Below are 57671 nucleotides of genomic sequence, written 5' to 3'. Positions count from 1 at the left end.
CCGACGCGTCCTGGCGGGTGGCCTTCTCCGAGGCGCAGGAGGCGTACGACCAGGTGATCGACATCCGTCCGGCGATCCCGCCGGCGGTGCTCAGCAACGACACCATCCTGAGCAACTACCACCGGGCCGTGGGCGCGCTGCTCGACCTGCTCGCCGAGCCGACGCCGGGGCAGGGGCAGGCGGCGTTGAACGACGCGGTGCTGCGCTACGTGCAGATGGCCCGGGTCAAGGAGCTGTCGTCCCGGGTCCGGTCGCAGCTGTACGCCGCGTCCCGCGCCGGCAGGTACGGCACCGAGGACCGCGTGATCCTCGCCGACCTGCGCGCCCAGCAGTTGACCGCCCTCGGCGCGTTCCGGGTGGCCGCGACGACCGACCAGATCCGCCGGTACGACGAGACGTCCGTGGACCCGGTCTTCGTGGTCGCCACCCAGTTGGAGGAGCGCAGCCTTCCCGTCGGGAGCGCGGCGCCCGACGTGTTGCCGTCCGAGCAGTGGTGGTCGGCCAGCCAGCAGCGCCAGGAGTTGTTGCGGCAGGTCGAGGCCGGGGTGCTGGACGACGCCGTCCGGCAGGCCGACGAGGCCAGCTCCGGGCAGCTGCGGGCCACCCTGCTGGTCGTCGGCGGGATCCTCGCGGTGCTTCTGGTCGCCCTGCTGATCTCGCTGCTGGTCGGGCGGTCGGTGGCCCGGTCGATGCGGCTGCTGCGCAGCCAGGCGTTGCGGATCGCGCAGGTCGAGCTGCCGGACGCGCTGGACCGGCTGCGTACCGTCACCGGAGGCGTGCCGCCCATCGACGTCGCGCCGGCGGTGGTCCGGTCCCTCGACGAGATCGGTGAGCTGGCGGAGGCGTTCGTGGCGGTGCACCGCAGCGCGGTCACGGTCGCCGTCGAGCAGGCCATGATGCGCCGCAACGTCAACGCGATGTTCGTCAACCTGGCCCGGCGCAGCCAGGTGCTCGTGGAGCGCCAGCTGGAGCTGCTGGACGACCTGGAACGCGAGGAGAGCGACCCGGACCAGCTGGAGAACCTGTTCAAACTGGACCACCTGGCCGCGCGTATGCGCCGTAACGACGAGAGCCTGCTGGTGCTGGCCGGCACCGACTCCACCCGCCGCTGGAACCGGCCGGTCGGCCTGGGTGCGGTGCTGCTCGCCGCCGCCGCCGAGATCGAGCAGTACCGGCGGGTGCGGATCGAGCCGGTGGGAAACGTGCACGTGGTCGGTCACGCCGTCGGTGAGCTGGTGCACATGCTCGCGGAGCTGCTGGAGAACGCCACGGCCTTCTCCCGCCCGGACACGGTGGTCGTGGTGGACGTGCGGCTGGAGGCCGCCGGCGCGCTGATCGAGATCGTCGACCGTGGCCTGGGCATGAGCCCGGCGGCGCTGGCCGAGGCGAACGAGGTGCTGGCCACCCCGCCGGCCGCGGACGTCGCGGCGGTCGAGCGGATGGGCCTGTTCGTGGTGAGTCACCTGGCGGCCCGTCTGGGTGTGCGGGTGCGGCTCGACGGGGGACAGAGCGGCCTGGTCGCCAGGCTCGCGTTGCCTGCCGCGTTGCTGGCGCCGGCGGGCGGGGTGGAGCTGGATCCGCCGGCGCCGGCCCGGATGGTGGCCGCGGGCGCAGCCCGGGGGGTGGGTGTGCAGCGGCAGCAGGCGGCCCCGGCGCCGGTCATGGCGCCGCTGGACCTGCCGGTGGCCGGCCGCCCGCCGGCGACCGCCGTGCCACGTCAGGCCCGACCGGTCCCGGTACGGGCCGAGGACGTGCTCACCCCCGCCGCCGCGCCGGGCGCCGGGGGAGGCTGGTGGTCCCGCGAGGGTCCGTCCACGCTGGTGTCGCCCGGGCCGGCCGTGCCGCCGGCCACTCCGGTGACCGCCGGCACGAACGAACGGGGCCTGCCGATGCGGGTGCCCATGGCGCAGCTCTCCGCGGTCACCCGCCCGGCCCGACCCGAATCGGCCCCGGCGCGTGACGACCTGGACCCGGACGCGGTAGGCGGCATGCTTTCCCGGCTCTACAGCGGGGTACGGCGTGCCGAGGCCGAGGACACCACTGAGATACCCGTGCCACCGTCCAGGGGGCACGACGAAGGGGGACGACGACAGTGACGACGTTGAGCCAGGAGGCGCGGGACCTGAGCTGGCTGGTGAGCGCCTTCGCGGAGCGGGTGCCGGGTGTGGCGCACGCGGTGGTGGTCTCCTCCGATGGGCTGCTGGTGGCGATCTCCGACCACCTGCCGCGCGATCACGCCGACAAGCTCGCCGCGGTGACCTCCGGGCTGATGAGCATCACCGCGGGCGCGGCCCAGATGTTCGACGGCGACGTCGTCAAGCAGACGGTGGTCGAGATGGGGCGGGGCTACTTCCTGGTGATGCAGGTGCGGGACGGGTCGATCCTGGCCACCCTCGCCGCCGGTGACGCGGACATCGGCGTGGTGGGCTATGAAATGGCCCGGCTGGCCAAGCAGGCTGGGGAGATGCTGACCCCGGCGCTGCGGGCGGAGTTGCAGCAGGCGCTGCCGCGCTGACGCGGGTCGACCGCTGCCCGGACGGTCACGGCTCTGCGCCGGAGCCGAGCCGTCCGGGCCCGGCCGTCCGTCCGGGTTGCCTGCCTTCAGAAGCCGCCGTCGGCGATGACCGACCGATACCAGTGGGCGCTGCGCTTGAGCACCCGCCGCTGGCTCGGGTAGTCCACGTAGACGAGCCCCCAGCGCTGGTCGTACCCCTCGTCCCACTCGAAGTTGTCGAGCATCGACCAGACGTGGAAGCTCTCCAGCGGCACCCCGTCGGTGATGGCGCGGTGCGCGGCGGCCAGGTGGTCGCGCAGGAAGCTGATCCGGCCGGCGTCGTCGATTGTGTCGTCGGCGGCCAGGGTGTCGGGGGTGGGCAGGCCGTTCTCGGTGACGGTCAGCGGGATGGGGCCGTAGTCGCGGGTGACCCGGGTCAGGATGTCGTACATCCCGTCGGGGTAGATCTGCTGCCACTGGGCCTCGGAGGTCGGCCAGCGGTGTTCGGTGCCGCCGTCGGCCGTGACGTAGATGGGCGTGTAGTACTGCACGGCCAGCAGGTCGACGGGCGAGGAGATCACCGCGAGGTCGTCGTCGCGGATGCCGCGGACCATCCGACTCCCGGGGCCCAGGTCGGCCAGGACGTCCTCGGGGTAGCTGCCCTTGAGCAGGGAGTCGAGGTAGAGGCGGTTCTCGTAGCCGTCGTACAGCCGGGCGGCGGCGGCCGCCTGCGGTGAGTCGTCGGCGGGGTAGCAGGGGTGCAGGTTGAGCGCGGGGCCGATCCGGGCGGTGCCGTCGGTGGCGCGCAGCGCGCGTACGGCGAGCCCGTGGGCGAGCTGGAGGTGGTGGGCGACCAGGTAGGCGGCGTCCGGGTCCTGTCGGCCGGGGGCGTGGTGGCCGATGAGGTAGCCGTTCTGCACCACAGTCTTGGGCTCGTTGATGGTGAGCCAGACCGGCACCCGGTCGCCGAGTGCGGTGAAGACCGCGTCGGCGTAGTCGGCGAAGCGCAGGGCGGTGTCGCGCGACTCCCACCCGTCGGCGTCCTGTAACGCCTGCGGCAGGTCCCAGTGGAACAGGGTGGCCATCGGGGCGATGCCGCGGTCGTGCAGACCGTCCAGGAGGCGCCTGTAGAAGTCGAGACCACGCTGGTTGGGGGCGCCGGTGCCGTCGGGCTGGATCCGGGGCCAGGAGATGGAGAAGCGGTAGCTGCGCAGCCCGAGGTCGCGCATCAGGTCGAGGTCTTCGGCGTACCTGTGGTAATGGTCGGCGGCGACGTCGCCGGTGTCGCCGTTGCGGGTGCGCCCGGGGGCGTGGCTGAACGTGTCCCAGATCGACTCGCCGCGGCCGTCCTCCTTGGCGGCGCCCTCAATCTGGTACGCGGAGGTGGCCGCGCCCCATCCGAAGTCGTCGGGGAAGCGCAGCGGGCCGGCGGGCCCGGTGGGTATCGACATGGATTCTCCTCGTGGATACGGGGCCACCGCCGAGATTCGGGAGCGCTCCCAGGATAGGTCAGGGGCGGCCCTCCCGGTCAGCCGGCCGTCCTGGCGGCCGACGATGTCGGGTTGAGGCGGGTGAGGGCCCCGGACAGCGAACGAGGCCGACCGGGCGGCGCGTTGCGCCTGTCCCGTCGGCCTCTTTTCCCATCGTGTACGGGGGTTTAGTGTGGGGACGGGGGAGGGCAACCCCCGTCCCCACCGTAACTGCACACACACGGGCGGAATTTGGGTCCTGCCGTGCGTGTCGCGCGGGAGCCGGGCCACGCGAGTGGCTCTGGTTCCACCTCCCTCCGTGTGGCGGGACGATGGCTGACGGCGGCGTCCGGGCTGGCCCGCCGTCGGCCTTCGGGCTGATTCCCCGGGTCCGTCCGGAGACGGTCCCGGCGATCTTCTTGTTGGAACCTTGTCGATGGAAGCGCTCCCATCGACCGATGTTGCGACTGTAACGCCCGTCACGCCTTTGTGAAAGACCCAAAACGAGATCGAAACAAGGACCTGATTCGAACCGCTCTCCGCTTGTCGTGGGAGCGCTTCCATGGCACACTGTCGATTCGACGCGACAGGAGCCACATCGCGTGAGCGCGGGTCCGCCGAGGGCAGCCGGCAGCACGACGTCCGGTCACGGCACCCGAATGCGGCCGACGGGACCCTCTCCCGTGCGGGCCACACCGCCGTACCCCGGCCGGGCCCGGGGGAGACCACCTTCCCGGCGCCTCGAATCCCCCGCGACCACCACCCTCGCGGGCAGGCGCCCCGCCGGGACCATCCCGGCCTGGCCCGAGGAGACACCGCGCACATGAGACAACTGGCACGACGCCGCCGCGTGGCGATCATCGCCGCCGTCGCGCTCGCCGTCGGCGGGGTGACCCTGCCCGCCGGCGCCGCGCAGGCCGCACCCGCCTGCGACGTGGTCTACGCGACGAACGACTGGAACAACGGCTTCACCGCGAACGTCACCATCAAGAACCTGGGCGACGCGGTCAGCAACTGGACCCTCAAGTGGACCTTCCCGAACAGCGGCCAGCGGGTCACCCAGGGCTGGTCGGCCAGGTTCAGCCAGACCGGCAGCGAGGTCACCGCGACCAACGAGTCGTACAACGGCAACCTCGGCACCGGGGCGTCCACCACCATCGGCTTCAACGGCTCCCACACGGGCAGCAACCCGAAGCCCACCTCGTTCACCCTGAACGGGACCACCTGCAACGGCACCGCGGCCAACCAGCCGCCGACGGTCTCCCTCGGCGTGCCGTCCGGGCCCTTCACCGCACCCGCCGACGTGCCGCTGACCGCCACCGCGAGCGACCCGGACGGGACGATCAGCAAGGTCGAGTTCTACCGCAACGGCCTGCTGATCAACACCGACACCTCCGCGCCGTACGCGTACACACAGGAGGACCTGCCGGCCGGCAGTTACACCGTCCAGGCCAAGGCGTACGACAACGCCAACGGCATCGGTGTCGACGAGAAGTCGTTCACAGTCGGCGCCGCCACCGGCCCGACGCTTGTCGCCACCCCGTCCGCGGTGAGCGTCAGCGAGGGTGGCACCGCCACCTTCAACCTGAAGCTCAGCTCCGCGCCGACGGCCAACGTGCCGGTCACCCTCACCCGCACCGGCGACACCGATGTCACGGTCTCGCCGGCCACCGTCACGCTGACGCCCAGCAACTGGAACACCGGGGTCACCGTCACGGTCGCCGCGGCGGAGGACAGCGACACCGCGGGCGGCGCCGCCACCATCACCGCCTCCGCCACCGGCCTCGCCTCGCTGGCGGTCGCCGCCACCGAGATCGACAACGACACCCCCGGCGGCGGCGACAACGCCTACATCAAGAAGTTCCTCGACCAGTACGGAAAGATCAAGAACTCGGGCTACTTCAGCCCCGAGGGCGTGCCCTACCACTCGGTCGAGACGCTGATCGTCGAGGCGCCGGACCACGGCCACGAGACCACCTCCGAGGCGTTCAGCTTCTGGCTGTGGCTGGAGGCCTACTACGGCCGGGTCACCCAGAACTGGGCCCCGTTCAACAACGCGTGGACGGTGATGGAGAAGTACATCATCCCGACCCACGCCGACCAGCCCACCGCAGGGTCCGCCGGCACCCCGCAGTACGCCGCGGAGTACAACCTGCCCAGCCAGTACCCCTCGGCGCTGAACCCGAACGTCCCGGTCGGACAGGACCCGCTCCGCTCGGAGCTCCAGTCCACCTACGGCACCGGTGACATCTACGGCATGCACTGGCTGATGGACGTCGACAACACCTACGGCTTCGGTCGTTGCGGCGACGGCACCACCAAGCCGGCCTACATCAACACCTTCCAGCGGGGTACGCAGGAATCAGTGTGGGAGACCGTCCCGCAGCCGTCCTGCGACACCTTCAAGCACGGCGGTCAGTACGGCTACCTCGACCTGTTCGTCAAGGACACCGGCGCCCCCGCCAAGCAGTGGAAGTACACGAACGCCCCGGACGCCGACGCCCGCGCCGTGCAGGCCGCGTACTGGGCGCTGACCTGGGCCAAGGCGCAGAACAAGCAGGCCGACGTCGCGGCCACCATCACCAAGGCCGCCAAGATGGGCGACTACCTGCGGTACGCCATGTTCGACAAGTACTTCAAGAAGATCGGCAACTGCGTCGGGGCCAGCACCTGCCCCGCCGGCAGCGGCAAGGACTCGGCGCACTACCTGCTGTCCTGGTACTACGCCTGGGGTGGCGCGTACGACGCCAGCCAGAACTGGTCCTGGCGGATCGGCTCCAGCCACAACCACTTCGGCTACCAGAACCCGTTCGCGGCCTGGGCGCTGACCAACACCCCCGAGCTGAAGCCGCAGTCGTCGACAGCCGTCGCCGACTGGACCAAGAGCTTCGAGCGGCAGCTGGAGTTCTACACCTGGCTCCAGTCCGCCGAGGGCGGCATCGCCGGTGGCGCCACCAACAGCTGGGACGGCAGCTACGCCCAGCCGCCGGCCGGCACCAGCACCTTCTACGGCATGTTCTACGACGTCGACCCGGTCTACAACGACCCGCCGTCGAACCAGTGGTTCGGCATGCAGGCGTGGTCGATGCAGCGGATCGCCGAGCTGTACCTGCAGACCGGCAACGCGAAGGCCAAGGCGCTGCTGGACAAGTGGGTGCCGTGGGCGATCGCCAACACCACCCTCGGCACCAACTGGTCGATCCCGTCGGACATGAAGTGGACCGGCCAGCCGACCACCTGGAACCCGTCCAGCCCACAGCCCAACACCAACCTGCACGTCGAGGTCACGGTCAAGGGCCAGGACGTCGGCGTCACCGCCGCCTACGCCCGCACCCTTATCGCGTACGCGGCCAAGTCGGGCGACACGGCTGCCAAGGACACCGCGAAGGGCCTGCTCGACGCACTGTCAGCCGCCAGCGACGCCAAGGGTGTCTCCACCACCGAGTCGCGGGGTGACTACCGGCGCTTCGACGACACCTACGACGCGTCCACCGGGCAGGGCCTCTACGTCCCGCCGGGCTGGACCGGGAAGATGCCGAACGGCGACGCCATCGCCGCGGGCAAGAGCTTCCTGGACATCCGTTCCTTCTACAAGAACGACCCGGACTGGCCCAAGGTGCAGGCGTACCTGAACGGCGGCCCGGAACCCACGTTCAACTACCACCGCTTCTGGGCGCAGGCCGACGTCGCCATGGCGTACGCCGACTACGGCAACCTGTTCCCGAACGGCTGACAACGACCCGGGGTGGGTGGCGCCCCCGCCCACCCCGGGGGTTCGGTCGGGTCCGGGGGAACGACGGGACCCGGCCGGCGGACGGCCTGACACCCACGGTCAGGCCGGGGTGGGCCGGCCCTCCGGACAACGCAGCGGATCGGCCGGCTCACCCCACCCGCCCGGACTGGAGGAAGCCGCGAAAAAGCCCAGAAATTCGGGCCCTGGCGGGATCACACAAAGGACGGTGACGGAGTAACGTACGTCACCGGAGAGGCCGCTCCCCCCGTGGCGGCCTCTCCACTTTTTGTCCCGGACCGGCGCCCGGCTCACCCGCCGGAAGGCTCACCTGTGACCGGATGCCGCAACCCCGGATGCCCGGCCGGCAACGACCGGCGCAGCACCAGCCAACTCACCGCGAGCGCCGCCGCGACAAGCGGCCACGTCAGCGCCACCCGCGCCACCACCAGCCCGAGGACCTGCCCACCCAGGTACAGCGGCACGAACACCGCCACCCGCAGCAGGTACGTCGCCGTCCACACCCAACTGGCCCGGCCGTACCCGCGCAGCAGCGCCGGGTCGCGCCGCCACCGGGCCCGCTGACCGAGCACCGCGCCGACCAGCACCCCGAGCAGCGGCCAGCGCACCACGATGCTCACCGTCCACAACAGCGCGCTCGCGGCGTTGGAGAGCAACTGGATGAGAAAGAAGTTCTCCGCCCGGCCCGTCCGCACCGCGATCAGCGCCGCGACGCAGACCGCCAGAAGGCCGATCAGCACCGAGCGCGGCCGGTCACCCCGACGCAGCCGTACGCCTGCCACCGTCGCGCCGACGGCAAGCGCCGCGCCCACCCCGGCCCACAACGACTCACCGCCGAGCAGCCAACCCGCCGCGAACGCCAGCGGCGGCAGCGTGGCGTCGACGGCCCCGCCCCGGCCGCCCAGCAGGTCCGCCAGCGACTCGGCCCGCGCCGGACCGCCACCCGGTCCGTCACCGACCTGCCGCTGATCGCCGCGTTCCACCTGGCCCGCGTCGCGCTCCGGTGTGTCGCCCACCGCCACCTCCTCACCTGCGCCCCAACCTAACCATCGACAGGCGGCGGGCCACCGGTCGGCCGGACGACCCCTGCCGCTACGGTGTGCGGATGCGCGCGACGGCACGGGGTTGGACTGCGGTCTGGTTGGTCGTACTGGCCCTCGTCCAGGCGGCCGCCTTCCTCGCCGTCTGGCGGGTGGCCGTGCACACCGAGATCGGCCAGTGGGTGGACACGGTCGCCCTGACCGGCAACCGGATCGGGCAGGACCGCATCGACGGCCCCGTCGACCGGATCCTCAACGCGATGTCTGTGGTGTCCCTGGTGGCCGCCACCGCCGTGATCGGGTTCATCGCCCTCATCCGGGGGCGGATCGCGCTGGCCATCACCGCGACGCTGCTGATCGCCGGCGCGAACGTCTCCACCCAACTGCTCAAGTACGGGCTGAACCGGCCCGACTACGGCCTCGACCCGGAGCGGGCCGCCGTCGGCAACAGCCTGCCCAGTGGACACACGGCGGTGGCCGCGTCGGTGGCGGTCGCGCTGGTGCTCGTCCTGCCCCGCAAGGTGCGCGCGGTGGGCGCCTTCCTCGGCGCCGGCTACGCCGCCCTCGCCGGGGTGGCCACCCTCTCCGCCGGCTGGCACCGGCCCAGCGACGCGGTCGCCGCGTACCTGGTGGTGGGGGTGTGGGCGGCGCTGGCCGGTCTGCTCCTGCTCGTCACCCAGCGGGAACAGGCCGAGGTCGCGCCCGGCGACGCGCACCGGATCGCCGCGCTGGTGCTCGGCGTGGCAGGCGTCCTCGCCCTGATCGCCTGCGGGCTGGCGCTGTCCTGGCTCATCGACCTGCGCGGCACCGGGCCGGACGAGCTGAGCCGCCGTCCGCTCTTCGTCGGGTACGCGGGCAGCGCCGCCGGCATCGCCGGCACGATGGCCGTGGTGATGGCGCTGGTGCTGACCGTCGTGCACCGCCTCGTCCCCCGGGTCAAGGGCTGAACCCTCGACCGGGGCGCGAGGTCAGCTCGCGGAGCGGGGCGCGGGGACGTGCGGGGCGACCCGGCGCAGGTGCGTCAGCACCACCGGGTCGATCCGCCCCGGCACCAGCCGCTCCTCCAGATTTTCCAGCCCCGCCCAGGAGACCAGCGCCGCCTCGGGCCCGTCCCCGGCCACCTGGTGGCCGAGCGCGGTGAGCAGGGCCGCCACCTCGTCGGCGACCGCGCCGCTCAGGTCCAGCAGGGTGGCCGGGTCGGGCCGGCTGAACAGCATGGTGTGCACGGCCAGCAGCCGACTCAGCTCGGTGATCGGGTCGGGGTGGTCGTCCACCCGCAGGTCGATGAGCACGTCGCTGCCGCCGCCGTACCCGCCGCCGCGCTCGACCACCAGCAGCCCGGCGCTCTGCCGGCCCCGCCGGTCCCCGCCGGCCTCGTCACCGGCGCGCAGCGCGGCGACCAGCCGCTCGGCGAACGGCAGCGTCGACCCGGCCAGCCACGCGTCGGCCAACGCGTCGACCACCTCCGGGCCGGTGAGGATGTTGCCCTGCGCGGCCCAGCCGTCGCCGGTCCGCCCGCCGGCCCACGGATGGCAGGCCGACCCTGTCCAACTCGCGCCCGGACCGGTGGCGGCCACCACCCCGAGCTGGCGGTGCTCCCGTTCGGGGTCGGCGGCGGTCAGGCCGGCCACCACGTCGGCGGCGGCCACCCCGGTGCGCAGCAGGGTCAGCCCCTGGGGACGGTAGGCCAGGTTGACGTGCGCCTGGGCGGCGAGCGCGCCGACCTCGGCCTCCGCCGCGGGCACCAGCGCCCCGGCGGCGAGGAACTTGCTGGCCACGACGACACCGTGCAGGCGGCCGTCGGCGGAGCGGGCGACGAGGGAGAAGGTCACCCGCCGAGATTAGCCGGCCGCACCGCGCGGGCAGTGCCGTACGCCGATGGGTCAGAACGGTGGCGCGGCGGGCTCCGGCGGGGCGCCGCGCGCCCGGCGGGCGTCGGCGACCGCGACGGCGCCGAGCGCCAGCACCGCGACGGCGGCGGCGGCGAGCCCGGGCACGTACCGCAGCGGCACGGCCGCCGCCACCAGGACGAGGATGGCGATCCACCGGGACCGGGAGACCCTGCCGAACACCTCGTACTCGAAGCGGGCGCGGCCGGCCAGGAACAGCGCCGGTCCACCGAGCACCAGGGCCAGCCACGCCGGCGGAAACCGGTTCGCCGGATGCTCGATGAACAGCTCGTAGCCGATCGCGGTGGCGGAGAGGCCGACCACCATGACCAGGTGGGTGTCGGCGGCCGAGCGGCCGATGGTGGCGGGATGTCGGGCCTTCACCACCGCCTCACCCAGGATCTGACCGGCGCGCTGGACGTAGATCCGCCACAGCAGGATCGACGTGGCAAGGGCCAGCCCGAACGCCCACGCGTGCCCCGCCTCGTAGGTGCCCCTGCTGTACGCGAAGCCGGCCACCAGGATCGTCTCGCCCAGCGCGACGAGGAAGAACTGCTGGTACCGCTCGGCCAGATGCTCTCCGGCGATCTCCCACTTCGAGATCGTCGACCTACCCAGCCCCGGCACCGGCCAGCCGCACCGCGCGGCCAGATACTCGATGGCAAGCGCCGCCGCCCAGAGCACCACCTGCGGGTTGGTCGGCAACATCGCCCCACCGATCCACAACACCCCGGTGAGGGCGAAGATCACCGCCATGCGGACCTTCAGCCGGCGGTACGGGTGCGGGCCCAGCGCCAACGACAGGATCACCGGCCGGGACACCTGCGCCACCACGTACGCCACCGCGAACATCAGGCCGGCCTGGCTGAACGCCCGCGGGATCGCCACACCCATCACCATCCCGGAGACCAGCGCGGTCAGGACGACCGTCTGGAGCGGGATCTTGTACGGGTCGTACCTGCTTGTCGTCCACGCCGTGCCCTGCCAGACGGACCAGAGCGCCAGCAGCAACAGCAGCGTCTTGCCGCCTCCGGTGACCGCCGCCCAACTGTGCTCACGGGCCGGCGCGCCGGTCAGGTCCTCGAACGTCCGCGCGGAGATCCGGGTGAGCGCGAAGACGTACGCCAGGTCGAAGAAGAGTTCAAGGAAGGTGGCCCGGCCGGGCGCAGCCGCCGCCGGGACCGGCTCCAGGCGACCCGCCGCCCTGGAACCCATGATCAGCGGCCAGCGCCGGTGGTCCGTTCCACCTCGAAGTCGTAGCACCCTTCGCGGACGCGACAGCCGGAAACCGGCGATTCTGCCCAGTACGAAGATCTTGCTCGGGCACCCCGTCAACGGGCACGATCGATCGGTGACGAATCGATGGGGCATGACCGTGCCGTTCGGCGGGCTCGCACTGAGCGACCACGAGGCCGCCTACACGGCCCTCGACCGGGCCGGGTTCACCGACGTGTGGTCGTCCGAGGTCGCCGGGGCCGACGCGTTCACCCCGCTGGCGCTCGCCGCCGCCTGGCAGCCCCGGCTGCGGTTGGGCACCGCCATCGCCCCCGTGTTCACCAGAGGCCCGGGCCTGCTCGCGATGAGCGCCGCGGCGCTTGCCGAGGCCGCGCCGGGCCGGTTCGCGCTCGGCATCGGCGCGTCCTCGCCGGTGCTCGTACGGGACTGGAACGCGCTGCGCTTCGACGAGCCGTTCCGGCGTACCCGGGACGTCCTGCGCTTCCTGCGCGCCGCGCTGCGCGGCGAGACCGTCGACGAGGTCTACGACACCTTCACCGTGCGGCGGTTCACCCTCGAACGGCCGCCCGCCGTGCCGCCGCCGATCGTGCTCGCCGCGCTGCGTCCCGGGATGCTCCGGCTGGCCGGCGCCGAGGCCGACGGGGTCATCCTCAACTGGCTCAGCGCCGACGACGTGCCACGCGCCCTCGGCGAGTTGGGTGAGCGCCGCGCCGGCTTCGAGGTGGCCGCCCGGATCTTCGTCTGCCCCACCGAGGACGCCGCGTACGCCCGTGCGCTGGGCCGCCGGCTGATCACCAGCTACCTCACCGTCCCCGCGTACGCCGAGTTCCACCGCTGGCTGGGCCGCGACGAGGTGCTGGCGCCGATGTGGCAGGCGTGGGCCGCCGGTGACCGGCGCGGAGCCAGCGCTTCGGTACCGGACGAGGTGGTCGACGCGTTGGTGCTGCACGGCACTCCGGATCGGTGTCGTGCCCAGGTGCGCCGCTACGCCGACGCCGGCGTGGACGTACCGGTGATCGCACTGCTGCCCACCCCTGAGGTGACCGCCGGCGGCGCGACGGCGCTGCTCACCCTCATCGCCCAGCTGGGCACGGACACGGCAGGAGCCTCCGCGTGAACCTCACCGACCGGATCGTGGTGGTCACCGGCGGCGCCGGCGGCATCGGAGCGGCCCTGTCGCGCCGCTTCGCCGCCGAGGGCGCCGCCGCGGTGGTGGTAGCCGACCTGGACGCCGAGGCGGCGGACGCGGTGGCCGAGGGCATCGGCCCTGTCGCGCACCCCATCGCCCTCGACGTCACCGACGAGGAGCAGGTCCGCGACCTGGTCGCCGACACCGAGGAGCGCTACGGCCGGATCGACCTGTTCTGCGCCAACGCGGGCGTGACCACAGGTGGGGGAGTGGAGGTCGACGACGCCGGCTGGGACCGGGCGTGGCGGGTAAACGTGCTCGCCCACGTCTACTCGGCCCGTGCGGTGCTGCCCGGCATGCTCGCCCGGGGCGGCGGGCACCTGCTGCACACGTGCTCGGCGGCGGGCGTGCTGACGGCGGTGGGCGACGCCGCGTACACCGCGACGAAACACGCATCGGTGGGGTTCGCCGAGTGGCTGGCCATCACCTACCGGGACCGGGGCATCCGGGTCAGCGCGCTGTGCCCGCAGGGCGTGGACACGCCGATGCTCGCCGAGGGCATCGTCGAGGGTCACCTGGGCGCTCGGGTGATCGCCGCCTCCGGCGCGGTGCTCACCCCCGACCAGGTCGCCGACGCGGCAGTCGCCGGGCTCGCCGAGGAGCGGTTCCTGATCCTGCCGCACCCGGAGGTCGCCGACTACGCGCGCCGCCGCGCCGAGGACCCGGACGGCTGGCAGGCCGGCATGCGCAAGCTGGTCCGCCGCCTGAGCGCCTGATCGGAGCGGCTACGCCCTGGCCACCCGCGGGCGTCGGCGCGACCCCCTGAACAGGTCTTGATCAGCGCGGGGGTCGGCTGGCCCGCCGTAGGGGGGCCGGGTGGACGGACCAGAGGAGGCGACGCCACCAGGGGCGGGCGGACCGCAGGGTCGCCACGTAGGCGGTGGCCATCTCGGCGGCCCGGCCCGCCTGGTCGGGCGTCACGGCGCCGGGGGCGAAACCCACCTCGTTGAGCAGGACCGCCAACTCGTCGACGCCGTCCGGGTTCCCGGCGGCCGCCGCGCCGTCGCCCGTACCCGCGACACCGTCCGGGGCGGACGGCCCGCCGCCGGTGTGGCGGGCCCGGGCGTCGGCGAGGGCCTGGCGGGCGTGCCCGGCGACCTCGGTGGCCGCCAGGTCGTCGCCGACCGGTCGACCGGCCAGCCGCAGCGCGTCGGTGACCTCCCGCCAGGCGCCGGCGACGCGCTGGCCGGGGTCGCCCCGGACGAGCCGGTTGCGGGTGAGGGAGCGGCGCAACGCCAACAGGGTGAGCAGCAGAGCCCCCACCACCAGCAGCAGGCCACCGCTGCCACCGGCGACCAGAACGGGCGTGGACACCCCGCCTGGTGCGGGCGGCCCGCCCGGCGCGGCCACCGGCTCCGGCGACGCGGTCGGCTCCACGGTCGGCGCCGGCGCCTCCGAAGGCGGCGGGTCCTCAGGTGTCGGTCGGAAGTCCTCCTCCACAGGCCTCGGCTCCTCGTTCGGCCGGGGCAGCGGGTCGAACGGCACCCAACCCAGCCCGTCGAAGAGCACCTCCGGCCAGGCGTACGCGTCACCGGCCCGTACCGTCCCCTGCCCGCCCGACCGGAAGCCCACCACCACCCGGGTCGGCAGGCCGCTGAGTCGACCGAGCACCGCGAACGCCGCCGCGAACTGCTCCGACGTGCCCTCCTGGCCACCGGCGTTGCGCGGTCCGAAGAGGAAGAAACCCAGATTCGGGTACGCGTGCCCGCTCGGCGCGTCGGCCACCACCCGGTAGTGCTCGGCCAGGAACTGCTCGATCGCCGACGCGCGCGCGTACGGGGCGCCGTTGTCCTCGGCGAGTTGGGTGGCGAGCCTGCGCAGCGTGTCGGGTACGCCGTCGGCGACCCGCAGCACCCGGGCCACCTCGTCACCGGCGGGCACGTTCGCGGTGGTGAGCAGGTTGGTGTCCGGCCGTTCCCGCACCGAGGTCACCGTGTAGCGCAGCCCCGGCGCCAACCCCTCCGGCCGGATCAGCGTCCCGGTCGCCGGGTCGTACGCCACCCGCGCGCCGCTGACCTCGCGGGGCGTCGCCACGGCGGGCAGTAGCCGACCGCTCAGGTCCGCCACGGTGATCTGCTGCCTGACGGTCTGCACCGTGTTGTCCGACGCCGGCGTGGTGGCCGGCAGGATCCGCCCCGCGTTGCGGTACGTCGCGCCGACCCGCCAGGTCACCCCGTCGTAGTCGCTGAGCACCGCCAGCCGGATCCGCGGGCTGTCGCCTCCGTCCGCGGCCGGCCCGGCATCCCCGGCCGGGTCGTCGGACGGCACCGTGCTCACGTCGAGGAGCTTCTGCTCCGGGTGCAACGCCCAACCGGAGATCCGGATCAGCGGGTTCTCGTCGAGTGACTGCACCTGCGGTGGCTCCACGTACCGGCGCGGGTCCACCGGCCGGCCGTCGACCTGTGCGGCGACCACCGGGCCGAGCAGCGCCACGAGCCCGAGCACCAGGGCCACCCCCAGCGCCGAGGTGACGGCGAGGCGCAGTCGCACCGCCGCGCGTACCCCGGGGGTCAGGTCGGCGCTCGGATCGTCGCCGGCCGGTGCCACGCCCGCCGGTACCGCCAGACCGACCGCCGCGACGGCGACGAACGCCAGCGTCGGCCCCACCGCCGGTTCGGCGTTCGGGCCGACCACGTAGAGGGCGGCTGCGTACAGCCCGGCCGCCGGCAGGTAGCCCAGCAGCACCCGACCGGTACGCAACGCCACCTCCGCACCGGCCAGCCCGGCCAGCCAGGCGGCGACCACCGGCACCAGCACCGTGTCCGGTGTGGGCTCCACCGGGATCATCGCGGTGAGCAGCCGGGGGATGCCGTTGCGCGCGGCGTCCGAGGTAACCTCCAGCAGGCTGCCCGGCAGGTCGGCGCGCGACGCCGCCAGCCGCAGCGACAGCAGCGTCCACCCGGACATCGCGGCCACCGACACCGGCGCCACCAGCCACGACGGCAGCCGTCGGGCGGCCACGCTCACCAGCACCGACCCGACCGCCGCGCCGATGACCAGCCGGGTGAGCAGGTCACCCGCGTACACCCGGCCGAGCACCACCCCGGCGAGCGCGGTCAGCCCGCTCAGCGCCAGCGGGACCACGGCGGCCCGGAGCGCCAACGCGAGACGGGTCACCACCGGCGCACCCCGTCCCACTCGGCGGCGAACTGCGCGCCGTCGGCCGCGTCGACCACCACCAGGCCCGCCGCGCCCGGAGGCGTCGGCTCGGCCGCGCCGAACACCCCGACCACCACCGACGGGTACGCCCCGCGCAGCGCGCCGACATGACCCAGCTCGTCCCGACCACCCGGCCCGGTCAGCACGATGAGCGTGTCACCGAGCCGGTCCTGGCGCAGCCGGGTGGTGGCCGCGCGCAGCGCGTCACAGTCGTCGGAGAGTTCGGCGGCGGCGAGCCGGTCCAACGGGGCGGGCGAGGCGTCCGCGTCGCCGTCCCCGCGCTCGACCAGTTCCGGGCCGACCAGCAGCAACAGCACCGGCAGGTCGGCGCGGTGCGCGGCGGTGACTACCGACGCCGCCGCCTCGCAGGCCGACTCGAACGACTCCGCCACACCGTCCACCCGCTGCGGATGCGCGACCGCCCGGTTGTCCAGCAGGACGACCAGACGCGGCAGGCTGGTGTCCACGTCCTCCCGCACCATCAGCTCACCGACGCGGGCGCTGGTCCGCCAGTGCACGCGGCGCAACTCGTCACCCACCACGTACTCCCGCAACGAGTCGAAGGTGATCGACCCATGCGGCACCCCGTCGACCCGGCCGTCGAGGCTGCGCCCCGCGCCGGTCGGCACCGCAGTCAACGGATGGATGCGCGGGTGCACCCACACCGGGGTCGTCCCGCCGTACGGGCGGGCCAACGCCACCAGCCCCAACGGGTCACGCCGCGTCACCCGCAGCGGCCCCACCGGCACCACCCCCCGGCGGTCGGTCGGCACCTCGTACCGGACCTCGGTGTCCCGACCCGGCCGCACCCGCAGCAGCGGCACCGGCACCGACCGCTTCCCGCACCGGTCCTCGGCCAGCAGGTTCGCCGACCGCAACCGCCCGGTGTTGCGGACGGTCACCGTCATGCTCGCCGGCTCGCCCCGGGCCACCCGGTCCGGGTCGGCCCGCCGCGTCACCGTCAGCCGGGGCCGCCAGGCCGCGACCAGCGCCGCGTAGCCGACCGCCGCGCCGGCCGCCGCGCCGAGCAGCGTCAACTCGGGGTACGCGAACCGGAAGCCCACACCCAGCAGGACGACGGCGGCGACGAGCAGCCCGACGCCTCGGGCGGTGATCCCCATACCGCTGCTGCCGGTCAGCCCTGCACCGGCGCCGGCTGCCCCGACGGCAGCGGGACCGGCACCGACGCGATGGCCTGGCGCAGCACCTCCGCCGCGGTCACCCCGCGCACCTGGGCGTCCGGGGTGAGCAGCAGCCGGTGCGCGAACACCGCCTCGGCGAGCGCCTTCAGGTCCTCCGGCATGATCCAGCCCCGCCCGTCGATGAGCGCGTACGCGCACGCCGCACGGGTCAACGCGATGACCCCCCGGGGACTGACACCGACCCGCACCTGCGGGTGGGTACGGGTGGCGGCGGCCAACCGGACCGCGTACGCGTAGAGCGGCTCGGCGATGTGCACCCGACGGGCCATCCGGACCATCTCCCCGACTGTCGTCGTGTCGGTGACCGGGGCGAGCGCCTCCGGGGACCGCACGGTCGCGCCGCGCAGCACCTCCACCTCGACCGCCTCGTCCGGGTAGCCGACGGAGAGCTTCACCAGGAACCGGTCCAACTGCGCCTCGGGCAGCCGGTAGGTGCCGTCCATCTCCACCGGGTTCTGCGTGGCCACCACGAGGAACGGCGACGGCACCGGATGCCGGACACCGTCCACCGTGACAGTGCGCTCCTCCATCACCTCCAGCAGCGCCGACTGGGTCTTCGGCGACGCCCTGTTGATCTCGTCGGCGATGACGATGTTGGCGAAGACCGGCCCCGGATGGAACTCGAAGTCCCTGCTCGCCTGGTTGAAGATGGTCACGCCGGACACGTCCGAGGGGAGCAGGTCGGGCGTGAACTGGATGCGCCGCCACTCGCCCTTCACAGTGGCGGCGATGGCCCGCGCCAGTGTCGTCTTACCGACCCCTGGCACGTCCTCCAGCAGCACGTGACCCTGCGCGAACAGCGCCGTCAACGCCAGCCGCACCACCTGCGGTTTGCCGAGCACCACCGCGTTGACGTTCTCGGCCAGCCGGGCGGCCAGGGAGGCGAAGCCCTGCACCTCCGGCTGGGTGAGCGGCTCGTGGGTGTTCACGGTCGGCGGTGCTCCTTGGCTGGTGGCTCAGCAGGTGGGCAGGACGTTGATGTTGTCGCCGCCCTCCAGGTTGAGCCAGGCCCAGGGAATGTAGTTCTTCCCGTCGAACTCGACCTGCACCCACCAGGTGCTGCGCTTCTTGTCGTTGTAGATCCACGAGTCGACGTCCTCGCCCGACTTCTTGCAGTACGCCTGGAGCCGGCGGCCCGGCTTGGCCCAGCCCACCTGCTTGTCGTTGTCCTGCCGGGGGACGGAGAAGACCTCGTTGCCGTTGCGCTTACCGGGGATCTCCTTGTTGCAGTAGGTGCGCTGGTCGCCGTCCGGGCCGTTGTTGCAGGTGGCGATGCCGTACAGCGGCTCGGTCTGCTGCGCCCTCGTGGCCGTGCCCTTATCGGCGGCGTTGCTCGCCGTCACCGTGAACGTGTACTTCGTGCCAGGCGTCAGCCCCGGGACCGTGATGCTGGAGCACGCCCCGGCCTTCGCCGGCTCACCCGGCGTACTCACCGAGCAGGTGGCCCTTCCGCCGCCCGCGTCCACAGTGAACGTCACGGTCGCCGACGTGGCGGTCGCCGACGAGCCGGTCACCGTGACCCTCGGCTCGGCGACCGTACGCGCCGTCGTGGTGGCCTCCGGGCCGGGCCCCGCCTCGTTTACCGCCTTCACCTTCACCGCGACGTTCTGGCCGTTGCCCAGCCCGGTGACAGTGGCACTGGTGTCCGTCGCCTCGCTGACCCGCCCGCCGACGTCCACCAGGTACTTCGTCACCGGACGGCCGTTCGCCTGCGCTGGCGCCCACTGCACGCTGACCGCGCCCGGCTGGTCGGCGACCGTACCGGCGCGCAGGTCCAGCGGCTTGCCCGGGGCCGCGAACGGCACCACCGTGTTGCTGACCGGTGAGGCCGCCGAACCGGCGCCCCTGCTGTTGACCGCCACCACCGTGAACGCGTACTGGGTGCCGAACTCCAGCTCCCCGGCGGGCACCACCAGCTCGGTCTTCGTCGACTCACCTGCCGGCGCGTTCGTACCCGCCGAGCTGGCCGTCACCGCGTACTTCGCGATCTTGTTGCCCTGCCCGTTCGCCGCCGGCCACTTCACCACCACCGTGCCGTCCGGCCGCGCCTGCGCGGTGACGCTGGCCGGCGGATCGGGCACGGCGGCGGTCGGGGTCACCGGATTGCTGCTGCGCGAGGGGCCCTCACCCTTGGCGTTGACGGCATGCACCGCGAACCGGTACGTCTCACCGTTGGTCAGGCCCTTGACCTCCACGGCACGCTGGTTGGCGCCCACCTCCAGGCGTTGGCCGGCGCCCTCCACCACGTACTTCATGATCTCGGCGCCGTTCGCGGCGGCCGGCCGCCAGCTCACCCGGGCCTGGGCGTTGCCGGCGGCGGCGGTGACACTGCGCGGCGCGCTCGGCTTGCCCACCCTGGGCTTCTTCGGCGGGGGCGGCGGCGGAGGGACGGGCGGCGGGTCACCGCCGAGCACGTCGTTGGCGTACTTGTCGACCTCGCGCACCTGGTGCTTGTCGTCCACCACCCGGGCGGTCGACGCGTCGGGGGAGTTGATGAACAGGTGGTTTTCGCGGACCTCCAGCTCCAGCGGCCCGTTCGCCCGGCCACGGATTGTGTCGACCAGCTGGCCGCCGGCGTCGAAGGAGTAGATCGTGCCGGTGGCCTCGTCGGCGCAGTAGAAACGGTCCGCCCACGCCACCGCCGGGCTGAGCCGGTCACCACTGCCCGGGACCGTGAACTCCCGCTCCTGCCCACCGTCACCCACCACCAGCACCCGCCGGTCTCCGGTCACGGTGACCGGGACGCGCGACCCGCTGGTGCGAGCGGGCAGCGCCGCCGGCCCGGGCAGCGTCAACGGCGTCGGGCGCACCTCACCGCGCCGCACCCGCACCAGCTTGCCGGCCGTACGGTCGAGCACCGCCACCCCGTCGTCCAGGGTGGAGACGACAAGCTCGTGGCTGGGCTCCGCGACGTCGTACGTCTCGACCCGCTCCGGGCTGAGCCCGCCGCCGGCCGGCGTGCCCGACGCCGCGGCGGACGGTAACTTCGCGGCGGTCACCGCCGACACGGTGCCCTCGCTGGGCACCGCGATCCACAGTCGCCCCTCGCCGTCGAACGTGCCGCCGGTGATGCCCGGGGGATAGCGCACCGGCTCGCCGACCGGCGTCAACGAACGCGGATCGAGCTGCCGGACGATGCCCTGCACGGCGTCGACGACGAACGCCGCGTCCTCGTGCAGGGCCACACTCACGCCGAGGCCGGGGGTGGTCGGGGTCGTCGCGGTGAGTTGCAGGGTGGCCAGGTCAAGTGAACTGACCTGCCCGCTCTGCAGGTCACGCAGGATCAGCAGTCGATCGGTCTGGGTGACCTGCATCGGGTGCCGGCGCGTGCCCGCGACCTCGGTGCGGGTGTCGACCCGGGCCGTGACCCCGTTGACCCGGGCCAGCTCCCCGCGCGCCGCGCTCCACAGCCAGGAACTCGCGTCGTAGTTGGCCACCGCGTTGTCCGCCGCCCCCAACCCGAGGACGGTCAACCCCATGGCCGCCAACAGTGCCGTCACCGTGCCGACGGTCACCAGCCCACCGCGCAGCCGGGACCGGGAGCGGGGGGCGTCGGTCCGCACGGCGTCGTCGATGCTGGCCACAGCCGGCTGCCTCCCCTGAGTCGTGGCAGGTGGCGCGCCTCGCGGCAACCCCTCCCCTGAGCCGGGTGCCATCATATGGCCCGGCCGGGGCGGGGGGAACCCGCACCGTCACCTCTGTGGATACCCAGCGTGTGCGGTGTGGACGACCAGGTCAGCTCGGGGGCGTGGACCGTTCCCGCGTCGTGCACACCTGCCCCGAGGTCGCGAAGTTGTCAGTGGAGTAGACCGCCAGCACCGTGAAGCAGTAGTCCACCCGAGGGCTCAGCCCGTTGACCGTGTAGCTGGTCCGGCCCGGGTCCACCGTGGCCATCACCCCCAACGCCGACCCGGCCCGACCGCCGGCCACCATGAACGGCACCGCCCCGCCGGTCGGGTCCGTCCAGCTCAACGTGATCGTGACCGAGTCGTCGCGAAGCTTGAGGTCACCCGGCGGCGGCCCGGTCGCCGTCACCGCCACCGTCGGCGCGGGCGCCCCGGTCCCGGCCGGGGGCGGGTCGTCGCGCGTCAACACCACCGCACCCAGGCCGGCCAGCGCCACCGCTGCCACCCCGCTCGCCACGACCGCGCCGATCAGCGTCGCCCGGTTCCGGCCCGTCGACCCGCCACCCTCATCGGCGTACGCCTGCCGGTACGGCTGGTACGGCTCCTGGACGGGGTACGGGTGCTGCTCCGCCGGCGCGTTCGCCCGGATGTCGCCCCCGGGCGGGCCGCTACTCGCCGGCTGGACGGCCGGCATGACGACGGTCGCGTCGGACATCGCGACGTCGGCCGGGTGAGGTGGTGACACGTCTCCACCCCCGGCGGCTGGTCCGCCCACGTCGGTGTCCGCCGGAGCGGCGCTCACCGGGGCCTGGGCCAGCGCCGCCGTGCCGCCGCCGCTCCACGACGGTGCGGTCAACCCCCACGGAGGTACGGGAGGCGCGCTCACCGGCGGCGCCGAGATGGGGTGCTGGTACGGCGGCCCGGACACGGGGTAGGGCTGCCCCTGGCCGGGCGGCCCGGACACCGGGTGACCATGCCCCGGTGGTGCGGAGACGGGGTAGGGCTGCGCTGACACCGGGTGGCCGTGTGCCGGCGGTGCGGACACGGGGTAGGGGTGCGCGGGTGGCCCGGACACCGGGTGGCCGTGTGCCGGCGGTGCGGACACGGGGTAGGTCTGCGCGGGTGGTCCGGAGACCGGATAGGGGTGGGCCGGAGGCGCGGAGACGGGATGGGGGTGCGCGGGTGGACCGGACACCGGATGGGCCGGTGGCGCGGAGGTCGGCTGCGGGAACGCGGGTGGCGTGCCGACCGTGGGGGAGGGCGCTCCGCTGGCCGGCCGCACTGGTCCGGCCGCGTGCTGCGCCCTGTCCGATTCGCTTCCGCTGACGGGTCCACCCGTGCCTGATCCGCTCGTCCCGCCGGGCCCGGCTGCGGTGCGGGCGGCCTCCTCGGCGAGTAGCGGTTCGATCTGCCGTACCTGGACCGTCGGGTTGTCCCAACGGGGTGCCGGCTCCGGGGGCGCGGCGGCCGAGTTCGGTGCCGGGGGGGTCGACGGCCCGGGCGGCGCGCCGACGGCTGGGCGGGCCGGTTCCGCTGTGCGTTGGCGTGGCGGGAGGGCCGGTCCGGACGGCCGGTGCGGGGGCGGCTGGCCCGTCGGCTGCGTCGCCTGGCCTCCGACCTGGGCCGGAGTCGCCGGTCCAGTCGCCGGCGGCGCGGGAGGAGTCTCGTGGACGCGTTGACGCGGCGGCAGCGCGGGCGCGGTTGGTTGCTGCGGGAGAGGGGCGGACCGGGGCTGTGCCGGTGCCGTGGGCTGTGCCGGTGCGGGGGTCTGTGCCGGGGCGGTGCGCTGCGCTGGCGTGGTGGTCTGTGCCGGGGCGGTGCGCTGCGCTGGCGTGGTGGTCTGTGCCGGGGCGGTCGGGGCCGTCGCCGGCTGGACGGGTGCGGGTGCCGGTGGTGCGGTGGCGCCGGTACGGGCGGCGGGCGCGGCGGGTGCGCGTACCCCCGGAGGTGTCGGTGGGGACGTAGCCGGCGGCTGCGGGGGAGCCCACGGTGACGCGGGCCCGGGGGCACCGCTCGCCGCCGGCCGCATCGCGGCCAAGGTCGCCAGGGACAGCGTCGGACCGGAGAGCGCCGACTGGCTGCCTGTCTCCGCCCGGACCGTGCCCGTCGCCGACGCGGGGGCGGCGTCGCCGAGGTAGGCGCGGGCGGCACGTACCGCCGGGTGGTGCTCACCGAGCGCGGCGGGCCCGGCGGTGGCCACCCGGGTGTAGTTGCGGCGGGCCTCGTGCCGGTTGCCCAGTTCCTCGGCCACCTCGGCCAACTCGAAGGCGAGGGCGAGCAGCATCGGGTCAAAGTTCTCCCACCGCCGCTCGCCCGCCGCGAACGCCTCCTCCAACACCCGGCGGGCCGCGAGCGGGTCGTCCGCCTCGCGGTGCAGGCGGGCCAGCAGATGCGCGGTGTGCAGCATCTCCGGGTGGTCCTCGCCGAACATCGGGCGCGCCGATTCGACGGCCTCAGCCAGCAACTGCCGGGCGGCGCTCAGATCGCCCGCGGCACGCAGGGCGAGGGCCCGGTGCTGGGCGGCCGCCAGGGGAGAGGGATGGGGCACGTGCCAATGCTGCCGGCAGAGGGGCGCCGACCGCTACCCGGACACGGCTGCGGACGGCGTCGGTGGCATCCCGCGAGCCCACCTGAGCAGCGGCGGGAGCGCCTGGACGAGGCGGGAGCATGGCGATGTGCATGATCCACGAGCGGCGTGTACAGTAACTCCCCGTGCGGCCCGCTGGGCCGGCCTTCCGATGAAAGATCATCCAGGCCGGCGAGGTAGGCTGAACGTGTAGGTCCGGGTGGCGGAATGGCAGACGCGCTAGCTTGAGGTGCTAGTGCCCGTATAGGGCGTGGGGGTTCAAGTCCCCCCTCGGACACGAACCGAATCCCAACGGTGCGTGGCAAGATCGACATTTGCCCGCACCGTTTGTGATTCCGGGTCGTAGGTCAGGTGCAACCCGAGGCTGCGGTAGACCTCCAGCTTGTGTTCCGACTCGGCGTCCCGCAGGGCGTCCACGAGGTCTCCGAGCTCCTCGACAATGGCGATGATCTGATCCTCGCTGAAGCGAGCGGGTATGCGGGGTTCTTCTTCGGCTGGCGCTTGGTGGCGTTGCTCGGCGCGTTGCCGTTCTGCCTGGGTTTCGGCGATCCAGCCGGCGACCACGGCCGGGTCAGCACCAGCCGCGGTAGCGAGAGAGCTTTGCGTCGCATTCGGCAAGGGTGGGTCCTTCCGGTACGACTGCGGCCGCGGTTGGCATGTCGGTGTGGGCCTGGTCGAGGAGCGTGGCGATGGTGTGCCGGCGGGGAATGTGCGTAGGTCAATGCGGTAAGTAGCCGTTGGTTGGCCAAGCGGCTCTGCGCACCCTCGGAGCCACCGCACTGCTCGGGGGCGTGCCGCACAGCCGGCGCGGGTCCTGCGGCTGATCGCCCAAGTCAACGGAGTCGTCGCCGGACACTACTCGCCGGTCGCCAGGCAAGACCCGGCGTGGCCGCTGTCGCCCACTCCGACCAGCGACGACTGGAACGCCGGCCAATGGGGCCCGGATGTGCTGCGCGACATCGAAGCTCGCCGTCACCGCGACAGAACCTGATCTTGAAGTGCGGCCGGTGTCCAGCACGACGACCGCTACGGCAGGCAACATCGAACGGGCGATCGCCTCAGCCCGCCAGGCTTCGAAGCCGGTCCGCGACGCGTACGGCACGCAGAAGCCGGTTGCCGCGGCGCGAGGACGCTGAACTGCTGATCGTCTCGACCGCCGGGATGCTCAAGCGGCTGTCCGCCGCCAGTAACCCGCTATAGCCGGCCATGAGTCACATGAAGGTAGCTCGGTATATCCATTGCCATCCGATCGGCACAACCCTTACCTTGAATGAGCAAGGCCGTCCCGACCCATCCAAGGAGTTCCCCGTGTTGCAGTACGCCTATACCGAAACCACGCGGCTCATGCCGCGCGACGGTGTCGTGCTGCCCTCGATTGCGCGAGCCCACGATCTGTGCGCGAGTGAGCAGAACTGGAAGCCGGGGTGGCGGCGCGAATAGCGCCAGCGCAAGCTGCGAAGCCGCCCACCCCGACAGGGGCAGGGCGGCTTTCTCGTTACTGAACAACTTCATAGGGGTGTAGCTCAACTGGTAGAGCACCGGTCTCCAAAACCGAAGGTCGCAGGTTCGAGTCCTGCCGCCCCTGCTTTTCGTCCCGGCTGCGGCCGGCGGCGTTGCAGATTCTCAACTTCACAGTGGATGGCATAAGCAAAAACCCGGCCGGCGCCTGCGCGGGGCCGGCCGGGGGCATTACCTCCGGGACGAGGGAGACCGCTGACCCGCTCGCTCTGGGAGCGAGAGATACGGGGTTCGACACCCCGGTCCCGGATTATGGGGTTGTAGCTCAGATGGGAGAGCGCCGGTTCGGCAGACCGGAGGTCGAGGGTTCGAATCCCTCCTTCTCCACGCATCCATACCCTCCGGGCATAACCCGTAGCGCACGGGAGTGAAGTCCCCCGAGGGCTCCGAGGAGGGCACGTTGGCGGCGATCGTGGGCTCGCGACCGCGATTCCCGGCCGACTCCATGGGCCATTGGAGCAAGCTGGCAGCTCACCTGGTCTCAGCCAGGAGGTTACGGGTTCGAGCCCCGTATGGCCTACGCAAAACCATTCCCGGGTCGTCTATTCGGTAAGACACCGCACTCTGGATGCGGGGAGCTGGGTTCGAATCCTGGCCTGGGAGCCACGGCAGGGCGCGTAAGCGGGTCGGCACAGGGTGCGCCCATTGCGCCGGCAAACCGGAAGGGACTCTGTCGCTAACATGCCCTCGTAGCCCAATGGAAGAGGCGCGGTCGTGAGGCGGCCGTAGTTGCACGTTCGACTCGTGTCGAGGGCACCAAGCCGGCGTAGCTCACCGGGCCAGAGCACCGACCTTGTAATTCGGAGGCAGCCGGTTCGAGTCCGGCCGCCGGCTTCACACTCGCGGACGAGGACGCCAGGGAGGAGGCAGGGGTGTCGCGCCCCTGCCGGTGATCCCGTTGTCGAACCGGCGGCACCGTCCCGGCTCCCGACGACCCGCCGGGCGATGCCAGCGCAGCACGACTGGCGGTGCGCGCCCCTCGTGAGGACGAGGTAGGCCGTTCGGGTGGCCCCGCCGGCTCTCCCTGCCGACGTAGCTCAACGGCAGAGCATCCGGCTCATGACCGGAAGGCCCCCGGATCGACACCGGGCGTCGGCACCACGCGCTCGTGGTGGAACTCAGGTAGACACGCACGGCTCAGGTCCGTGTATTCCGTGAGGAATGTGGGGGTTCGACTCCCCCCGAGCGCACGCAAGGCTGAAGGCGAAGTGGAACCGCCGCCCTGGGGACCCAGGAAGAGCCGGTTCGACTCCGGACGGCCGCGCGATGGGGTCGTAGCTCAGTTGGTAGAGCGCTGCTCTCGCAATGCAGAGGCCGGCGGTTCGACTCCGCCCGATTCCACTCACCGGCTGCTGGCGGGTCCCATGCTGGCGTAGCTCAGCGGCTTGAGCACCTCGTTGTCAGCGAGGCGGTCGCGGGTTCGAGTCCCGCCGTCAGCGCCATGGAGAGGTCGCCTAGTCCGGCCGATGGCACCGCGTTGCTAACGCGGAGCGGGTGACACCGCCGAGGGTTCGAATCCCTCCCTCTCCGCCTGTCGTCGTGGCCAAGTTGGTTAAGGCACTGCGCTGATAACGCAGAGAACGTGGGTTCAACTCCCTCCGACGACACCATGCCCCCGTGGCTCAGCGGATAGAGCACCAGATTACGGATCTGGGGGTCGCGCGTTCGAATCGCGCCGGGGGCACGCATCGGGATGTGGCGCAGTCGGTAGCGCGCCGGTCTGGGGGACCGGAGGCCGCCGGTTCGAGCCCGGCCATCCCGACTCACGGTGAGGCCACCCGACAGGTGACGGGCGCCGCCTCGAAAGCGGACAGGGTCGCAAGGCCTTGGGGGTTCGACTCCCTCCCTCACCGCCATGCGCCGCTAGCTGAGTGGCTTAGCACCGGACTCTTAATCCGGGGACCGGAGTTCGATCCTCCGGCGGCGTACCAACTTGCCCCGCTAGCTCAGCGGGATAGAGCATCGCTCTCCTGAAGCGGGTGTCGCTGGTTCCAGTCCAGTCCAGCGCGCAGCGCAGCACGATGCCGCCGGCGCCTGATGGCCGGGCTCCGGACTTTGATCCGGACTGCGGGGGTTCGATTCCCTTCGGCGGCACTTGCGGGGTAGAGGAGTTCGGTCGTCCTCGCCGGCCCCATAAGCCGGACATCGCGGGTTCGAATCCCGCCCCCGCTCCCGCCCCGGTAGCTCAGCGGGAGAGCGTCGGCTCGACAAGCCGAAGGCCGCTGGTTCGACACCAGCTCGGGGCACACAGACGCGCGTTCGGTTATGGGTAGGCCCCTAGCCTTTCAAGCTGGTGAAGCGGGTTCGAATCCCGCACGCGCGACCATTCCGGCGTCGCCCAACCGGTAGGGCAGCGGACTGTTGATCCGTACAGGTACTGGTTCGAGTCCAGTCGTCGGAGCAGTGGAGGGGTCCCGGCGGTCACGGGGACACCGTTGGAAACGGTGCAGGGGGCGGAGGTCTCCTCGTGGGTTCGAATCCCACCCCTTCCGCGCATGCCCGCGTAGCTCAACGGGAGAGCACCTGGTCCACACCCAGGGGGTCGGAGGTTCGACACCTTCCGCGGGCACTGGCCCTCGGGCCGAAGGTGTGGCTGTAGCTCAACGGTAGAAGCGCCGGTTTGTGACACCGGAGGACGAGGGGTCAGCACCCTCGAGTCAGCTCAGGGGAGTGCGCCACCGATGGCGAGGTGGGCCGGGCTGTAACCCCGGTGCGTTCGCGCTCAGGGAGTTCGAATCTCTCCACTCCCACGCATGCCCGCGTAGCTCAGGGGACAGAGCACCAGCTTCCGGAGCTGGGTGTCGGGGGTTCGATTCCCTCCGCGGGCGCTTCTGCCTGGTCGTGTGCCCGAGTGGTGAGGGAGCGGTCCGCAAAACCGCGCACGCCGGTTCGATCCCGGTCACGGCCTCGACTGCCATCCACTGCGGATAGCGAGCGGGATGCTATTCCCGACAGGGGAGCCGGCCCCGGAAGAGGTCGGCTCGGTCGGCATTGAGCCCCGCCACCGCCTCGCGTACACGCAACCAAACCAACTCCCGCTCCGACATGCTCCTTGTCTTGGGGTGAGCGGCATCATGGCACGCCGGTCCGACGGAACCGTTCGGTCAGCCGCCCGGGCAGCGGGTGTCACCGCCGCTGTGTTCCACGCAGTGCCCCGGCGGGCCGGGCGTCGTCGCTGCCGGCGCCGGCTCGAGGCCCCGACCGGCGGAGGCAGCGAGCGGTACGGCGGGCACGGCGATCACAACGGTCAGCACCAGGAAGACGACTGCGGTGCGTACGAGCCGCAGGTGGTACGCGACGAGCGCGATGAGGGCCGGCCCGGCCGTCGCGACCAACGCGGCAATCAGCAGGGCCAGGCTGGCGCGACGTTCGACGTTCTCGAGTTCGTTGGGCTGGTTGTCGTAGCTGACGCTCCATTGCTCCAGGCTGATGCCCATCAACCACACGGCCGCCGCGATCAGTCCGCAGGCCCAGACCAGGACCAGGAATCCCACGATCGGACCACCCCGTCGACCTGTGCCGACCGCCTCAGACGTCATGCGGTCCAGCGTGGATGGCTCAACTCGGCGGGGCATCAGTCGGCGTACTCAGGCGTCATTTCTGCGGAGTGGACCCATGAAGGCGGCGGTACCGAGCGGTCGCGCCCGGCCGACCGGCGCTTCCGGGCAAGGTGGGGGAGAATCGAATCATGTTTGTCATCAGGGAGCGGTTCTTCTCGATCGGCGACGACTTCGACGTGCTCGACGAGCACGGCACCAAGGTCTTCCACGTCGACGGCAAGGTGTTCAGCGTCCGCAACAAGGTCGTCATCGAGGACGCCTCCGGCCATGAGGCCGCCACGCTGCACCGGCACCTGGTGGCGCTGCGTCCCACGTACGAGATCCGGATCGGCGGCGAGAAGGCCGCAGAGGTCCGCAAGAATCTGCTCACGCCGTTCCGCGACAAGTTCACCATCGACGTGCCAGGGCCCGACGACCTGGAGATGAAGGGTGACCTGCTCGACCACGAGTACGTGATCGAACGTGACGGCACCGAGGTGGCTGCGGTCTCGAAGCGGTGGCTGACGATCCGGGACACCTACGCCGTGCAGGTCACTGCCGGCGTCGACCCGCTGCTCATCATCGGCAGCGTCCTCGCGCTCGACCTGGCCATGGACCGCGACAAGAAGAAGAGCGACGACGACTGACCCTCTAAGAGACGTCTCGTAACTCCGAGCGCGGTTCGCAGCCGGATGCGATCCTGGGGCATGACTGGCCCAGCGCAGGATGGCACCGAGGTGGCATACCTGCGGGAGGTCACCGCGTTGGCCAAGAACCTCATCGCCGCGGAGGATCCTTACGAGGTAGCGCTGGACATCCACGGGGCTTCTGCGCATGCGTCGTTGGAGGTGGAGCCAGCAGGCTTCGTGTGGCTCATCTGGGGCGATCTAACCGACCGGGTGGAGCTCAACCATGACGGGCATCAGCAGGCCGCAGCCGAGATGGTCCGGGCGGCGCGGGAGTGGCTATCGCTGGATCTTGCCAATCGCGAGGCCGTGGACAGGTATCTGGACTACTGGGTGCACGACGTCTGCCGCTATGCCAGGCGGGCCGGCACGGACGCCGACCGATCTACGAGAATTCTGCTGAGCGATACCTCGTAACCCGCCCGTATCCCCGCACTTGGTGTCGAACCGGTTGCCGTCCATGGCCGGTCGCGGTCGTCGGGCGGTGGCAGTGCCACCACCGCCCGACGGTCCCCGATCGGGTAATCAGCTGCCGTAGGCCTGCAAGGACCGCAGAGAGTACCCGTACCCGGTTCCCCGGGCGGTGGTGTAGATCCGGAGGTAGCGGCCGGACCCGGTCAGGCCGGTGAGGTCCTGGATGCCTCCGGTGCCGGCGGTGGTGGAATAGATGGTGGACCAGCTTGTGCCGTTGGTCGAGGTCTGGATCTGGAAGGCCTTGGCGTAGGCGGCCTCCCAGGACAGTTTCACCTCGGTGATTGTGCGGCTGGTGCCGAGGTCGACCTGCAGCCATTGGATGTCGGAGTAGCCACTGGACCACCTCGTGTTGGCGTTGCCGTCGGTGGCCAGGTTCGCGGTGTAGGTGGTTCCCGGCTCCACGGACGAGGCGGTGGTGGGCCTGTTGAGTGCCAGATCGGTGCCGGTGCTCCCGCCGGCCGCTGAGAAGCTGAGGGTCTGGGCCGCTGCCGGTCGGGTGTCCCCCGCGGTCCCGGTGTTGTCCCAGTTGCGCTGGGGCGCCGTGACCGCCCCGGGTGCGCTGGAGGTCAGACTCAGGGCCAGGCCGCTGTAGCGGTTGACGAGCCGGTAGGTGCCCGTAGCCGTGGAAGCGCCGCTGGTGGCGGGGCTGCGCACGACGGTCTGCAGATACCACTGTTGGCCGGTTGTGGGGCTGGAGCCGAGGGTGGTCATGGTCGTCGGTGCCGCCCAGGCGCGCCCGGCGTTGGTGCTCGAGTCGACGCCGAGCGCTTGGCCGGAGGCCGCGTTGGTGACGGTGAAGAAGCCGTCGCCGGTGGCATTGAACATCCATTGTTGGGATGCCGACGTGCTACTGGATCCGCTGGTCGTCAGGGCGGTGCCGTTCTGGACCAGGTAACGGTTGGTGGAGGCCAGGATCTGGTAACCGGTGCCCGCGGCCACGGGGGCGGTGGGCAGCGCGGATGCCGAGGTGGGTTGCAGGGTGATGGGCGTGTACTCGGCGCCGTAGGTCGAGCAGGCCACGACGCAGTAGGACCGGAACGTCTTGCCCACGACGGTGGAGCTGGTCAGGTTGCCGGAGTCGAGGAACCACCGGTACCACGCCCCGTTGAGGTTCCCGTTGGTCAGCCCGAGGTCGAACCACTGCTGCGTGGCAAGGTCCCTGGTGGCGTAGAAGTGCAGCGGGGTGTTGACGCCGGTGTTCTGGGCGACGTTGTTCTGCGGGGTCCCGATGTACAGGCCGAGGTAGGCGTTCCAGGCCACGTTCATGACGGCGAGTTGGGAGCTGTCGGGCATCGTGCCGGCAGCGACCTGCGCTGCCACGGTGCCGGTGGCGGTGGGGGAATAGTCCTTGTTCGGCGGGGTGTAACCGCTGCCCAGGCCCTCGGCCGGAATGATGTTGCTCTCGGCGCCGCCGACCCCGGGGGTCTGCCAGGCGCCGTCGTACCACTTGGTCCAGGAACTGGAGGCCATTTTCTGGGCGATCGGAGCCCGGGCGACGTGCTGCAGCCACACGGCGCCGCCGGTCTTGCCGACCGCGCGAGTGGCGTAGAAGACGTAGAAGTATCCCGAGGCGTAGTCGACGAACAGGCGCGGGTCGCCGTCACCGTAGTAGTAGGTGGACTGGGGGAAGGCGGCGGTGTCCCCCCGGGTGGTGCTGTACGGGGAGGTCAGGGCGTGGCCCGGGATGGCCCAGGTGTTGCCCTTGTCCTTGGAGACGGCGTAGTCGATGGCGTCGAAATGCAGGCCGTCACCGAAGGGCTGGCCGGTGAACTCGTTGTGGACCAGGCCGTACCACCAGCCGGTGTCCGGGTCGACCCACACACCGGTCAGGTCGCAGTAGTTCGGCAGGGGATACCCCGAGCTGGGGGTGGCGTTCACCCCGGTCGGGCTGGTGTTGCAGCGCGTGGTGGTGTCGGCGTTGTCGGCCACCGAGGTGATCGCGGCGGTGGTGACGTTGTCGAAGTTTGCGCCGGTGAAGAACGACCACTTGCGCTTGTCGTTCACCCCGTAGAGCGCGTGCGCCGACTGGTAGTAGAACTGACCGTTCGCGTCGATGTAGGGGAAGCTCGGGGTGTCGTCACCGTTGTTGAAGGGGACGGCCGCGCCGGAGGAGATGGTGTACGCCGACATGGGTGCGGTGGCGGCGGTCCATCGCTGCGTGACCTGGGCCGGGTCGCAGGGGGCCAGGCCGACCCGTGCGTTGTTGACGATCGAGCCGCCCACGACGCCCAGACACTTACCGGACTGGACGCTGTAGATGGTGCCGTCGGGCAACGCCTTGAACTTCTGCGCGGCGTTGGCGACGCAGTCGTACAGCTGGACCAGGGCGCCGGTGGCGTGCGAGCCGCCCGTGACGTCCAGGCATTTGGTGGTCCCGGTGGCCGGCGTGACCGCGACGGTGCCGTCGGTGCGCCAGGTCCAGCTCTGCGCGGACGAGCCGTTGCAGGTGAAAACCTGGATGGCGGTGCCGTTGGCGGTGCCGAAGTCGGCGTCGTCGAGGCACTTGCCACCGATGGTGACGGCACCGCCGGCCACCGCGGCGCTTGCTGCGGGTGCGGTGATCACGCCGAGGGCGAGCAGGAGAGGAAGGATCAGGAGTATCGCGAGTGTGGTGCGGGACGGGGGTGGGGGAATCCGTTTCACCGTTGCTCCGATCTTCGGACGTCCTTGCGGGGGATGACGCCCTTCGCGTGCCGCGTGGCGCGCTCAGGTCTTGATGCCGGCGACGAGGCCCTCGATGAACGTCGCCCATTCGTCCCGGGTCGCGGGTTTGCCGTCGACTCCGGGCCGGGTCTGCCAGGGCAGGGGTCCCTGGTGGGGGCGGTACTCGACGCCAATGACGTCCAGCCTCCGCAGGTGGGCTTCGAGCCGCGGCAGGAACTCCTCGTAGGAGCGGTCCTTCGGGCTCCACAGGGCTTCGGCGATGGCGCACAGCCGCGGGAAGGCGTAGTAGTCGACGATTCGCGGTGTGTCCATGTGCTCGGTCCAGATGTTCGCCTGACCGCCGAGCACTCGTGCCGCCTGGTCGGGCGTGAGCTCCTCGGGCACCGGGTCGAAGGCGTACGCGTCGCGCAGGGTGAGCGGGACGGCGAAGGGGATGGGTTCGCGGGGATCCTCGGACTGGCGGTAGTCCAGATAGACCTGGTCGTCGGGACAGGAGACGACGTCGAAGCCGCGCCGGGCCGCGGTGACGGCCCCGGTCATGCCCCGCCAGGAGGCCACCACGGCCCCGGACGGCGCGTCGCCTTCGAGGAGGTCGTCCCACCCGAACACGCGGCGTCCCCGGGCGGCGACGTGCTCGCCGATCCGGCTGATGAACCAGGACTGCAACTCGTTCTCGTCGCGCAACCCCCGCAGGCGCATCAGCTCCTGGGTACGCGCGTCGGTGTGCCACTGCTCCTTCGGGCACTCGTCGCCGCCGATGCCGATGTACGGGCTGGGAAACAGATCCATCACCTCGTCCATCACCTCGCAGAAGAACGCGACGGTGCTGTCCTCGGTGTTCAGCACGTTGGTGTTGATCCCCCACCGGGTCCAGGTCTGCAGTGCATTCCCGGTGACGCCAAGCTGCGGGTAGGCGGCGATGGCGGCCTGGGTGTGCCCCGGCAGGTCGATCTCGGGCACCACGGTGATGTGGCGCTGGGCGGCGTAGGCGACGATCTCCCGGACGTCGTCCTGGGTGTAGAAGCCGCCGTGCGGGCGCCCGTCGCCCGGGGCGTCGGGCGTGGCGCCGAGCTGGGACTCGCGGCGCCACGCCCCAACCTCGGTCAGGGCGGGGTGGCGCCGGATCTCGACCCGCCAGCCCTGGTCGTCGGACAGGTGCAGGTGCAGGGTGTTCAGCCGGTGCATGGCGAGCAGGTCGACGAACCGCAGCACGTCGTGCTTGGGCATGAAGTGCCGGGCCACGTCGAGCATCGCTCCGCGCCAGCCGAAGCGTGGGGCGTCGGTGATGGTGACGGCGGGCACCGCCCAGAGGGCGGGCCCGACCGGCGATCTGCGGTAGATCGCGGGCGGCAGCAGTTGCAGCAGCACCTGGCAGCCGTAGAAGACGCCGGCGCTGTCACCGCCCTCGATCGTGGTGCCGGCCGGGCCGGCGACCAGGCGGTACGCCTCGGCGGCCAGCTCCGGGCGGATGCGCAGGACGATCGCCTGCTCGGCCCGATCCTCGGTGATCGGCAGCGGGAGCCCGGTGGCCGGGCGCAGAGCGTCCTGCAACCACTGCGCGACGGCGGCGAGGCCGGCGGGGGCGTCGATGGCGGTGGAGGCGGTCAGCTGGAACACGCCGTCGCCGTCCAGGAACGAGGCGGGAAGTGGCAGCGGCATCGAGCGGGTCACCCTTTCACGGCGCCAGCGGAGATGCCGGTCACCAGCTTGCGTTGGATGATGAGGAAGAAGACCACCACGGGCAGCGAGAAGATGACCGAGCCGGCCATCTGGCCACCGAAGTCGGTGCCGGTCAGCGGTGTGCTGAACGAGGCCAGCCAGACCGGCAGGGTGTAGTGGTCCTGGTCCTGCATGAACGTGTAGGCGATCAGGTAGTCGTTCCACGCGGTGATGAACGCGAAGACGCTAGTCGCCACGACCCCGGGCACCACCAACGGGAACAGGACCCGGACCAGGATCTGCCAGGTCGAGGCGCCGTCGATCCGCGCGGCCTCCTCGACCTCGACCGGGATCGCGATGAAGAAGCCGCGCATCACCCAGATCGAGAACGGCAACACCAGCGCGACGTAGGCCAGCACCAAACCGAGGAAGGTGCCGAGCAGACCCATCTGGTTGAACACCAGGAACGTGGGGATCAACAGGGCCGTGCCCGGCAGCATCTGGAAGATCAGGATCGCGACCATGATGGTGCGCCGCCCACGGAACCGGAACCTCGACAGGGCTGCGGCCGCGAGCATCCCCAGCACCAGGGCCAGTACGACCGATCCGCCGACCACGATCAGGCTGTTGCGCAGGTTCAGCAGGAAGTCGGTCTGGCTGATCGCGGCGTCGAAGTTGCCGAGCGTGGGTGCCTTCGGGACGAACAGCGGGGTCGAGGTCATCGCCTCGGAACGGGGTTTGAAGGCGGTGTTCACCATCCAGTAGACCGGGAACACCCAGATCAGGCTGAAGATGATCGCGGCGGTGTTGTTCCACCAGCCGCCTACCGGGTTCCCGGCGTGATCACGGCGCGGCCGACGGTTGGTCACAGGTCCTCCCCGGAGCGCAGCATGCTGCGGATGTAGAAGGCGGTGATCGCCACGAGGATCGCGGTGGTGATGACGGAGAGGGCGGCGCCCTGGCCGATGCGGAAGGTCACGAAGGCGGTGCGGTAGGCGAAGATCCCCAGCGTGGTGGTCGCGGAGTCAGGTCCACCGGCGGAGACCAGCCAGATCTGGTTGAAGACGTTGAAGTCCCAGATCACCGACATCAAGGTGACCAGCAGCAGGGTCGGGCGCAGGAACGGCAGGGTGATCGACCACCACACGCGCCACTCGCCGGCGCCGTCCATGCGGGCGGCCGCCTGGAGTTCGGCCGGCATCTGGGTCAGCGCCGCGTACAGGGTCAGGGCGATGAACGGCACCGCCTGCCACACCACGAGCAGCCAGATTGCCAAATAGGCCAGGGTGGGGTTGTTGGCCCAGTCGGTGTTGGTCAGGTCGCCGAACAATCCGGTCTGCGTCAGCAGCCAGTTGATCACGCCGTAACCGGGCTGGAACAGCCATTTCCAGACCAGCGAGGAGGCCACGGTCGGCATCGCCCAGGCCAGGATCAGCACCAGGGTGACCACCGTACGCATGACAGTCGTCAGCCGGGTCAGCAGCCTGGCCACGCCCGTGCCGACCACGATGCTGCCCGCGACCATGGCCGTGGTGAACAGCACGCTGCGCAGCAGCGCCCACCAGAATTCCGGATCGGCGACGAGGGTCGAATACTGCTCGGCTCCGACGAACTCATAGCGCCCGGTGAACAGGGTCCGTTGGCTGTAGTCGGTGAACGAGGTGAAGATCAGGAAGGCGATCGGGGCGACGGTGAAGGCCAGCAGCACGATCCCGGCGGGGGAGACCAGCAGCCAGGCCGCTCGGCTTCGCCGATCCTCACGCCGCGGCCGACCGGTGGTGGCCGGGCGGGTCACCGGCGGGACTGCGGCCCCGAGAGCGGGGGAGAGGGTGGGGCGCCCCGCCCGGGCCGGGCCGCGGTCTGCGGCCAGGTCCGGGCGGGGTGGGCTGTCACTGCGCCGCATTCAGGGCCTTGCCCACCGCGGCGTCAAACGCGCCGGCCGCGTCCTGGGGGGTCTTGGTGCCCGAGGCGATGGAGGAGAACAGGGTGTTGATGTCCTTGTTCCCCTCGACCCGGGCCCAGTTGGCACTGGCGGGGGTGGCCTTGGAGTTCAGCGCCGCGCCGAAGAACGCCTTCTGCAGCGGGGGCAGGGTTCTGTCCGCCGCCTTGATGGCCTCGGTGCTGTTCGGGATCCAGCCGTCGTGGCCCGCGACCCAGGTCTTCTGGACCTCGGGGCTGGCGGCGATCTTGACCCACTGCAGGGCGAGGTCGGCGTTGGCGCTCTTGGCGGCGATGCCCCAGTCGGAGCCGCCGATCATCACCGGCTGGGTCTTGCCCGAGGAGCCCGGCATCGGGAACGTGCCGAGGTCGGCATCGGTGATCTTCGGGTTGGCCTTCTTGATCATCGCGATCCTGCCGTTGGTGTCCAGCATGGCCGAAGCCTTGCCGTCGGCGAAGATCTGGGTCTGGTCCGGGGACACGTTGTCGACCGTCCGGGAGGCCGGGACCGAGTACGTGTTCTGGAAGGACTTGTAGGCGGCCAGTCCGGTCTGCGACGCGGGCGATCCCAGGCCTGCGGTCCAGGTGGAACCGGACTTCGTGGCGATGTCACCACCGGCGTCCCAGACGAACTGCATGCCCGCGTACCAGCTCTGGCCGGGCAGGTAGAACGGCGAGAAGTCCGGAGCCGGGTTGGCCGCGCGGACCTTGTCGAGGTCGGCGGTCAGTTCGGCGAAGGTGGTCGGGGCGCTGGTGATGCCGGCCTTGGCCCACATGGTCTTGTTGTAGATCACCGCGCGGGCGCCGGCGAAGCCCGGCACCGCGTAGAGGTTGCCGTCGACGGTGGCCGGGTCGGCGAGGCCGGCAACCCAGGTCTGGCCCTGCTTGAGGTCCGCGGCGTACGGGGTGAGGTCCTTGAGGCCTCCGGTGGCGGCGAAGCTGGCAACCTGGGTGTTGCCCAGGTCCAGCACGTCGGGCGGAGTCGAGGTTGCCAGCGCCGTCGTGATCTTGGTGGTGATGCCATCCCACGCTTGCACCTGGACGTCGACCTTGGCGCCGGTCTGCTTGGTGAACTCCGTGTTGATCGCATCGAGGGTCTCGGTGGTGTAGTCATCGGTCATCACCCAGACCGTGACGGTCTTGCCGGTGCCGTTGACCGTGCTCACGGCCTGTGGCTCGGTGCTGCCGGCTGATCCGGAACCGGCCCCGCAAGCGGTCATGGACGCCGTTGCCGCGAGTAGCAGCGCCACGGCGACGCAGGTGCGCGATTGCTTCATCGAGATTCTCCTGAAAGGGGGTGGCAGATACATTTGGGGGAAAGCGGTACTGGTCTTCGCACGCCCAGGACCCGCGTCGGTAGCGGTGGGCGTTCGAAGCGTTCAGGGCAGCCCCGGATCCGGTGGTGGCCGGCAGGTCGGGACGTGCAGGATGCGGACGTCAGCGGGGCGCCGGACTACAGCACGCCCAGTTCCGCCGACAGCACCATGCAGGCACTTCCGATCAGGGTCAGGTCGGTGTCACCGGCCAGCGAGCGGATCCGCAGCGAGGCGCTGACGGCCGGAAGCGTGCGCGCCTGCGCGGTCTCGATCACCGCCTCCAGCAGAGTTCCTTCGATGAGGTCGGGCGGACCGGTCAGCACCACGTCGTTGAGGTTCAGCACACTGACGATCGGAGCGAGGACGACCCCCAGCGCCCTCCCGGCTTTAGCGAGCACCGCAGGGCGTTGCGCCTCGTCCGTACGCGCCAGGCGACCTCGCAGGTGCGTCGCGCTGATCAGCATGTCCAGGCAGCCGCGGCGCCCGCAGACACAGGCATCCCCGTCCTCCTCGACCGTGACATGCCCTATCTCACCCGCGGCGAACTGCTCTCCTTCGACCAGCTTGCCGCCCACGACCAGGCCCGCACCCACACCGTGGTCGATCGTCACGACCATCAGGTTCTGTACGCCCTTCGCGCGCTCGTGCAGGACCGCCAGCGCCGCCAGGTTGACATCGTTGCCCAGGTGAGCGGCGACCCCGAACCGCTCGGTCAGCCGCTGCGCGAGAGGTAGGTCGCTCCATCCCAGATGTGCGGCATGGCGTACGACACCGGTGTCGTCGATGATGCCCGGTGAGCCAATCCCGATGCCCAGCACCCGCCGGTGCGCCAGGGCGAACAGCTTCTGGACCAGCGTCAGCACCAGTTCGTAGGCCTCGACGCCAAGGGAGGCGCCGAGCTCCACTTCGGCCCGGTCCAGGATGTCGCCACGGAGGTTGACCACCGCACCGGTGAACCGGTCGCTGTGCGACAGGTCCAGCACCAGTACGTTCGTCCCATCCTCGTCGATGCGTACCAGCTTCGCCGGCTTGCCGACCCGGCCCTCCTGACGGGGGCCGATCTCGACCAGCAGTCCGTCCTGCTCCAGCTCCGCGACCAGCGCGGAGATCGTCGGGGCGGTGAGCTTCGAGGCCCGCGCCAGCTCGGATCGGCTCATCTCGCCCTCGTTGTACAGCCGAGCCAGCACCAGCGAGCGGTTGTGTGCCCGACTGTCCTGGGTGCTGGCCTTCGTGCGCTCCGGCGGAGTGCGCCGCTGCGGGGACACCTGGAACAGCCCTCGCTGCGGCAACCCGGCCCTGGCGCCGAAATCCGCCGTCCCCTGCACTGGCGATCACCAAGTTTCACTGTCTCGAAGATTTATAAGACGTCTTTACTTAATATGGCTTAGATATTCATCTTTTTGACGGGTGGCTGTCAAGAGCTCCGCAGCCCGGAGTTTCGGCAGGGCGACCGGCAGTGCCTCGGAGCGGGCCGCCGCGCGTCATGGGCCACGAGATCGCAGGCGGGATAACCGAAGTCGGTGGCGAGGTCACAGGTTGGCGGCCGGGGGACCGGGTCCAGATCATCGCCGCCATCCCGTGCGGTACGTGCGCCGAGTCCCGTGGCAGCCCGCGCTGATCGCGCTCCTCGCCTCCTGCGCGGCAGCCGGCGTCGAGGCGGGCGAGTCAGTCGGTGTATGTGGAGAGGCCGCCGCGGTCAGCCGCCCAGTGGTACGGACCAGCACGACAGGATGGCCCGGCTTGTCGTCGTAACAGGCCCGGAGCTGGCGAGCGTTGTGTCACAGGCCGCGATGGTGGTCTTTGCTGCTGACCGGCGAACCCGCCCGCGTCGACGGCGTACTGGCCGACCTGGCAACCACCCTGAGCAGGTTGGGTAGCGGGCGTGTGTCAGCCTTCCGGGTGCCCGTCGTAGACGCGGATCTTGTACTCGGTGGTCTCCAGCGCCAGCCCGAGCTCACGGATCTGCCGCGTGATCCGGTCGTGCTGGTCGCGCATGATGCGTCGGCGTTCCGTGACGGTGCTCGGGCCCTGCTCGACGAGCGAGATGTAGCGCTTGAGGTCGGTCATGGTCATGCCGGACAGGCGCATCCGGGTGAGGAAGACGAGGCGGCGCAGGTCGGATGCGGAGTACTCGCGGTACCCGGAGGCGTTGCGGGCGGGCCGCACGAGCCCCTCCTGCTCGTAGTACCGGAGGGTGTGCGTCGACAGGCCGACAAGCCGGGCGGCCTCGGCGACACTCCTGGGCGCCGTCGAGGCCTCGATGGTGGCGTCGTCGAGCAGCTCGTGCAGCGCGTCGATCCTCGACGAGGACGGTCCGTCGCTGGCAGCGAGGATGCGTTCGATCAGCGCTTCGGTGGCCATGGCATCAGCGTACGGCGATCAGAAGGCGCGAACCGCGGGCGGCATGCCTGGGAAGTCCGCCGACTCGCTCACCGACGCCCATCTCTGGACGTCGTCGAGCGCCCCACGGTAGACGCGGGTGAGGTTGCGAACCGCCTCGGCGCCGAGCGGGAGCCGCAGCGGCGCGTCGGGTGTGTCGAGCATGTCGCGGATCACCCGGGCGGCGCGTGCCGGGTCGCCCTCCTGGATGCCGTCGGCCTTCGCCATGTCCGCGCGCACGGCACCGATGACCTCGTCATAGATCGATTTCTGCTGCCCGGTGTTGAGCACGTCGGCGGCGTTGAACGCGGTGCGGAAGCGACTGGGTTCGACGATGAGGACGCGGATGCCGAACGGTGCCACCTCGCCCGCAAGCGCCTCCGGCCAGCCCTCGAGCGCGAACTTGCCGGCCGAGTAGCTGCCGACGGCGGGAAACGACATCCGCCCGCCCTGGCTGCTCATCTGCACGATCGCACCAGAGCGACGCTCCCGCAGGTGGGGCAGCACGGCACGCACATAGGCGGCCGGGCCGAACAGGTGCTGCTCGAGCATGGCCCGCAGCGCCGTGTCCGTGATCTCTTCGGCGGCGCCGACCTGTCCGGCGCCGGCATTGTTGACGAGCACGTCGACGCGCCCGAACACCTCCAGCGCCCGCTGCACGACCAGGGCCGCTCCGGCCGTGTCGCGCACATCGTGCTCGATGGCGAGGAGCCCATCGCCGTACCGCGCCCCGAGCCCGTCGAAGCGGTCGGCCCGTCGCGCGGTCCCGATCACCTGCTCGCCGGCCTCGAGTGCCGCCTCGGCGAGCGCCAGACCGAGGCCCGAACTCGCGCCCGTGATGATCCATGTCTTCGTCTCGTTCGTCGCGGTCACGGCCCGACGCTAAAGCTTCGAGCGCGCTCGAAAGCAAGCCGCGCTCGGGCCCAGGAGGCGACGAGCGGTCCCGCCCGCTTGATCCACCGCGCGACGATCTCGGTTTCGACGCGGTGCACGTCGGGAGCGCGCCGTACCGGTGCAGGTGGTCGGTGGCCCATGGCCACGTCGCCGACGTCGAGCAGCACCCTCGTTGTGCGTTGCTCGTTCCAGACCTGGGGTAGGTGTAGCGGGGGTCGGTGAGGATGTCGACCCCGCGGTGATCATGTCGGCGACAACTCGGACTTCGTGGTGTGGCCACACCTCGTCCACCCGGCCCCACCAGCGGCATCTCAAACGGCTGCTGCTGTACTAGCTGATCTTGACTGCCGCTTCTGTCGTCTGGGGAGGGCCAGGTTTGTCGTCCATCGCGCGCCAGACCCGGCGGTTGACGATCGGCAGCAGTGTGGCCAGGAAGTAGCCCCCAGCGGCGCAGGCGACAGCGACGGTGAGGCCGCTCGCATTCACGAGCCAGCCGCCGAGCAGGCTGCCCAGCGGAATCCCAGCCATGGCGACGGCCGTGGCCAGGCCGAAGACGCGTGCTCGCAGCGCCCCAGGGACTCGTTCATAGGAGGTCGCCGACAGGATCGGGTTGATCGCCGCAGCTGCCGCGCCACCGGCGGTCGCCACGACGAGAACCACGACGATGTCGTTGCTCAGCGCGAGCGCCAAGAACCGTGGTGATCCCGCTATGAGGAAGGCGATCGTGAACGTCAGGTACCGCGGGAGCCGCTTCGCGAGAAAGATGAAGGCGAAATTCCCGCCGAGCGCGCCCAGGGCGAAGCCCGCCGCGATGACACCCAACGCGGCGACGGGCTGCCCCCCGTCCCGGATCCACACCGGAACGAAGATGCTCAGGTAGGCGTTGTCGAACATGTTCGTCAGGAAGAGCATGATCAGCACGCCGAGAACGAGCGGGTCGCTCCTGAGAAACCCGAGACCGCCGCGCAGCGCGGTCAGATAGCCCTCTCGTGGCTCCTCCGCGCTGGATCCGGTAGGCAGGAACTCGGCCGGCACCCGGACCGTGGTGAGGATGATGATGGAGGAAGCGGCGAACAGGCCCGCCGCGACGGCCATCGTGCCCGAGACACCGAGTGCTGAGGCGATCAAAAGGCCGGCCAGAGGCGCCCCGACCAGAATGGACAGTCGCCACACCACGTCATAAACCGAGGCCATCCGGGTTAGGTCCGCGTCGGCGTACCTGACGACCGCCGGAAGCATGACCCGTTTGGCGTTGTCACCAAACCCGCGCATGACGCCCAACGTCGCCACCAGCGGGGCCAAGGTGATGAGGTTCCCCGGGCCGTGCAGCGAAACGGCGATCATGGCCAAGGCGCTTCCGGCGTCCGCGACCACCGAGACCCGGACCGGGCCGAGTCGATCGACCAGGGGTGGCCCCAGTATGCCGACCAGGACGTAGGGCACCATCTCTGCGGCCGTCACCACGCCGACGTAACCGGCGTTGCCGGTAGCGACCAGAACGAACCAGGGCACCACCACCACGGACATCCGGGTCCCGGTGAGCGCGAGCGCCTCCGCGGTGAGGAACGTGGTCAAGCTGACACGTCCGCGCCTCATCCCGATCACCCTTCGTCCGGCAGGGTATCCGTCACGACGCCAGGGGCCGGGGCAGCGGGCCGACGATACCCGGCAGGGAAGGCTTCGTCGTCCGACTCGCGCCCCCGGGCCGGTCGTGCAGCAACAGCCGCTCGTCCCGCTGCAGAACGGCTCGGTGCAGTGCCTGTAGCCGGGCGGACGGCTCGATGCCGAGCTGGTCGTTGAACTGCTGCCGGATCCGGTGGAAGGCCGTCAGGGCGCCGGCCGGGTCTCCGCTGAGATACAGCGCTCGCATCAGCTGTTCCGACGGCCTCTCGCGCAGTGGGTGGTTGAGAACCATGGTGCGCAGATCGCGGACGAGGTTGAGTCCGTCGCCGAGCGCGATGAGCGCATCGTAGTAGTCCTCCGTCGTGGTCAATCGGTGCTCGTCCAGATAGCCGAGCTCGCTGTGTAACTGCCCGGTGACCACGGCGGCCACGTCTTGCCCAGCCGTACCCGACCAGAGACGCAACGCGCGGTCGAGGTCGCCGACAGCCGCGTCAGCGTCGCCGCGGACCAACGCGGCATGCCCGCGGTCCGCCAGTTCCTTGAATCGCTCCACGTCCAGTTCGTCGCCGGTGGTGACCAGGCGATATTCGGCAGCCCCGCGACGGGTGACGAGCCGGGCGAGGGAAGGATCAGCCCGCTTGAGCGCCCTTCGCAGCCGCGACAGGTAGCTGCGCAGGTTGGAGTCCGCCGAACGGGGCGGCACATCCCACAGGGCCCGAGCCAGCGCCGACTGCGACACGAAACGACCGCCCGCCAGGAGCAGAACGGCGAGGACAGCACGATCCATGATCGAAGTGAGGGGCACCGCAAGTTCTTCCACCGTGGCCTGAACCGGGCCGAGGAGGCGAAAAGCCACAGTCACAGCTTCACTCCCAGGACATAGGGCGATCTATTCGCTTTCAACCTCCCAGACGACTCCATCGCATTGTCATCCACTGCTCACAACTCGCCGAGTTGAACGAGCGCTTCGGTCTCCCCGACCGGGTCGTTCGCCTCCCGGCAGAGTCGCAGCGCCTGCAGATACCACTGAGCGGCGTCCTCGTGGCCGGCCCGGCGCCTGGCCGTTCCGATCCTCATCAGGGCCTCTGCCTCGGCGCTGCGGATGCCGAGGCGCCGGATCCCGTCGAGGGCCGAGTGAAGGTGCTCCAGGGCGGTCTCGGGCTCGTCGAGGTGCAGGAAGATGGCCCCCATGTTGCTGCGGATGCGGGGCTCATGCTGGTCGGCACCGGCGTCGCGGGCCATCGCGAGAGCGTATCCCAGCCGGTCCAGACCGGCGTCCGGCTTGCCGAGCGCGAGCAGGGCGTCCGCCGAGCCGGTGAGCGCCTGCACCGCGAGGATGGGGTTGTCCGCCACCTCGGCCAGTTCGAACGCCCGCTCACTCTCGGCGAGGGCCTCACCGAAGTTCTCCTCGTCCTGGAGCACCCGGCTGATGCCGAGGCTCACGCTGGCCGCTCCGGCCGTGTCCCCGGCCTCGTCGTAGAGCGTGGCCGCGCGGGACAGATGCGCCAAGGCGAGATCGGGTTCATGCGTGACGGCGAGGGCGGCGCCGAGGGCGTGATGCACATATGCCAGGGGCCGGGGCTCGGCGACGGCGTCTGCCCGCTCGGCGACACTCTTCCAGAAGTCGATGTCGGACGGTGGGTAGCCGGCCATCACGAAATAACTGCTCACCTGGTAGATCAGCTGGATCGCGAATTCGACGTCGATCTCCAGCGCCATCGCGGTCACCTGTGCCAAGTTGGCCCGCTCGCCGTCGAGGACCCGGATGGCTTCGATCACGTTCGTGATCGGCATGACCGCGCTGCCGGACGGCGAGTCGTCCGGCAGAGGATAGCCGTTGCGGTCCGGGCGCAATACCCGGTTGGTGCGGCCGGTGACCGCGAGGTACCACCGCACCAGGCGCTCGCGGGCCACGTCGGGCCGGTCTCGTTCGGCATGCCGCCTCAGGAGCTCCACGGCGAAAGAGCGTATGAGTTCGTGCATCGTGAAGTACCGGTCGCCGAGGTCGACGACCAGGTGCAGGGCGACAAGATTTTCGATACTGTGCCGGATCCCGGCGGGCGGAACCCCGAGCATGGCAGCCACCGCATCGAGCTTCACCCTGACGCCGGGGTGAGCAGCCATGATCCGGAAGATGGTCGCGTCGTCCTCGCTCAGAGAGGCGTAGGCGCTGGCGAGCACCGACCGCACGCTGCGCGTGTCGCCGCCGATGACGAAGGCGTCGAGCGGCGCCGCGTCTGCGGCGCATTCGTCGGCGAGTTTCTCGAGCGTCAACGTCGGTTCGGCCAGCAGTCGCGCGGCCAGAGTCCGCAGAGCCAACGGCATTCCGCCGCATACATCGAGCAGGCGCTCCCAGGCCGGACCGTCCGTCAGGGTCGGCGCCCGACGAGCCGCCTCGGTGAGAACACTGAGGCTCTCCTCGCGATTGAGCGGCTCCAGCCGGCAGTAGGTGACGGGCACGTGCGTGTGCATGGCCACGAGACGGCTGCGGCTGGTGACGACGAGAAGCGCGTTCGGCGACGGGGGGACGGCAGGGAGGAGCTGCTCGATGCTCTCGACGTTGTCGAGGATGATGAGCAGCCGTTTCTCGCTGATGAGCGACCGCAGCAGGGACACGCGCTTGTCGATGCTGTCCGGAACCCGGTTCGGCGCGACCTGCAGGCTCTCGAGGATGTACCGCAGGATTGCGGCCGGTGTCTGTGCGTTGCCCGGCTCGTGGCCGTGCACGTCGAGGAAGATCTGACCGTCCGGGAACCTGCCCTTGACGGCGTGCGACCACTGCACCACGAGCGACGTCTTGCCCATTCCGGCGGCGCCGGTCACCGCGAGGACCTGCACCTGCCCGCACTCCGCGGAGAGGCGTTCCAGCTCGAAAACCCTGCCGGCGAAGCAGCCCACCTTCGGCGGGAGCTGCCGGGGCACCGGCGGTCGGATCTCCGCTTCGCCACCGGAGGGTGCCGCACCGGGCTCTGCGGCGTCCGGAACCTCGAGCAGGGCCGGGTCATTCCGCAGGATGCGCTGGTGCAGATCCTGCAGATCGGCGGCTGGATCCAGGCCGAGTCCGTCCGTCAACCTCGTACGGAGGTCCTGGTACGCCTCCAGCGCCTCCATCTGCCGGCCGTCGCGATAGAGAGCGACCATGAGAAGTCTGGTCAGACCTTCCCGGAAGGGGAACTTGGCGACCAGCCGGACGAGTTTGGGCAGCGCCCGTTGGTGCCGCCCCAGCTCCAGCTCCAGCCGGAGACACTCCTCCCAGGCTGCCGGCAGTTCCTGGTCGAGCAGCGTGGCCTCCGCGCGGATCACGGCGCTCCCCACGCCGGCGAACGCCGGCCCGCGCCACAGTTGCAGGGCTTGGCTCAGCGTCGCGGCCGCCTGCGCGAGGTCCCCCTCATGCTGCTCGGCCGCAGCCCGGCTGACGAGAGTGCGGAACCGGACGAGATCGAGCTGCTCGGGATCGATCGCGAGCCTGTACCCCGTGCGGACCGTCTGAATGATCTCTTTCGCGCCGGTCACATCGGCCCGCTGCCAGGCCTGACGGACCCGCGAGGCCGCGTTCTGGACCTGGCGTTCCGCGGAGTCCGGCGGCGCGCCGTCCCACAAGGCCTCGGTAAGCGCGCCGATCGGCACGACGACATTGGGACTGAGTAGCAGCCGGGCCAGAAAACGCTCCTGACGCGGAGGCAGGACGGGTAAGCGCTCCCTGTCCCACACCTCAAGAGTCCCCAAAATCCGGAAATCCATTCGACCGCCCCCGTGCCGTCGATTCTGCGATGCGCTACCGTCGGGTGCGCTCGGCAATGATAGTGGTAGACGGGGATCTATACCCCCCTTCCTTCATCCGAAGCGGCGGGATCGGCTTCCCCTGCTCAGCAGGTCGTCCGGATCACCCGCACCCTGGCTGGTAGGCAGACCAGGGCCGGTCCATCAGCGACGTCAGTGCCCGCCGCCCACGCCCGGCGCGGACGCGACCCTCCACCTCCGCTCTGCGCGACAACCCGCCCCGCAAGCCTCTACTGTGTACGCCCGGGGCAGCAGCGCTTGTCGGTGACGGGCACTGGCGGGTCAGGCGTACGCCGGGGCCAGACACTCTCTCAGCGCAGCCTCCACCAGCACGTCGGTCACGCTGACCATCGGCATGCCCGGCGGTGGCATCGGTGCCACCAGCGGCACTTCGGTGCAGGCAAGGACAGCGGCGTCGGCCCCGTCGGCCCATCGCCGAGCCAGGATGGCGCTGCAACGTTCCCGTAGGGGAGCGGCGGGCGTGCCCGCTTTGACCGCGTCGATCAGTGTCTGGAGCTCGCGTTGTGAATGCGCGTCCGGGTAGACCGGTCGGCTTCCGGGGGTGAGGTGGGAGTCGTAGAGACGCAGGTCAGCAGTGGCTTGAGTAGCAAGGAAAGCAGGCCGCCGGAAGCCAGCCCGGCCGAGGGCGACCGCCGTCTCGTCCAGCAGGTTCAGGACCGGAACGGCCACCGCGTGCTGAATTTCGGAGTGATAGGCGTGGGTGGTGGCTGAGGCGATGACGATCAGCTCGGCTCCCGCCTTCTCCAGCCGCCGGGCGACGTCGCGCAGCGCTGACGCCGGCGACCGGCCGGTGCCCAGGAGGTGCTCGACCCGGTTGGTCACCGCCGGACTCGAGACCAGTACGACGGGTAGATGTTCCTGATCGCAGTTCGCCGGCGTCCGTCGGACCAGCTGTTCGTAGAAGTGCACGCCGGCCAGCGGGCCGACGCCGCCAACCACCCCGAGGGTCTTCACGGCCGGACCCCCTCCGCCAGTAGAAGGAGATCACTGATGGCCGCGCGCCCGCCCGTCCCGTTGGTCAGGACGACCAGGGCGCTCCCGCGCCGGGGATAGGCGATGACGAGTCCATGCTGGTCGGGCCCGCTACCACCATGGCTCATCGACAGCGCGTCGCCCTTGCCGCTCACGAATGTGCCGAGCCCGTAGCCGGAGAACGGCGGCGTGGCGAGCATGCTGGCGAACCCGTCGGCGGTGAGCACGGGCGACGTCCCGCCGCCCGCGACGGTCAGCTCGTGACGGAACAGCCGGGCCAGGTCGGCGGCGGTGGTCCACATACCCGCGGCCGCCGCGAGGGCGGTGGACGGCATCGGGCCGGGAACCGGATGCCCCTGCTCGTCGTGCCGGTCGGCCCGAACGCCGACGGGCGCCTCCGGCCTGAATCCGGTCTGCCGCATCCCGGCCGGATCCAGGATCCACTCCTGGACCAGATCGGCGAATGAGTCTCCCGTCACGTCGGCCAGGAGCTGCTCAACGACGGCGAAGTTCAGGTTCGAGTACTCGTACGCCGTGCCCGGCGGTTTGGCGTAACGGACGGGTCCCCAACCGGGAACCTCACCGGCCAGCAGCTGCACCAGCGTCGGGCGGGGACGCCCGGACGCCACCGGAACGTCGTCCAGAAAAGGGAACCCGGACGTGTGCCGCAGCAGCATCCGGGGCGTGACCGGAACCCGGTGCTGCGGCAGCTGCCACGAACGTAGGTAGTCGGAAGCGGGACGGTCCAGGTCCAGCACTCCGCGCTGGGCCAGGCGTAGCGTGAGTAACGCCGTCACGTGCTTCCCGATGGAACCGCCGCGGAAGACGGTGTCCGCCGTCACCCGATCCGAACGTTCGCTGTTGACGACGCCCTGCCCCCAGAGCGCCGCCACGTCGCCGCCACGCAGCACTGCCAGCGCGACGCCCGGGACGTGGTGCCTGGCCAGCACCTCGTCGACGCTGCCGCTACCGGGCGAGAGCAGGGGCGTTTCGCGGCGTCGTATGCCCTTGGAGAGCAGATCGGTCAGATGGCGGACGTAGTCGGAGGCCAGCTCTTCGACCTGTCCAGCGGTGAGTTGACCCGCGGAGTAGGTCCAGTTGAGGTGCAACCGTCCATCGACGACGCCGGCGTTGACGTCGAGCAGGTAGGGACGCCGTCCGTCGGGCGCTCGGTTGGGCCCCCAGCTGCGCGGGAGCGGACGGAACATGCCGTCGTCCTTGTTGCGCTGGCGATCGAGCCGTCCGTGGTAGTTGAAAGAGATGCCGGGACGTACCGTGGCCGCCATCCTCGCGGCTGAGCCGGCGCGCAGATAGCGGGCCAGTCCGTGCCCGATGCCCCGGTGCGGGACGGCGCCACGCTGGTCGCGTACCACGGCGACAGCCTTGGGCCAGTCCTGCTCGCCCGAGCCGAGACAGAGCGGTAGCAGGCTGGTGAACCAGCCGACCGTACGCGAGACGTCACAGTCGGCGAAGAGCGGCTCGCGCCCGTGGGCCTCGAGTTCCACCCAGACGCCGTCACCGTCGTCCCATCGTCGCAGGGTCCGGCCGAGGACGGCCAGCAGGACGTCGTTGATCTCGGCACCGAGCGCCGCCGGAACCTCGCCGATGAGCCGTCGGGTCGCCCCGGCGTCGAGGGACGTCTCGACGTGCGCGGCGTTGCGCTCCAGGCCGGTGTCGATCCGGTCCGCCACCGCGGCGCCCGTTCGAGCGGTCCACGCCGCGGCCTCCTCGGCGAAGTCGTTCGATTCGGCGTACGCGGCGAGGCGCTCGGCCCAGCCCTGGAAGGAAGTCGTCTTCGGCGGCAGTTCGACAGGCCGGCCGGCCTGGAGCTGATCGACGGCGGTCCGTAGGTCCTCCAGCAGGATGCCCCAGGAGACGGTGTCCACCGCAGCGTGGTGGATGACGAGTTGCAGCTGGTGGGGCGCGTCCTGCGCGGTGAAGCAGGCCGCGGCGACGAGGCGGCCGTCGGCGAGCGACAAGCCACTCTGGAGGCCGGCCGCGACTGCCCGGCACCGGGCGTCCCGCTGGTCGGTCGTGAGACCCGTGAGATCAACGACCGCCACGCGAGGGCCGGCGCCGCTGTCGGGCGCGGCCACCGAAGCCGTCCAGCCGCCTGATTGCCGGGACATGGAGGTACGCAGCGCATCGTGGTGCTCGATCAGGGCCGTCAGCGCTCGCTCGATGACGGTGGGGTCGACCGGGTGCACGCACTCCAACAGAACGGCCTGGTTGAAGTGGTCGTGGCGAAGGTCCGGCTGTTCGGTGAACCACCGCAGGATCGGGGTGAGGGTCACCTCGCCGCTGACCGGCTCGAGGCGCACGTCCACCCGCTTGACCCCGGTCGCCGGCAGCGCCTCGGCGAGTGCCGCGATCGTGCGATGCGCGAACATCTGGCGGATGGTCAGCGGGAGCCCGGTGTTCTGCGCCCGGGCCACGATCTGGATGGAGAGGATTGAGTCGCCGCCGAGTTCGAAGTAGTCGTCGTGGACGCCGATGTCGTCCACGCCGAGGACCTGCTGCCAGATGCCGGCGAGCGTCTTCTCGACCGGCGAGTGCGGCGCGGCATAGGCCCGGCGGACGCGGCCGGCGACCGGCGCGGGCAGAGCCCGTCGATCGACTTTGCCGCTCGGCGTACGCGGGAACTCCTCGAGCCGTTCGAACGCGGCCGGAACCATGAACTCGGGAAGCCGGCGCGCTGCGGCCTCGCGCAGGGCCGCGTGATCGGTCTGCGCGCCGCGATAGTAGGCGACGAGCATGCGGTGTCCTGGCTGGTCCTCCCGAACGATCACGACGGCCTGCTGGACGGCAGGGTGGGCGGTCAGCGCGGCTTCGATCTCCCCCGGCTCGATCCGGTAGCCACGCAACTTCACCTGTTCGTCCACACGGCCGGCGTAGTCGATCTCGCCGTCCCCGGTCCACCGGGCCAGGTCGCCGGTACGGTAGAGCCGGCTGCCCGCCGGTCCGTGCGGATTGGCAATGAAGCGCTGCGCGGTGAGCCCGGGCCGGTTCAGGTAGCCGTGGCCGACCTGGGCCCCGCCGACGTACAGGTCGCCGAGGACTCCGACGGGAACGGGTTCCATCGCGGCGTCGAGGATCAGGACGTCCGTGCACCCGACCGGCCGGCCGATCGGCACGGACACGCCCGACGCCGCCGGTGGCACCTCGTACATGGTGGCGTAGATCGTCGTCTCCGACGGGCCGTAGCCGTTCCAGAGGCGGCCGACGCGATTCAGCACCTCGCGGGCGAGCGTCACCGGAAGAACCTCACCGCCGCAGACGCCCTTGACCCGGGGTGTGCGCCAGTCGGTCTCGGTGAGCAGTTGCCAGGTGGTGGGCGTTCCCTGTACCAGTGTGACGCCGGCGGCCTCGATGGTGTCGGCGAGCAGACTTCCGTCGCGTGCCATCTCCCGGGTGCCGATCATGATCGAGGCGCCTGCGGTCAGTGGGACGAGGAGTTCCACCACGGCGATGTCGAAGGAGACGGTGGTCAGGGCGGCCACCACGTCGCCGGAGTGCAGTTCGACGCGCCGGACCATGTCGGCGGCGAGTGAACTGAGCCCGCCATGATGGATCATCGCGCCCTTCGGGCGACCGGTGGAGCCGGAGGTGTACACGACGTACGCGAGATCATCACCGGTGACCGGTACCTGCACCGGTCCTGCCAGCTCGGTGAGGTTCGTCTCCTGGAGCATGTCGTCGGTGACGACGATGGCGGCGCCGCTGTCCGCGAGCATGAACTCGATGCGGTCGGCCGGATATCCGGTGTCGATAGGCACGTATGCGGCCCCGCACTTGAGTACGGCGATCATCGCGACGACGAGGCCGGGCCCCCGCTCGACCAGGATGCCGACGAGGCTGCCGCGTCCCGCCCCGAGCTGGACCAGCCGGTGGGCGAGCCGATTCGCCCGGTCGTCGAGCTCGGCGTAGGACACGCTCGCCGAGCCGAACATGACGGCCGGGGCCGCGCCGGGCATCGAGGCGATGATCTCGTGGATCGGCGGTCCCGCAGGTCGGGTGGGAGTGACGCGGAGCAGCTGCCGCCGCTCGGCCTCGTCCAGCAGCCGCAGGCCCGAGATCGGCGTTCCCGGGGCGGCCACGACCGCGGCGAGCAGGCGCGTGTACTGCGCGACCAGGCGTTCGACTGTCGCCCGGTCGAACACGTCGGTGGCGAAGACGGCTTCACCCGCCAGGCCGTCCGGCCCGTCGATGAGGACGAGGCTGAGGTCGAACTTGGCCGCCTCGCTGTCCAGCCGCACCGTCTCGACTGCGGCGCCGGGCAGGCGCGGATTGGCCAGCTGGTTCTCACGCAACTGGAACATGACGTCGAAGAGCGGGTTACGACCCATGTCGCGGGTGCCGCCCACCTCGTCGGCCAGTCGTTCGAACGGCACGTCCTGATGCGCGAACGCGCCGACGCACACCTCCTTGGTCCGGTCGAGCAGCTCGCTGAAGGCCGGGTCACCGGAGAGGTCGCCGCGCAGGACGACGGTGTTGACCAGGAAACCGATCAGCGACTCCAGCTCCGGGCGGTCGCGGCCGGCGATCGGTGACCCAACGGCGATGTCATCCTGGCCGGACCACCGCGACAGCAGCACCTCGAACGCGGCCAGGGCCGTCATAAACAGGGTCGCCCCGCGGCCCCGTCCCACCGCTCGCAGACCGTCGCGCACCAGCGGCGGCACCTCGAAGCGGACGACGGCGCCCTTGCCGGACCGGTTCGCCGGCCGGGTCCGGTCCAACGGCAGCTCCAGAGGGGTGAGCCCCGCCAACCGCTCGCGCCAGTGCGCCACGTCGCCGGCCTGGTCCTGCCACACCGCCACATCGCCGAACTGCACCGGCAGTGGCGGCAATTCCCGCCCCTGATAGGCGTCCATCAGTGAGGACCAGAGCACCGGTATCGACCAGCCGTCGCAGACGAGATGGTGAACGACAACCAGGACGATGTGCTCGTCGTCCGCGAGGCGGATCACCACAGTCCGCAGCAGCGGGCCGGCGCCGAGGTCGAACGGCTCGGCGATGGCGGTGGCGAGCACCTCGTCGGTCCGAGCCGACAGGGCCTCACCCGTCGCACCGCGCAGGTCCACGACCCGTGGGGCGAGCGGCCGGACGGCATCAACCAGCTGAACCGGCCCCTCGGCGCCCGGCACGAACCGGGTCCGCAACGATTCATGCCGCTCGACCAGCGCAGCCAGGGCGGACGGGAGGCGTTCCGGCTGGAAAGCACCTGTGATCCGCACGGCGGACGACATGTTGTAGTCGGCGCGCCCGGGCTGGAACTGTTCCAGGAACCACAGCCGCCTCTGCCCGGGCGTGAGGGGCGCCGACGATCCGGCGGGTCGGGCGGGGATGGGGCCGCCCTCCGGGGCGTCCCCGGTCAGACCGGCGGCGAACGCGGCGAGCACCGGCGAGCTGAACAGCTGACTGAGCGCGATATCCACTCCGAGTATTCGGCGCAGGCGCGACACGGCCTGGATCGCCGTGAGCGAATGGCCGCCCAGCTCGAAGAAGTCGTCGAAGGCACCGACCTGGTCAACGCCCAGCACCTGCTGCCACACCGCAGCGACCGCTGCTTCCCGCGCCGTTCGCGGTGGCTCGTGGTCGCGCGAGGAGTTGCGGTCCGGGACGGGCAGGGAGGACCGGTCGACCTTGCCGTTGGACAGCAGCGGCATCGTGTCGAGCTCGACGAGGTAAGCCGGCACGCAGACGTCCGGCAGCACCGCCCGCAGGCGGGCCAGCAGACCGGCGCAATCCGCGGCCCCTGTTCGCCAGGTGACGTACCCGCCCAGCCGCACCCCGCCTTCCGACCGGTCCACGATCACGCAGGCGTGCTCGACGCCGGGGTAGGCGGCCATGACCGCCTGTGCCTCGCCCGGCTCCACCCGCTGGCCGCGGATCTTGACCTGGTCGTCACGCCGGCCCTGGAAGCCGAGGTCGCCGTCGGACAGCCAACGGCCCAGATCCCCGGTCCGGTAGAGCCGGGATCCCGGCGGCCCGTACGGGTCGGCGACGAACGTCGTCGCCGTACGGGCCGGCTCGTGCACGTATCCGTACCCCATGCCGTTGCTACGCAGGTAGATCTCACCGACGGCACCGTCCGGCACCGGCCGCAGACGGTCGTCGAGAACCAGGCAGGCGGCGTGGGCGATCGGCCGGCCGACCGGGATGGCCTCCCGGTCGCAGTCCTGCTCGGTCACTTCATGAAAGGTCGAGGTCATGGTGCACTCGGTCGGCCCGTACTGGTTGAGCAACCGCAGGCCGGGGGCGAGCCGGCGCGCAGCGCGGGCGTGCGCCGGGGTCAGCCTCTCCCCACTGGTCATCAACAACCGCAGGCCTGGTGCGAAGTTCTGCGGCGCCACCGCGGCGACGAGGGCCATCAGGGAAGGGATGAAGGAGATCACGGCGGTGGCGCCGTAGCGGCTCACCGCGGCGACCAGCGCATCGGGATCGCGGGCCTCCTCGTCGTCAGCGAGCGCGACGGTCGCACCGGTCAGCAACGGGCCGAGGATGTCACGGACCGAGGCGTCGAACACCAGCGCGGAATGCGCCAAGACGACGTCGTCGACGGTCAGCCCGATCTCCGAGCGTAGGTGGTCCAGGTAGCTCACCACACCCGCGTGCCGGATGAGCACACCCTTCGGCTGTCCCGTCGACCCGGACGTGTAGACGATGTAGGCCACATCCTCGCCGGTCACCGTGGCCTCGGTCGGGCCGGCCGGGACCTGCCGGGCAGCGTGCATGACCTCGCCAGTCACCACCAGCTCGGCCGCGCTCTGGGCCAGGATGAAGTCGGTCCGTTCCCGGGGATGCCCCGGGTCCACGGCCACGTAGGCGGCGCCGCTCTTGAGGACCCCGAGCATCGCGACCACGACGTCGACGCCGCGACCCAGATGGAGGGCGACCACCGAGCCGCGACGGATCCCCCGTCCGGTCAGGTAGCGGGCCATCTGATTCGCACGATCGTCGAGCTCGGTGTAGGACAGCGTCTCGTCGTGAAAGCGCAGCGCGGTGGCCGATCCACGCTCGGCGACCCGCCGGGCGAATGCCTCCGTGATCGCCGGACCCGGACGTCCGGCGACGTCCCTGTGGAGCCGGTCCCACTCGGTGGCGCTGATCAGCGGTAGCCGGGACACCGGAGTCTCGGGTTCGGCCACCACGAAGGCCAGCACGGCGGTCAGCCGGTCGGCGAGCCGGGCCACCGTCGCGTGATCGAAGACGTCGGTGGCATAGACGAACTCACCGCGCAGTCCGTTCGGCCCGTCGGTGAGCACCACGTTCAGGTCGAACTTCGCCGACCCGTTGTCCAACGGCAGGGTGGTGACATCGGTTCCCGGTAACGGCGTGACGGGTGCCTCGTCGGCACGCATCTGGAACATCACGTCGAACAGCGGGTTCCGGCGTGGGTCCCGCGATCCGCCGAACTCCTCGATGAGCTTGTCGAAGGGCACGTCCTGATGGGCGAAGGCGTCGAGGCACCGATCGCGTACCTGACCGAGCAGACCGAGGAACGACGGGTCGGCGGACAGGTCCGCGCGCAGCACGACGGTGTTGACGAAGAAGCCGATGAGCGGCTCGAGTTCCGGTCGCACGCGCCCGCTGACCGGGGAGCCGACCACCACGTCGTCCTGGCCGCACCACCGGCCGAGTAGCGCCTGGAACGCCGCGAGCACGGTCATGAACATGGTGGCGTTGGTGCGCCCGGACAGCGCCCGAAGCCCGTCGTGTACGTCGTTCGGAATCTGGAAGTGCACCGTGGCGCTCGCCGCCGCGCGGTCACCCGTCCGGCCGCGGTCCAGGGGCAGCTCCGGCACGGACAACCCGGCCATCTGGGTACGCCAGTAGTCGAGGTCGAGGGAGGCGTCCCGGCCCTGCCAGGCCGCGAAGTCGCCGAACTGCACCGGTAGCACCGGCAACGGCTGGTTCCCGTACGCGGCGGCTATCTCCGACCAGAGCAGCCGGAGCGACCAGGCGTCGCACACGATGTGGTGGACCACGGTCAGTACGGTGTGCGCGCGGTCGGTGACCCGGTTGACCACGATCCGCATCAGCGGACCGGTGGCCAGGTCGAACGGCTGACTGACGGTCCGCCGGACCTCGTCGTCGGTGGCCGGTCGGTCGACGAACTCCCAGTCGAGCAGGGGCCGGTTTTCAACGACGCCGAACGCAGTGCCGTCGCGGTCCTCGAACGTGGTGCGCAGGGACTCGTGACGTTCGATCACCCGGAGGGCCGCGCGGCGGAACGCCTCGGGGTCGAAGTCACCGGACACCTGGAGCATGATCGGCACGTGGTAGTCCGACCGCTCCGGACGAAGTTGGTTCAACGCCCACAGGCGCTGCTGTGCCGCGGAGGCCGGGTTGTCGGATGCGGCCCGCCGCCTGATGGTTGCGGTACCGCCGGCCATCCGGTTGCGAGCGGCAGCCAGCCGGTCCCGCAGCGCCGATGCGCGGTCCTGCCCCGTCGTGGATGTCATGACTGACTGCTCCCTTCGCTGCTGGTGCGGTCGATGCCGTCGAGGTCGCTGAGTAGTGCCTCCTCGACGGCGGCTGCCAGTGCGGCGATCGTGGGGTGGTCGAAGATCAGTCGCACCGGAAGATCCAGCTCCAGCACCGTGCGGAGCCGTCCGGCAAGTCGCATCGCGAGCAGCGAGTGGCCGCCCTGCGCGAAGAAGTCACTGTGGACGTCGACCGCCGCGGCCGGCAGGACTTCGGACCAGGCGCAGGCGACGATCTCCTCCAGCTCGGTACGTGGCGCGGTCACGTCTCCGGTGTCGGTCACGGCGGCCTCGCGAGGATCGGGCAGCGCCTTCCGGTCGAGCTTGCCGTTGGCCGACAGGGGCAGGCGTGCCATCTCGACGAACACCGACGGGACCAGATGGGCCGGGAGGCGCTCGCTCAACGCCGCGCGGAGGCGCCGGACGTCGTCGCGCTGTTCCCCGCGGCGTACCACGTACGCGGCCAAGGCAGCCTCCGCCGGCGCCGGCTCCCATTTGACGACGACGGCGTCCTCGACGTCGGACAGGCCACGCAGGGCCGCCTCCACCTCTCCCAGCTCGATCCGCACTCCGCGGATCTTGACCTGGTGGTCGACCCGGCCGGCGAACTCCAGCTCGCCGGCAGCGGTCCAGCGGGCCAGGTCGCCGGTGCGGTACATCCGGCTTCCCGCCGGTCCGTACGGGTCCGCGACGAAGCGCTCCGCAGTGAGCCGCGGACGCCGCAGGTAACCGAGGGCGAGTTGGGTGCCGGCCAGGTAGAGCTCGCCGCGCACCCCGGCAGGAAGTGGTTGCAGATGGGGGTCGAGCACGTACGTCCGGGTGTTCCACACGGGCCGACCGATCGGCACCGACACCGCTGCGGGATCCGGCTCACACCGGTGATAGGTGACGTCCACAGAGGCTTCGGTGGGACCGTACAGGTTGTGCAGGACCGCTTTCGGCAGCACCTCAGCGGCGCGGCGCACGAGTTCCGGGGTGAGCGCCTCGCCGCTGCACACCAGCCGCTCGACGGTCGTGCAGCCGGCCGCGGCGGGCACGGCGAGCATCTCGGCCAGCATCGAGGGGACGAAGTGCACCGTGCTGATGCGCTCGCGTTGGATGACATCGGCGAGGTACTCGGCGTCACGGTGCCCGTCAGGGTCGGCCATCACCAGGGTCGCGCCCACCATGAGCGGCCAGAAGAACTCCCAGACCGAGACATCGAAACCGTACGGCGTCTTCTGCAGCACCCGGTCGTCCGGGGCCAGCGCGTACTGATCCTGCATCCACAGCAACCGGTTCACGATGCCGGTGTGCGACACCAGGACACCCTTCGGGACACCCGTCGAGCCCGACGTGTAGATGAGATAGGCCGGCGCGGACCCCGGTACCGGCCCGATCACCGGCGGCGGGGCGTCCAGCCGCGGCCACAGGTGCGCTCCGACCGGCAGCACCGGCGCGGGAAGCCCGGTGATCTCCGCGTCCGAGAGCACGACGACGGCACCCGCGTCCTGGACGATGAAGGCCTGGCGTTCCGGCGGGTAGTTCGTGTCGATCGGCAGGTAGGCCGCGCCGGCCTTCAGTACGCCGACGAGTGAGACCACCAGATTGAGGGAGCGCTCCTGGATGAGCGCGACCACGTCGCCGGTGCGCACTCCGGCGGTACGCAGGTGACTGGCCACCTGGTTCGCGGCGACCTCGAGCTGGGCGTAGGTGTAGACGTCGTCGCGGTGCCGCACGGCGACGGCGTCCGGGGTCCGGGCGGCCTGCGCGCTGATCAACTCGTGCAACGGCAGCTGGACGCCGTGGTCCCGGCCGGTGTCGTTCCAGCCGCTCAGGACCAGGTCGCGTTCCGCCTCGTCCAACAGGGGCAACCGCGACAGCGAACGGCCGGGATCGGCAACCGCACCGGCAAGCAGCCGGACCAGGTAGCCGGCGCAGCGGCGGACGGTGTCCTCGTCGAACAGGTCCGTCCGGTACTCGAGACAGGCGGCGATACCCGAGCCGTCGTGGTGTTCGGTGAATTCGAAGGACAGGTCGAACTTGGCGGTCGTGCGGGGTGCGGGCAGCAGTTCGGCGTCCAGGGTGCCCATCCGTA

Annotated in this window: 34 protein-coding genes, 28 tRNA genes and 1 pseudogene (1 of these 63 running past the window's edge); 38 read left to right on the top strand and 25 right to left on the bottom strand. The window is 70.9% G+C overall.

Going from position 1 to position 57671, the window contains the following annotated elements; translation table 11 throughout:
- A protein-coding gene (locus tag ACZ6N8_RS28570) for a sensor histidine kinase (protein WP_466013798.1) crosses the window boundary here: on the top strand, window positions 1-2096 show its 3' portion. 313 nt of this gene lie to the left of the window's left edge; only the last 2096 of its 2409 coding nucleotides appear in the window; the start codon falls outside the window, past its left edge; it ends in the stop codon at window positions 2094-2096.
- Window positions 2093-2515: a roadblock/LC7 domain-containing protein gene (locus ACZ6N8_RS28565; protein ID WP_139585125.1), complete on the top strand. Its 423-nt coding sequence runs from the start codon at window positions 2093-2095 to the stop codon at window positions 2513-2515. The genes ACZ6N8_RS28570 and ACZ6N8_RS28565 overlap by 4 nt, the downstream gene beginning before the upstream one ends.
- A gap of 86 nt (window positions 2516-2601) precedes the next feature.
- Here the strand turns inward: ACZ6N8_RS28565 and ACZ6N8_RS28560 are convergent, their stop codons facing one another.
- A complete protein-coding gene (locus ACZ6N8_RS28560; protein WP_466013796.1) occupies window positions 2602-3945 on the bottom strand; it encodes a GH1 family beta-glucosidase in 1344 nt (447 codons plus the stop codon).
- Between the two features lie 841 nt (window positions 3946-4786).
- Between ACZ6N8_RS28560 and ACZ6N8_RS28555 the strand changes: the two genes are divergently transcribed.
- A complete protein-coding gene (locus ACZ6N8_RS28555) occupies window positions 4787-7696 on the top strand; it encodes a glycoside hydrolase family 48 protein (RefSeq protein WP_466013794.1) in 2910 nt (969 codons plus the stop codon).
- A gap of 308 nt (window positions 7697-8004) precedes the next feature.
- Here the strand turns inward: ACZ6N8_RS28555 and ACZ6N8_RS28550 are convergent, their stop codons facing one another.
- Entirely contained in the window at window positions 8005-8697 is a 693-nt protein-coding gene (locus ACZ6N8_RS28550) for a DUF3159 domain-containing protein (protein ID WP_466013846.1), read from the bottom strand.
- A gap of 116 nt (window positions 8698-8813) precedes the next feature.
- Here ACZ6N8_RS28550 and ACZ6N8_RS28545 point away from each other — a divergent pair, with 116 nt between their 5' ends.
- Window positions 8814-9701: a phosphatase PAP2 family protein gene (locus tag ACZ6N8_RS28545; protein WP_466013792.1), complete on the top strand. Its 888-nt coding sequence runs from the start codon at window positions 8814-8816 to the stop codon at window positions 9699-9701.
- A gap of 21 nt (window positions 9702-9722) precedes the next feature.
- Here ACZ6N8_RS28545 and ACZ6N8_RS28540 read toward each other — a convergent pair whose 3' ends face one another.
- Both ACZ6N8_RS28540 and ACZ6N8_RS28535 read right to left on the bottom strand, forming a co-directional pair.
- Window positions 9723-10586 (bottom strand): DUF1028 domain-containing protein, encoded by an 864-nt coding sequence (locus ACZ6N8_RS28540; protein WP_466013790.1) that lies wholly within the window; start codon window positions 10584-10586, stop codon window positions 9723-9725.
- 51 nt (window positions 10587-10637) lie between these two features.
- Window positions 10638-11858 carry a low temperature requirement protein A gene (locus ACZ6N8_RS28535; protein ID WP_466013788.1) on the bottom strand — a complete coding sequence of 407 codons (1221 nt, stop codon included), beginning with the start codon at window positions 11856-11858 and terminating at the stop codon, window positions 10638-10640.
- A gap of 154 nt (window positions 11859-12012) precedes the next feature.
- Here ACZ6N8_RS28535 and ACZ6N8_RS28530 point away from each other — a divergent pair, with 154 nt between their 5' ends.
- Together ACZ6N8_RS28530 and ACZ6N8_RS28525 are read left to right on the top strand one after the other, a co-directional pair.
- Window positions 12013-12996 carry an LLM class F420-dependent oxidoreductase gene (locus ACZ6N8_RS28530; RefSeq protein ID WP_466013844.1) on the top strand — a complete coding sequence of 328 codons (984 nt, stop codon included), beginning with the start codon at window positions 12013-12015 and terminating at the stop codon, window positions 12994-12996.
- Window positions 12993-13784, top strand: coding sequence for an SDR family oxidoreductase (locus ACZ6N8_RS28525; RefSeq protein WP_364362862.1), 792 nt, complete (start codon window positions 12993-12995; stop codon window positions 13782-13784). The genes ACZ6N8_RS28530 and ACZ6N8_RS28525 overlap by 4 nt, the downstream gene beginning before the upstream one ends.
- 61 nt (window positions 13785-13845) lie before the next feature.
- On the opposite strand, the gene ACZ6N8_RS28520 is transcribed toward ACZ6N8_RS28525, so the two are convergent.
- The 5 genes from ACZ6N8_RS28520 to ACZ6N8_RS28500 all read right to left on the bottom strand — a co-directional run bounded on the left by ACZ6N8_RS28520 (window position 13846) and on the right by ACZ6N8_RS28500 (window position 23603).
- Window positions 13846-16206 carry a transglutaminase TgpA family protein gene (locus tag ACZ6N8_RS28520; protein ID WP_466013786.1) on the bottom strand — a complete coding sequence of 787 codons (2361 nt, stop codon included), beginning with the start codon at window positions 16204-16206 and terminating at the stop codon, window positions 13846-13848.
- The gene (locus tag ACZ6N8_RS28515; RefSeq protein WP_466013784.1) at window positions 16182-17348 is read right to left on the bottom strand and encodes a DUF58 domain-containing protein; all 1167 of its coding nucleotides are present in this window, start codon (window positions 17346-17348) and stop codon (window positions 16182-16184) included. The genes ACZ6N8_RS28520 and ACZ6N8_RS28515 overlap by 25 nt, the downstream gene beginning before the upstream one ends.
- 14 nt (window positions 17349-17362) lie before the next feature.
- Window positions 17363-18358, bottom strand: a complete 996-nt coding sequence (locus tag ACZ6N8_RS28510; RefSeq protein ID WP_139586047.1) for an AAA family ATPase — start codon at window positions 18356-18358, stop codon at window positions 17363-17365.
- A gap of 27 nt (window positions 18359-18385) precedes the next feature.
- A complete protein-coding gene (locus tag ACZ6N8_RS28505) occupies window positions 18386-21013 on the bottom strand; it encodes a fibronectin type III domain-containing protein (protein ID WP_466013782.1) in 2628 nt (875 codons plus the stop codon).
- 151 nt (window positions 21014-21164) lie between these two features.
- Window positions 21165-23603, bottom strand: coding sequence for a fibronectin type III domain-containing protein (locus ACZ6N8_RS28500; RefSeq protein ID WP_466013780.1), 2439 nt, complete (start codon window positions 23601-23603; stop codon window positions 21165-21167).
- Window positions 23604-23835: 232 nt separating this feature from the next.
- Between ACZ6N8_RS28500 and ACZ6N8_RS28495 the strand changes: the two genes are divergently transcribed.
- Window positions 23836-23919 (top strand) — tRNA-Leu (locus ACZ6N8_RS28495).
- Here the strand turns inward: ACZ6N8_RS28495 and ACZ6N8_RS28490 are convergent.
- Window positions 23901-24260, bottom strand: a complete 360-nt coding sequence (locus ACZ6N8_RS28490) for a hypothetical protein (protein ID WP_466013778.1) — start codon at window positions 24258-24260, stop codon at window positions 23901-23903. The two genes, ACZ6N8_RS28495 and ACZ6N8_RS28490, sit on opposite strands and share 19 nt — an antisense overlap.
- A gap of 690 nt (window positions 24261-24950) precedes the next feature.
- Between ACZ6N8_RS28490 and ACZ6N8_RS28485 the strand changes: the two genes are divergently transcribed.
- The 28 genes from ACZ6N8_RS28485 (at window position 24951) to ACZ6N8_RS28350 (ending at window position 28068) form a co-directional block, all read left to right on the top strand.
- Window positions 24951-25082: a hypothetical protein gene (locus ACZ6N8_RS28485; protein WP_466013777.1), complete on the top strand. Its 132-nt coding sequence runs from the start codon at window positions 24951-24953 to the stop codon at window positions 25080-25082.
- A gap of 72 nt (window positions 25083-25154) precedes the next feature.
- Window positions 25155-25227: transfer RNA gene (locus tag ACZ6N8_RS28480), tRNA-Trp, on the top strand.
- 187 nt (window positions 25228-25414) lie between these two features.
- A tRNA-Ala gene (locus tag ACZ6N8_RS28475) sits at window positions 25415-25487 on the top strand.
- Between the two features lie 120 nt (window positions 25488-25607).
- Window positions 25608-25680: transfer RNA gene (locus ACZ6N8_RS28470), tRNA-OTHER, on the top strand.
- A gap of 11 nt (window positions 25681-25691) precedes the next feature.
- Window positions 25692-25766: transfer RNA gene (locus ACZ6N8_RS28465), tRNA-Gln, on the top strand.
- A 77-nt stretch (window positions 25767-25843) separates the two neighbouring features.
- Window positions 25844-25919: transfer RNA gene (locus tag ACZ6N8_RS28460), tRNA-Leu, on the top strand.
- Between the two features lies 1 nt (window position 25920).
- Window positions 25921-25994 (top strand) — tRNA-Thr (locus tag ACZ6N8_RS28455).
- 192 nt (window positions 25995-26186) lie between these two features.
- Window positions 26187-26261, top strand: a tRNA-Met gene (locus ACZ6N8_RS28450).
- 1 nt (window position 26262) lies between these two features.
- Window positions 26263-26350, top strand: a tRNA-Leu gene (locus ACZ6N8_RS28445).
- A 78-nt stretch (window positions 26351-26428) separates the two neighbouring features.
- A tRNA-Ala gene (locus tag ACZ6N8_RS28440) sits at window positions 26429-26501 on the top strand.
- 25 nt (window positions 26502-26526) lie between these two features.
- Window positions 26527-26602, top strand: a tRNA-Asp gene (locus ACZ6N8_RS28435).
- A gap of 1 nt (window position 26603) precedes the next feature.
- A tRNA-Ser gene (locus ACZ6N8_RS28430) sits at window positions 26604-26690 on the top strand.
- 3 nt (window positions 26691-26693) lie between these two features.
- Window positions 26694-26770 (top strand) — tRNA-Ile (locus ACZ6N8_RS28425).
- Window position 26771: 1 nt separating this feature from the next.
- Window positions 26772-26844: transfer RNA gene (locus tag ACZ6N8_RS28420), tRNA-Arg, on the top strand.
- 5 nt (window positions 26845-26849) lie between these two features.
- Window positions 26850-26922 (top strand) — tRNA-Pro (locus tag ACZ6N8_RS28415).
- Between the two features lie 5 nt (window positions 26923-26927).
- Window positions 26928-27016: transfer RNA gene (locus tag ACZ6N8_RS28410), tRNA-Ser, on the top strand.
- 1 nt (window position 27017) lies between these two features.
- Window positions 27018-27091 (top strand) — tRNA-Lys (locus ACZ6N8_RS28405).
- Window positions 27092-27103: 12 nt separating this feature from the next.
- Window positions 27104-27166: transfer RNA gene (locus ACZ6N8_RS28400), tRNA-Arg, on the top strand.
- A gap of 17 nt (window positions 27167-27183) precedes the next feature.
- Window positions 27184-27254: transfer RNA gene (locus ACZ6N8_RS28395), tRNA-OTHER, on the top strand.
- Between the two features lie 2 nt (window positions 27255-27256).
- A tRNA-Met gene (locus tag ACZ6N8_RS28390) sits at window positions 27257-27332 on the top strand.
- A 2-nt stretch (window positions 27333-27334) separates the two neighbouring features.
- A tRNA-Val gene (locus ACZ6N8_RS28385) sits at window positions 27335-27406 on the top strand.
- A 6-nt stretch (window positions 27407-27412) separates the two neighbouring features.
- Window positions 27413-27486 (top strand) — tRNA-Glu (locus tag ACZ6N8_RS28380).
- 1 nt (window position 27487) lies between these two features.
- Window positions 27488-27561: transfer RNA gene (locus ACZ6N8_RS28375), tRNA-Asn, on the top strand.
- 4 nt (window positions 27562-27565) lie between these two features.
- Window positions 27566-27652: transfer RNA gene (locus ACZ6N8_RS28370), tRNA-Ser, on the top strand.
- 5 nt (window positions 27653-27657) lie between these two features.
- A tRNA-Val gene (locus tag ACZ6N8_RS28365) sits at window positions 27658-27729 on the top strand.
- A 97-nt stretch (window positions 27730-27826) separates the two neighbouring features.
- Window positions 27827-27910, top strand: a tRNA-Tyr gene (locus tag ACZ6N8_RS28360).
- Window positions 27911-27915: 5 nt separating this feature from the next.
- Window positions 27916-27988 (top strand) — tRNA-Arg (locus ACZ6N8_RS28355).
- Window positions 27989-27997: 9 nt separating this feature from the next.
- Window positions 27998-28068, top strand: a tRNA-Cys gene (locus ACZ6N8_RS28350).
- Between the two features lie 196 nt (window positions 28069-28264).
- Here ACZ6N8_RS28350 and ACZ6N8_RS28345 read toward each other — a convergent pair.
- A complete protein-coding gene (locus tag ACZ6N8_RS28345; protein WP_466013776.1) occupies window positions 28265-28699 on the bottom strand; it encodes a hypothetical protein in 435 nt (144 codons plus the stop codon).
- 149 nt (window positions 28700-28848) lie between these two features.
- Between ACZ6N8_RS28345 and ACZ6N8_RS28340 the strand changes: the two genes are divergently transcribed.
- Both ACZ6N8_RS28340 and ACZ6N8_RS28335 read left to right on the top strand, forming a co-directional pair.
- Window positions 28849-29346, top strand: coding sequence for an LURP-one-related/scramblase family protein (locus ACZ6N8_RS28340; protein ID WP_466013774.1), 498 nt, complete (start codon window positions 28849-28851; stop codon window positions 29344-29346).
- A gap of 90 nt (window positions 29347-29436) precedes the next feature.
- Window positions 29437-29802, top strand: a complete 366-nt coding sequence (locus ACZ6N8_RS28335; RefSeq protein ID WP_466013772.1) for a hypothetical protein — start codon at window positions 29437-29439, stop codon at window positions 29800-29802.
- A 108-nt stretch (window positions 29803-29910) separates the two neighbouring features.
- Here the strand turns inward: ACZ6N8_RS28335 and ACZ6N8_RS28330 are convergent, their stop codons facing one another.
- The 6 genes from ACZ6N8_RS28330 to ACZ6N8_RS28305 all read right to left on the bottom strand — a co-directional run bounded on the left by ACZ6N8_RS28330 (window position 29911) and on the right by ACZ6N8_RS28305 (window position 38761).
- Complete coding sequence (locus ACZ6N8_RS28330) at window positions 29911-32502, bottom strand: RICIN domain-containing protein (RefSeq protein ID WP_466013770.1); 2592 nt, start codon at window positions 32500-32502, stop codon at window positions 29911-29913.
- Window positions 32503-32565: 63 nt separating this feature from the next.
- Complete coding sequence (locus ACZ6N8_RS28325) at window positions 32566-34182, bottom strand: beta-N-acetylhexosaminidase (RefSeq protein WP_466013768.1); 1617 nt, start codon at window positions 34180-34182, stop codon at window positions 32566-32568.
- 8 nt (window positions 34183-34190) lie between these two features.
- On the bottom strand, window positions 34191-35051 hold the full coding sequence (locus ACZ6N8_RS28320; RefSeq protein WP_466013766.1) for a carbohydrate ABC transporter permease: 861 nt from the start codon (window positions 35049-35051) through the stop codon (window positions 34191-34193).
- Window positions 35048-36085 (bottom strand): carbohydrate ABC transporter permease, encoded by a 1038-nt coding sequence (locus ACZ6N8_RS28315; protein WP_466013764.1) that lies wholly within the window; start codon window positions 36083-36085, stop codon window positions 35048-35050. The genes ACZ6N8_RS28320 and ACZ6N8_RS28315 overlap by 4 nt, the downstream gene beginning before the upstream one ends.
- Complete coding sequence (locus ACZ6N8_RS28310; RefSeq protein ID WP_466013762.1) at window positions 36072-37397, bottom strand: sugar ABC transporter substrate-binding protein; 1326 nt, start codon at window positions 37395-37397, stop codon at window positions 36072-36074. Before ACZ6N8_RS28310 ends, ACZ6N8_RS28315 begins: the two co-directional genes overlap by 14 nt.
- 176 nt (window positions 37398-37573) lie before the next feature.
- Window positions 37574-38761, bottom strand: a complete 1188-nt coding sequence (locus ACZ6N8_RS28305) for an ROK family protein (protein ID WP_466013760.1) — start codon at window positions 38759-38761, stop codon at window positions 37574-37576.
- Between the two features lie 146 nt (window positions 38762-38907).
- On the opposite strand from ACZ6N8_RS28305, the pseudogene ACZ6N8_RS28300 reads away from it, so the two are divergent.
- Window positions 38908-39051: pseudogene (locus tag ACZ6N8_RS28300) on the top strand (alcohol dehydrogenase catalytic domain-containing protein); the annotation flags it as partial.
- Window positions 39052-39323: 272 nt separating this feature from the next.
- Here the strand turns inward: ACZ6N8_RS28300 and ACZ6N8_RS28295 are convergent.
- From ACZ6N8_RS28295 to ACZ6N8_RS28260, 8 genes are all read right to left on the bottom strand, one after another.
- On the bottom strand, window positions 39324-39797 hold the full coding sequence (locus ACZ6N8_RS28295) for a MerR family transcriptional regulator (protein ID WP_466013758.1): 474 nt from the start codon (window positions 39795-39797) through the stop codon (window positions 39324-39326).
- Window positions 39798-39815: 18 nt separating this feature from the next.
- Window positions 39816-40688: an SDR family NAD(P)-dependent oxidoreductase gene (locus ACZ6N8_RS28290; protein ID WP_466013756.1), complete on the bottom strand. Its 873-nt coding sequence runs from the start codon at window positions 40686-40688 to the stop codon at window positions 39816-39818.
- A 351-nt stretch (window positions 40689-41039) separates the two neighbouring features.
- Window positions 41040-42284: an MFS transporter gene (locus ACZ6N8_RS28285; RefSeq protein ID WP_466013754.1), complete on the bottom strand. Its 1245-nt coding sequence runs from the start codon at window positions 42282-42284 to the stop codon at window positions 41040-41042.
- Between the two features lie 52 nt (window positions 42285-42336).
- Window positions 42337-43188 (bottom strand): AfsR/SARP family transcriptional regulator, encoded by an 852-nt coding sequence (locus ACZ6N8_RS28280; RefSeq protein ID WP_466013752.1) that lies wholly within the window; start codon window positions 43186-43188, stop codon window positions 42337-42339.
- Between the two features lie 83 nt (window positions 43189-43271).
- Window positions 43272-46073, bottom strand: a complete 2802-nt coding sequence (locus tag ACZ6N8_RS28275; protein WP_466013750.1) for an AfsR/SARP family transcriptional regulator — start codon at window positions 46071-46073, stop codon at window positions 43272-43274.
- 321 nt (window positions 46074-46394) lie between these two features.
- Complete coding sequence (gene cuyB / locus ACZ6N8_RS28270; RefSeq protein ID WP_466013749.1) at window positions 46395-47087, bottom strand: cysteate racemase; 693 nt, start codon at window positions 47085-47087, stop codon at window positions 46395-46397.
- Window positions 47084-55573, bottom strand: coding sequence for an amino acid adenylation domain-containing protein (locus ACZ6N8_RS28265; RefSeq protein WP_466013748.1), 8490 nt, complete (start codon window positions 55571-55573; stop codon window positions 47084-47086). The genes cuyB and ACZ6N8_RS28265 overlap by 4 nt, the downstream gene beginning before the upstream one ends.
- A partial coding sequence (locus tag ACZ6N8_RS28260; RefSeq protein WP_466013746.1) for a non-ribosomal peptide synthetase occupies window positions 55570-57671 on the bottom strand: 2102 nt, incomplete at its 5' end. The genes ACZ6N8_RS28260 and ACZ6N8_RS28265, both read right to left, overlap by 4 nt.

The organism is Micromonospora sp. NPDC047521 (genome assembly GCF_055587305.1).
This window is presented reverse-complemented; position numbering and strand designations above follow the sequence as displayed.

What these genes read in the sequence shown, in the direction of transcription:
- ACZ6N8_RS28535 (WP_466013788.1), bottom strand. Translation starts at nt 11,858, where the DNA reads ATGGGTTCCAGGGCGGCGGGTCGCCTGGAGCCGGTCCCGGCGGCGGCT.
- ACZ6N8_RS28295 (WP_466013758.1), bottom strand. Translation starts at nt 39,797, where the DNA reads ATGGCCACCGAAGCGCTGATCGAACGCATCCTCGCTGCCAGCGACGGA.
- ACZ6N8_RS28340 (WP_466013774.1), top strand. Translation starts at nt 28,849, where the DNA reads ATGTTTGTCATCAGGGAGCGGTTCTTCTCGATCGGCGACGACTTCGAC.
- ACZ6N8_RS28560 (WP_466013796.1), bottom strand. Translation starts at nt 3,945, where the DNA reads ATGTCGATACCCACCGGGCCCGCCGGCCCGCTGCGCTTCCCCGACGAC.
- ACZ6N8_RS28345 (WP_466013776.1), bottom strand. Translation starts at nt 28,699, where the DNA reads ATGACGTCTGAGGCGGTCGGCACAGGTCGACGGGGTGGTCCGATCGTG.
- ACZ6N8_RS28515 (WP_466013784.1), bottom strand. Translation starts at nt 17,348, where the DNA reads ATGGGGATCACCGCCCGAGGCGTCGGGCTGCTCGTCGCCGCCGTCGTC.
- ACZ6N8_RS28265 (WP_466013748.1), bottom strand. Translation starts at nt 55,573, where the DNA reads ATGACATCCACGACGGGGCAGGACCGCGCATCGGCGCTGCGGGACCGG.
- ACZ6N8_RS28530 (WP_466013844.1), top strand. Translation starts at nt 12,013, where the DNA reads ATGACCGTGCCGTTCGGCGGGCTCGCACTGAGCGACCACGAGGCCGCC.
- ACZ6N8_RS28555 (WP_466013794.1), top strand. Translation starts at nt 4,787, where the DNA reads ATGAGACAACTGGCACGACGCCGCCGCGTGGCGATCATCGCCGCCGTC.
- ACZ6N8_RS28315 (WP_466013764.1), bottom strand. Translation starts at nt 36,085, where the DNA reads ATGCGGCGCAGTGACAGCCCACCCCGCCCGGACCTGGCCGCAGACCGC.
- ACZ6N8_RS28275 (WP_466013750.1), bottom strand. Translation starts at nt 46,073, where the DNA reads ATGGATTTCCGGATTTTGGGGACTCTTGAGGTGTGGGACAGGGAGCGC.
- ACZ6N8_RS28310 (WP_466013762.1), bottom strand. Translation starts at nt 37,397, where the DNA reads ATGAAGCAATCGCGCACCTGCGTCGCCGTGGCGCTGCTACTCGCGGCA.
- ACZ6N8_RS28325 (WP_466013768.1), bottom strand. Translation starts at nt 34,182, where the DNA reads ATGCCGCTGCCACTTCCCGCCTCGTTCCTGGACGGCGACGGCGTGTTC.